57 protein-coding genes (1 of these 57 cut by a window edge) are annotated in these 54,844 nt (G+C 67.6%); 9 read left to right on the top strand and 48 right to left on the bottom strand.

Going from position 1 to position 54,844, the window contains the following annotated elements; all coding sequences use genetic code 11:
* From rpsD to rplN, 15 genes are all read right to left on the bottom strand, one after another.
* Window positions 1–476, bottom strand: the 5' portion of a protein-coding gene (gene rpsD, locus PMI12_RS05885; protein ID WP_009124826.1) for a 30S ribosomal protein S4. 148 nt of this gene lie to the left of the window's left edge; 476 of the gene's 624 nt are visible here — the first part of the coding sequence; its start codon is at window positions 474–476; its stop codon lies off the left edge, out of view.
* 130 nt (window positions 477–606) lie between these two features.
* Entirely contained in the window at window positions 607–1,011 is a 405-nt protein-coding gene (gene rpsK / locus PMI12_RS05880) for a 30S ribosomal protein S11 (RefSeq protein WP_009124825.1), read from the bottom strand.
* A gap of 12 nt (window positions 1,012–1,023) precedes the next feature.
* Window positions 1,024–1,389: a 30S ribosomal protein S13 gene (gene rpsM, locus PMI12_RS05875; protein WP_013544105.1), complete on the bottom strand. Its 366-nt coding sequence runs from the start codon at window positions 1,387–1,389 to the stop codon at window positions 1,024–1,026.
* Between the two features lie 23 nt (window positions 1,390–1,412).
* Entirely contained in the window at window positions 1,413–1,526 is a 114-nt protein-coding gene (gene rpmJ, locus PMI12_RS28015; RefSeq protein ID WP_013544106.1) for a 50S ribosomal protein L36, read from the bottom strand.
* A 64-nt stretch (window positions 1,527–1,590) separates the two neighbouring features.
* Entirely contained in the window at window positions 1,591–2,904 is a 1,314-nt protein-coding gene (gene secY / locus PMI12_RS05870) for a preprotein translocase subunit SecY (RefSeq protein ID WP_009124822.1), read from the bottom strand.
* A gap of 27 nt (window positions 2,905–2,931) precedes the next feature.
* A complete protein-coding gene (gene rplO / locus PMI12_RS05865) occupies window positions 2,932–3,363 on the bottom strand; it encodes a 50S ribosomal protein L15 (RefSeq protein WP_009124820.1) in 432 nt (143 codons plus the stop codon).
* Between the two features lie 11 nt (window positions 3,364–3,374).
* Window positions 3,375–3,560: a 50S ribosomal protein L30 gene (gene rpmD, locus PMI12_RS05860; protein ID WP_009124818.1), complete on the bottom strand. Its 186-nt coding sequence runs from the start codon at window positions 3,558–3,560 to the stop codon at window positions 3,375–3,377.
* A gap of 35 nt (window positions 3,561–3,595) precedes the next feature.
* On the bottom strand, window positions 3,596–4,114 hold the full coding sequence (rpsE, locus tag PMI12_RS05855; protein WP_009124813.1) for a 30S ribosomal protein S5: 519 nt from the start codon (window positions 4,112–4,114) through the stop codon (window positions 3,596–3,598).
* Between the two features lie 18 nt (window positions 4,115–4,132).
* Window positions 4,133–4,498 (bottom strand): 50S ribosomal protein L18, encoded by a 366-nt coding sequence (gene rplR / locus PMI12_RS05850; protein WP_042672913.1) that lies wholly within the window; start codon window positions 4,496–4,498, stop codon window positions 4,133–4,135.
* A 14-nt stretch (window positions 4,499–4,512) separates the two neighbouring features.
* Window positions 4,513–5,046: a 50S ribosomal protein L6 gene (gene rplF, locus PMI12_RS05845; protein ID WP_009124809.1), complete on the bottom strand. Its 534-nt coding sequence runs from the start codon at window positions 5,044–5,046 to the stop codon at window positions 4,513–4,515.
* A gap of 24 nt (window positions 5,047–5,070) precedes the next feature.
* Window positions 5,071–5,466 (bottom strand): 30S ribosomal protein S8, encoded by a 396-nt coding sequence (gene rpsH / locus PMI12_RS05840; RefSeq protein ID WP_009124808.1) that lies wholly within the window; start codon window positions 5,464–5,466, stop codon window positions 5,071–5,073.
* A gap of 20 nt (window positions 5,467–5,486) precedes the next feature.
* Window positions 5,487–5,792: a 30S ribosomal protein S14 gene (gene rpsN, locus PMI12_RS05835; RefSeq protein ID WP_009124806.1), complete on the bottom strand. Its 306-nt coding sequence runs from the start codon at window positions 5,790–5,792 to the stop codon at window positions 5,487–5,489.
* An 8-nt stretch (window positions 5,793–5,800) separates the two neighbouring features.
* Complete coding sequence (gene rplE, locus PMI12_RS05830; RefSeq protein WP_009124804.1) at window positions 5,801–6,340, bottom strand: 50S ribosomal protein L5; 540 nt, start codon at window positions 6,338–6,340, stop codon at window positions 5,801–5,803.
* A gap of 11 nt (window positions 6,341–6,351) precedes the next feature.
* Complete coding sequence (rplX, locus tag PMI12_RS05825) at window positions 6,352–6,684, bottom strand: 50S ribosomal protein L24 (protein ID WP_009124803.1); 333 nt, start codon at window positions 6,682–6,684, stop codon at window positions 6,352–6,354.
* Between the two features lie 13 nt (window positions 6,685–6,697).
* On the bottom strand, window positions 6,698–7,066 hold the full coding sequence (gene rplN / locus PMI12_RS05820; protein WP_009124801.1) for a 50S ribosomal protein L14: 369 nt from the start codon (window positions 7,064–7,066) through the stop codon (window positions 6,698–6,700).
* 227 nt (window positions 7,067–7,293) lie between these two features.
* Here rplN and PMI12_RS05815 point away from each other — a divergent pair, with 227 nt between their 5' ends.
* A complete protein-coding gene (locus PMI12_RS05815; RefSeq protein ID WP_009124799.1) occupies window positions 7,294–8,445 on the top strand; it encodes an esterase-like activity of phytase family protein in 1,152 nt (383 codons plus the stop codon).
* The gene (gene proC / locus PMI12_RS05810; RefSeq protein ID WP_009124798.1) at window positions 8,442–9,299 is read left to right on the top strand and encodes a pyrroline-5-carboxylate reductase; all 858 of its coding nucleotides are present in this window, start codon (window positions 8,442–8,444) and stop codon (window positions 9,297–9,299) included. The genes PMI12_RS05815 and proC overlap by 4 nt, the downstream gene beginning before the upstream one ends.
* A gap of 2 nt (window positions 9,300–9,301) precedes the next feature.
* Here the strand turns inward: proC and PMI12_RS05805 are convergent, their stop codons facing one another.
* From PMI12_RS05805 to PMI12_RS05715, 20 genes are all read right to left on the bottom strand, one after another.
* Window positions 9,302–9,772, bottom strand: coding sequence for a MaoC/PaaZ C-terminal domain-containing protein (locus PMI12_RS05805; protein WP_009124797.1), 471 nt, complete (start codon window positions 9,770–9,772; stop codon window positions 9,302–9,304).
* A 10-nt stretch (window positions 9,773–9,782) separates the two neighbouring features.
* On the bottom strand, window positions 9,783–10,682 hold the full coding sequence (gene ubiA / locus PMI12_RS05800) for a 4-hydroxybenzoate octaprenyltransferase (RefSeq protein ID WP_193386534.1): 900 nt from the start codon (window positions 10,680–10,682) through the stop codon (window positions 9,783–9,785).
* Window positions 10,672–11,247, bottom strand: a complete 576-nt coding sequence (locus PMI12_RS05795) for a Dps family protein (protein WP_009124795.1) — start codon at window positions 11,245–11,247, stop codon at window positions 10,672–10,674. Before PMI12_RS05795 ends, ubiA begins: the two co-directional genes overlap by 11 nt.
* Before the next feature lie 140 nt (window positions 11,248–11,387).
* A complete protein-coding gene (locus PMI12_RS05790) occupies window positions 11,388–12,353 on the bottom strand; it encodes a LysR substrate-binding domain-containing protein (RefSeq protein ID WP_009124794.1) in 966 nt (321 codons plus the stop codon).
* Between the two features lie 197 nt (window positions 12,354–12,550).
* Window positions 12,551–13,855: a hypothetical protein gene (locus tag PMI12_RS05785; RefSeq protein ID WP_272943555.1), complete on the bottom strand. Its 1,305-nt coding sequence runs from the start codon at window positions 13,853–13,855 to the stop codon at window positions 12,551–12,553.
* A 140-nt stretch (window positions 13,856–13,995) separates the two neighbouring features.
* A complete protein-coding gene (locus PMI12_RS05780) occupies window positions 13,996–16,239 on the bottom strand; it encodes a LamG-like jellyroll fold domain-containing protein (RefSeq protein WP_009124792.1) in 2,244 nt (747 codons plus the stop codon).
* Between the two features lie 694 nt (window positions 16,240–16,933).
* Window positions 16,934–17,725 (bottom strand): transporter substrate-binding domain-containing protein, encoded by a 792-nt coding sequence (locus PMI12_RS05775; protein ID WP_009124790.1) that lies wholly within the window; start codon window positions 17,723–17,725, stop codon window positions 16,934–16,936.
* A gap of 442 nt (window positions 17,726–18,167) precedes the next feature.
* The gene (locus tag PMI12_RS05770) at window positions 18,168–18,389 is read right to left on the bottom strand and encodes an MbtH family protein (protein WP_009124789.1); all 222 of its coding nucleotides are present in this window, start codon (window positions 18,387–18,389) and stop codon (window positions 18,168–18,170) included.
* Window positions 18,390–18,410: 21 nt separating this feature from the next.
* The gene (locus PMI12_RS05765) at window positions 18,411–19,730 is read right to left on the bottom strand and encodes a glycosyltransferase (RefSeq protein WP_009124787.1); all 1,320 of its coding nucleotides are present in this window, start codon (window positions 19,728–19,730) and stop codon (window positions 18,411–18,413) included.
* 10 nt (window positions 19,731–19,740) lie between these two features.
* Window positions 19,741–21,546: a thioester reductase domain-containing protein gene (locus tag PMI12_RS29355; RefSeq protein WP_009124786.1), complete on the bottom strand. Its 1,806-nt coding sequence runs from the start codon at window positions 21,544–21,546 to the stop codon at window positions 19,741–19,743.
* Window positions 21,509–24,067, bottom strand: a complete 2,559-nt coding sequence (locus PMI12_RS29350; RefSeq protein WP_009124784.1) for an amino acid adenylation domain-containing protein — start codon at window positions 24,065–24,067, stop codon at window positions 21,509–21,511. Before PMI12_RS29350 ends, PMI12_RS29355 begins: the two co-directional genes overlap by 38 nt.
* Before the next feature lie 279 nt (window positions 24,068–24,346).
* Window positions 24,347–26,077 (bottom strand): acetyl/propionyl/methylcrotonyl-CoA carboxylase subunit alpha, encoded by a 1,731-nt coding sequence (locus PMI12_RS05755; RefSeq protein WP_009124782.1) that lies wholly within the window; start codon window positions 26,075–26,077, stop codon window positions 24,347–24,349.
* A 10-nt stretch (window positions 26,078–26,087) separates the two neighbouring features.
* On the bottom strand, window positions 26,088–27,680 hold the full coding sequence (locus tag PMI12_RS05750) for an urea amidolyase family protein (RefSeq protein ID WP_042672911.1): 1,593 nt from the start codon (window positions 27,678–27,680) through the stop codon (window positions 26,088–26,090).
* Between the two features lie 2 nt (window positions 27,681–27,682).
* The gene (locus PMI12_RS05745) at window positions 27,683–28,450 is read right to left on the bottom strand and encodes a LamB/YcsF family protein (protein ID WP_009124777.1); all 768 of its coding nucleotides are present in this window, start codon (window positions 28,448–28,450) and stop codon (window positions 27,683–27,685) included.
* A 99-nt stretch (window positions 28,451–28,549) separates the two neighbouring features.
* Window positions 28,550–29,842, bottom strand: coding sequence for an MFS transporter (locus PMI12_RS05740; protein ID WP_009124776.1), 1,293 nt, complete (start codon window positions 29,840–29,842; stop codon window positions 28,550–28,552).
* A 40-nt stretch (window positions 29,843–29,882) separates the two neighbouring features.
* Complete coding sequence (locus PMI12_RS05735) at window positions 29,883–30,698, bottom strand: putative hydro-lyase (RefSeq protein ID WP_009124773.1); 816 nt, start codon at window positions 30,696–30,698, stop codon at window positions 29,883–29,885.
* 89 nt (window positions 30,699–30,787) lie between these two features.
* Entirely contained in the window at window positions 30,788–31,693 is a 906-nt protein-coding gene (locus PMI12_RS05730; RefSeq protein ID WP_009124771.1) for a LysR family transcriptional regulator, read from the bottom strand.
* Between the two features lie 19 nt (window positions 31,694–31,712).
* Entirely contained in the window at window positions 31,713–33,893 is a 2,181-nt protein-coding gene (recG, locus tag PMI12_RS05725; protein WP_081502617.1) for an ATP-dependent DNA helicase RecG, read from the bottom strand.
* Complete coding sequence (locus PMI12_RS05720) at window positions 33,853–35,346, bottom strand: TIGR01777 family oxidoreductase (RefSeq protein ID WP_009124766.1); 1,494 nt, start codon at window positions 35,344–35,346, stop codon at window positions 33,853–33,855. The genes recG and PMI12_RS05720 overlap by 41 nt, the downstream gene beginning before the upstream one ends.
* Entirely contained in the window at window positions 35,343–36,017 is a 675-nt protein-coding gene (locus PMI12_RS05715) for a DUF4166 domain-containing protein (RefSeq protein WP_009124764.1), read from the bottom strand. Before PMI12_RS05715 ends, PMI12_RS05720 begins: the two co-directional genes overlap by 4 nt.
* 126 nt (window positions 36,018–36,143) lie before the next feature.
* Between PMI12_RS05715 and queA the strand changes: the two genes are divergently transcribed.
* Together queA and tgt are read left to right on the top strand one after the other, a co-directional pair.
* A complete protein-coding gene (queA, locus tag PMI12_RS05710; RefSeq protein ID WP_009124763.1) occupies window positions 36,144–37,187 on the top strand; it encodes a tRNA preQ1(34) S-adenosylmethionine ribosyltransferase-isomerase QueA in 1,044 nt (347 codons plus the stop codon).
* A 5-nt stretch (window positions 37,188–37,192) separates the two neighbouring features.
* Entirely contained in the window at window positions 37,193–38,365 is a 1,173-nt protein-coding gene (gene tgt / locus PMI12_RS05705) for a tRNA guanosine(34) transglycosylase Tgt (RefSeq protein ID WP_009124762.1), read from the top strand.
* 9 nt (window positions 38,366–38,374) lie between these two features.
* Here the strand turns inward: tgt and PMI12_RS05700 are convergent, their stop codons facing one another.
* On the bottom strand, window positions 38,375–38,740 hold the full coding sequence (locus tag PMI12_RS05700; protein WP_009124761.1) for a hypothetical protein: 366 nt from the start codon (window positions 38,738–38,740) through the stop codon (window positions 38,375–38,377).
* A 137-nt stretch (window positions 38,741–38,877) separates the two neighbouring features.
* On the opposite strand from PMI12_RS05700, the gene PMI12_RS05695 reads away from it, so the two are divergent.
* Window positions 38,878–39,654, top strand: coding sequence for an SDR family NAD(P)-dependent oxidoreductase (locus PMI12_RS05695; protein ID WP_009124760.1), 777 nt, complete (start codon window positions 38,878–38,880; stop codon window positions 39,652–39,654).
* A 132-nt stretch (window positions 39,655–39,786) separates the two neighbouring features.
* On the opposite strand, the gene PMI12_RS05690 is transcribed toward PMI12_RS05695, so the two are convergent.
* The 7 genes from PMI12_RS05690 to PMI12_RS05660 form a co-directional block, all read right to left on the bottom strand.
* The gene (locus PMI12_RS05690) at window positions 39,787–40,164 is read right to left on the bottom strand and encodes a DUF3597 domain-containing protein (RefSeq protein ID WP_009124759.1); all 378 of its coding nucleotides are present in this window, start codon (window positions 40,162–40,164) and stop codon (window positions 39,787–39,789) included.
* Window positions 40,165–40,256: 92 nt separating this feature from the next.
* Entirely contained in the window at window positions 40,257–41,372 is a 1,116-nt protein-coding gene (locus PMI12_RS05685; RefSeq protein WP_009124758.1) for a K+ transporter, read from the bottom strand.
* 18 nt (window positions 41,373–41,390) lie between these two features.
* Window positions 41,391–42,182 carry a DUF2145 domain-containing protein gene (locus PMI12_RS05680; RefSeq protein WP_009124755.1) on the bottom strand — a complete coding sequence of 264 codons (792 nt, stop codon included), beginning with the start codon at window positions 42,180–42,182 and terminating at the stop codon, window positions 41,391–41,393.
* Entirely contained in the window at window positions 42,179–42,637 is a 459-nt protein-coding gene (locus PMI12_RS05675; RefSeq protein WP_009124753.1) for a hypothetical protein, read from the bottom strand. The genes PMI12_RS05680 and PMI12_RS05675 overlap by 4 nt, the downstream gene beginning before the upstream one ends.
* 27 nt (window positions 42,638–42,664) lie before the next feature.
* Window positions 42,665–43,171, bottom strand: coding sequence for a YiaA/YiaB family inner membrane protein (locus PMI12_RS05670; RefSeq protein WP_009124752.1), 507 nt, complete (start codon window positions 43,169–43,171; stop codon window positions 42,665–42,667).
* Between the two features lie 150 nt (window positions 43,172–43,321).
* Window positions 43,322–45,277 (bottom strand): MFS transporter, encoded by a 1,956-nt coding sequence (locus tag PMI12_RS05665; RefSeq protein WP_009124745.1) that lies wholly within the window; start codon window positions 45,275–45,277, stop codon window positions 43,322–43,324.
* Window positions 45,278–45,291: 14 nt separating this feature from the next.
* Window positions 45,292–46,155 (bottom strand): hypothetical protein, encoded by an 864-nt coding sequence (locus PMI12_RS05660; RefSeq protein ID WP_009124744.1) that lies wholly within the window; start codon window positions 46,153–46,155, stop codon window positions 45,292–45,294.
* A 146-nt stretch (window positions 46,156–46,301) separates the two neighbouring features.
* Between PMI12_RS05660 and PMI12_RS05655 the strand changes: the two genes are divergently transcribed.
* Window positions 46,302–47,036, top strand: coding sequence for a helix-turn-helix domain-containing protein (locus PMI12_RS05655; protein WP_009124743.1), 735 nt, complete (start codon window positions 46,302–46,304; stop codon window positions 47,034–47,036).
* A 105-nt stretch (window positions 47,037–47,141) separates the two neighbouring features.
* Here the strand turns inward: PMI12_RS05655 and pyrF are convergent, their stop codons facing one another.
* The 5 genes from pyrF to PMI12_RS05630 form a co-directional block, all read right to left on the bottom strand.
* Complete coding sequence (gene pyrF, locus PMI12_RS05650) at window positions 47,142–47,963, bottom strand: orotidine-5'-phosphate decarboxylase (RefSeq protein ID WP_009124742.1); 822 nt, start codon at window positions 47,961–47,963, stop codon at window positions 47,142–47,144.
* A 115-nt stretch (window positions 47,964–48,078) separates the two neighbouring features.
* Window positions 48,079–48,864, bottom strand: a complete 786-nt coding sequence (locus tag PMI12_RS05645) for a uracil-DNA glycosylase family protein (protein WP_009124741.1) — start codon at window positions 48,862–48,864, stop codon at window positions 48,079–48,081.
* Window positions 48,861–49,403, bottom strand: coding sequence for a ribosomal protein S18-alanine N-acetyltransferase (gene rimI / locus PMI12_RS05640; RefSeq protein ID WP_009124740.1), 543 nt, complete (start codon window positions 49,401–49,403; stop codon window positions 48,861–48,863). Before rimI ends, PMI12_RS05645 begins: the two co-directional genes overlap by 4 nt.
* 4 nt (window positions 49,404–49,407) lie before the next feature.
* The gene (tsaB, locus tag PMI12_RS05635; RefSeq protein ID WP_009124728.1) at window positions 49,408–50,118 is read right to left on the bottom strand and encodes a tRNA (adenosine(37)-N6)-threonylcarbamoyltransferase complex dimerization subunit type 1 TsaB; all 711 of its coding nucleotides are present in this window, start codon (window positions 50,116–50,118) and stop codon (window positions 49,408–49,410) included.
* Between the two features lie 34 nt (window positions 50,119–50,152).
* Window positions 50,153–50,920, bottom strand: a complete 768-nt coding sequence (locus PMI12_RS05630; RefSeq protein WP_009124721.1) for a DeoR/GlpR family DNA-binding transcription regulator — start codon at window positions 50,918–50,920, stop codon at window positions 50,153–50,155.
* Window positions 50,921–50,999: 79 nt separating this feature from the next.
* Here PMI12_RS05630 and PMI12_RS05625 point away from each other — a divergent pair, with 79 nt between their 5' ends.
* The 3 genes from PMI12_RS05625 to PMI12_RS05615 all read left to right on the top strand — a co-directional run bounded on the left by PMI12_RS05625 (window position 51,000) and on the right by PMI12_RS05615 (window position 54,749).
* Window positions 51,000–51,587, top strand: coding sequence for a TrgB like protein (locus PMI12_RS05625; RefSeq protein ID WP_009124720.1), 588 nt, complete (start codon window positions 51,000–51,002; stop codon window positions 51,585–51,587).
* 7 nt (window positions 51,588–51,594) lie between these two features.
* Entirely contained in the window at window positions 51,595–53,016 is a 1,422-nt protein-coding gene (gene dacB / locus PMI12_RS05620) for a D-alanyl-D-alanine carboxypeptidase/D-alanyl-D-alanine endopeptidase (protein ID WP_009124718.1), read from the top strand.
* A 170-nt stretch (window positions 53,017–53,186) separates the two neighbouring features.
* Window positions 53,187–54,749, top strand: a complete 1,563-nt coding sequence (locus tag PMI12_RS05615) for an alpha/beta hydrolase family protein (protein ID WP_042672909.1) — start codon at window positions 53,187–53,189, stop codon at window positions 54,747–54,749.
* Window positions 54,750–54,844: the final 95 nt, after the last annotated feature.

Below are 54,844 nucleotides of genomic sequence, written 5' to 3'. Positions count from 1 at the left end.
GCTTCGACAATGCGGTTCTGCTTCTTGGACTTGTCGCGCACGGCGATCACGTCACCGGTCTTGACCAGGTACGACGGGATGTTGACCGACTGGCCGTTCACCGTGATCGCCTTGTGCGACACGAGCTGGCGTGCTTCAGCGCGGGTCGAGCCGAAGCCCATGCGGTAGACGACGTTGTCCAGGCGCGATTCGAGGATGAACAGCAGGTTGGCGCCGGTGTTGCCACGGCGGCGATCGGCTTCTTCGAAGTAGCGGCGGAATTGCTTTTCGAGCACGCCGTACATGCGCTTGACCTTCTGCTTTTCACGCAGTTGCAGGCCGTAGTCGGAAGTGCGCTGACCCGAGGTGCGACCGTGCTGGCCGGGCTTGGAGTCGAACTTGGCCTTGTCCTGGATCGAACGGCGGGCGCTCTTCAGGAACAGGTCGGTGCCTTCACGGCGGGAAAGTTTGGCCTTGGGGCCGAGGTAACGTGCCACGATTCTTCCTTTGTGTATCTGCCGCAGTTGCCTGCGGGAGCCACTTGCGAAACGCGAGTGGCGGTGGGCTTAGATAAAAAACAAATGCGCAGCCGCTATTCAAAGCCGGCTGCGCCTTGCGGACTGACGATCAGATGCGGCGACGCTTCTGGGGACGGCAGCCGTTGTGCGGAACGGGCGTCACGTCGGCAATGGAATTGATCCGGATGCCGAGCGCAGCCAGTGCGCGCACCGACGATTCGCGACCGGGGCCCGGGCCCTTGATCTCGACGTCGAGGTTCTTGATACCTTGTTCGACAGCAGCACGGCCGGCCACTTCGGAAGCGACCTGCGCAGCGAACGGGGTCGACTTGCGCGAGCCCTTGAAGCCCTGGCCACCCGACGAAGCCCACGACAGGGCATTGCCCTGGCGATCGGTGATCGTGATGATGGTGTTGTTGAACGAGGCATGCACGTGGGCGATGCCGTCCGCAACGTTCTTGCGAACCTTCTTGCGAACGCGCTGTGCGGCGTTGTTTGCAGGTGCTTTAGCCATGCTTGTCTATCCTTATTTCTTCAGGGACTGCGCTGCCTTGCGCGGACCCTTGCGGGTGCGGGCATTGGTGCGCGTGCGCTGGCCGCGCATCGGCAGGCCGCGACGGTGACGGAAGCCGCGATAGCAGCCGATGTCCATCAAACGCTTGATGTTCATCGTCGTCTCGCGACGCAGATCGCCTTCGATGGTGAACAGAGCGATCTGGTCGCGGATCTTCTCGAGATCGGCGTCGGTCAGATCCTTGATCTTCTTCGAATATTCGATGCCGCTCGCTTCGCAGATCTGACGGGCGCGGGTGCGACCGATGCCGAAGATGGCGGTCAGGCCGATTTCAGCGTGCTTGTGCGGCGGAATGTTGATGCCAGCAATACGTGCCATGTGCGTCCTCTAATACTCTTCAATCAACCCTGGCGCTGCTTGTGGCGCGGGTCGGTGCAAATCACACGCACCACACCTTTACGGCGGATGACCTTGCAATTACGGCAGATGGTTTTGACCGAAGCCGAAACTCTCATTTCATTCTCCTAAAACTGTTTAACGTGGCGGTCTACCGCCCGGACTCAATACTGCAACACAGCCCTACGATGTCTTGAAGTTCGCCTTCTTCAGCAGCGATTCGTACTGCTGGGACATCATGTAGTTTTGCACCTGGGCCATGAAGTCCATCGTGACGACCACGATGATCAGCAGGGAGGTACCACCGAAGTAGAACGGCACGTTGTACTTCAGGATCAGGAACTCGGGCAGCAGGCAGACGAAGGTGATGTACACCGCGCCGGCCAACGTCAGGCGAACCAGAATCTTGTCGATATAGCGAGCGGTCTGGTCACCCGGGCGAATGCCAGGAATGAATGCACCACTCTTCTTCAGGTTGTCGGCCGTTTCCTTGCTGTTGAACACGAGTGCCGTGTAGAAGAAGCAGAAGAAAACGATCGCGGCAGCATACAACAGCACGTAGATCGGCTCGCCAGGACGCAGTGCGCCGGCAACGTCCTTGATCCAGCGGAAACCGCCTTCACCGGTGCTGAACCAGCCAACCACCGTTGCGGGCAGCAGGATGATCGACGAAGCGAAGATCGGCGGAATCACACCGGCCATGTTCAGCTTCAAGGGCAGGTGCGACGATTGGCCGCCATAGACCTTGTTGCCGACCTGGCGCCGCGCATAGTTCACGAGGATCTTGCGCTGGCCGCGTTCCACGAACACCACGAAGTAGGTGACCAGCACCACGACAGCGATGATGAAGAGCGCAATGATCGGATTCATCGCACCGGTCGTCACCAGCGAAGCCAGGCCGCCGATGGCGTTGGGCAAACCGGCCGCGATACCTGCAAAGATCAGGATCGAGATGCCGTTGCCCAGGCCGCGCTCGGTGATCTGTTCGCCGAGCCACATCAGGAACATCGAACCTGCCGTCAGGCTCACCATGGCGGTCAGGCGGAAGCCGAAACCGGGGGCGATGACCAGACCGGCCGACGACTCGAGGGCCACTGCGATGCTGAACGACTGGAACAGTGCCAGACCCAGCGCGCCGTAGCGCGTGTACTGCGTGATCTTGCGGCGGCCGGCCTCGCCTTCCTTCTTCAATTGCTCGAAGGTCGGAAGCACGTAGGTCATCAGCTGCATGATGATCGACGCCGAGATGTACGGCATGATCCCCAACGCGAACACGGTGAAGCGCGACAGCGCACCGCCCGAGAACATGTTGAACAGGCTCAGAATGCCGCCCTGCTGGCCCTGGAACAACGCCGCCAGCTGGTCCGGGTTGATACCCGGCACAGGAATGTGCGCGCCAATCCGGTAGACCACGAGCGCGAGCAGCAAAAAGACGAGCCGACGACGGAGGTCGCCGAACTTGCCTGTTTTTGCGATCGTTGCCGCGTTAGTTGCCACGAAGAACTTCTTTCAGTCCGATGGTGATCAGGCGATGCTGCCGCCGGCCGCTTCGATAGCAGCCTTGGCGCCAGCCGTTGCGCCCACGCCCGTCAGCTTGACGGCCTTGGTGAGTTCACCGGTCTTGACGACCTTGACGACCTTGGCGAGCTGGCCCACGAGGCCGGCTTGCTTCAGCGCCAGGACATCCACTTCAGCCAGACCGAGCTGCTCGAGGGCAGTCAGCGTGACTTCGGCGTTGAACTTCAGCAGGTGCGACTTGAAGCCACGCTTCGGCAGGCGACGCTGCAGCGGCATTTGACCGCCTTCGAAGCCGACCTTGTGGAAACCGCCTGCGCGCGACTTCTGACCCTTGTGACCGCGGCCTGCGGTCTTGCCGATGCCGGAGCCGATACCGCGGCCGACGCGACGCTTCGCGTGCTTGGCGCCGGCTGCCGGCTTGATGCCATTGAGTTCCATATCAGTCTCTCTTACAGAACCTTGACCAGATAACTGATCTTGTTGATCATGCCGCGCACCGCCGGGGTGTCCTGCAGCTCGCTCACGCTGTTGAGCTTGCGCAGGCCGAGGCCACGCACGGTCGCGCGATGCGATTCCTTGGTGCCAATCGGGCTCTTGACCAGTTGCACCTTGAGGGTTTGTTGTTGCGTCGTCATTTGAATGCTTCCTTCAGCCTTGCGAGAGCTTGCGCTCAGGCGAAGATTTCTTCGACGGTCAGGCCGCGCTTGGCAGCCACATCGGACGCGGTCGTCGAGTTCTTCAACCCGTCGAGCGTGGCGCGAACCATGTTGTAGGGGTTCGACGAACCATGGCTCTTGGCCACGATGTCGGTGATGCCCATGACTTCGAACACGGCGCGCATCGGGCCGCCGGCGATGATGCCAGTACCCTTCGGGGCGGGGATCATGACGACCGAAGCGGCGCCATGGTGACCCGTCACGCGGTGATGCAGCGTGCCGTTCTTGATCGGAGCCTTGAACAGGTTGCGACGGGCTTCTTCCATTGCCTTCTGCACTGCAGCAGGCACTTCCTTCGACTTGCCCTTGCCCATGCCGACGCGGCCGTCGCCGTCGCCCACGACGGTGAGTGCTGCGAAACCGAGGATACGACCACCCTTCACCACCTTGGTGACGCGGTTGATCGCGATCATCTTCTCGCGCAAACCGTCTTCAGGGCCTTCGTTCTGCGTTCTTGCTTGAATCTTTGCCATTTTGAATCTCGTGTCCGGTTAGAACTGCAGACCGGCTTCGCGAGCCGCCTCGGCCAGCGCCTTGACGCGGCCGTGGTACGCAAAACCTGCGCGGTCGAAGGCGACCTTCTCGACGCCGGCAGCCTTCGCCTTTTCAGCGATGCGCTTGCCGACGGCGGTCGCAGCAGCGGCATTGCCGCCCTTGCCCGAACCGCCGAGCGAGGTACGCACTTCGGCTTCGGCCGTCGATGCGGTTGCAATCACCTTGGTGCCGTCGTCGGAGATGACGGTGGCGTAGATGTGCAGGTTGGTGCGGTTCACCGTCAGACGGGCCACGCCCTGCGTCGCGATGCGGATGCGGGTCTGGCGCGAGCGGCGAAGACGCTGTGCTTTTTTGGTCAACATCATTTTGCTGCCCCTTACTTCTTCTTGGTCTCTTTGATCACGATCTTCTCGTCCGAATAACGGATGCCCTTGCCCTTGTAAGGCTCAGGCGGACGAACAGCGCGGATCTCAGCGGCGATTTGACCAACGCGCTGACGGTCAGCACCCTTGATCACGATTTCGGTCGGGGTCGCGGTGGCCACCGTGATGCCTTGAGGCATGTCGATGTTGACCGGGTGCGAGTAACCGACTTGCAGGTTCAACTTGTTGTTGGAGGCTGCAGCCTTGTAGCCGACGCCGACCAGGTTGAGCTTCTTCTCGAAGCCCTTGGTCACGCCAACCACCATGTTGTTCACCAGCTGGCGGATCGTGCCGCTCATCGCATTCGCTTCACGCGATTCGTTGGCGGGTTCGAAATTCAGCTTGCCGTCATTGCTGACGATCTTGACCAGTGCATTGCGCGCGAGGTTGAGCGTGCCGCCCGTGCCCTTGACGCTGATCTGGTCTTCCTTGATCGACACATCCACGCCAGCGGGGATGGTGATCGGCATTTTTCCTACTCGGGACATTTCAGTGACTCCTCGATGTCTCGGTTAGGCGACGTAGCACAGAACTTCGCCGCCGACACCGGTGGCGCGCGCCTTGCGGTCGGTCATCACGCCCTGGGGGGTCGTGACGATCGCAACGCCGAGGCCGTTCTGGACTTGCGGAATGGACGAGCTTGCCTTGTAGACGCGCAGGCCGGGGCGGCTCACGCGCTCGATGCGCTCGATGACCGGACGGCCAGCGTAGTACTTCAGAACAATTTCAAGTTCGCTCTTGCCGGCTTCGGTCTTGACCTGGAAGCCGTCGATGTAGCCTTCGTCCTTCAGGACTTGTGCGATCGCGACCTTCACCTTGGAAGACGGGACCGACACGGTGGGCTTCGCCACCATCTGCGCGTTACGGATACGCGTCAGCAGGTCGGCAATGGGATCACTCATGCTCATGTTGTTTGCTCCTGCCTGGCTTACCAGCTGGCCTTGGTGACACCGGGGATGTCGCCAGCGAAGGCCAGTTCACGGATCTTGGCGCGAGCCAGACCGAATTGACGGAAGGTGCCACGGGGGCGACCAGTGATTTCGCAACGGTTGCGCTGACGCGTGGGGTTCGCGTTGCGCGGGAGCTTCTGCAGGCCCAGGCGGGCAGCAGCGCGCTCTTCGTCGGTCTTCTTCACGTCGTTGGAGATCGCCTTCAGTTCCGCGTGCTTCGCAGCGAACTTGGCAACCAGCTTGTCGCGCTTGAGTTCGCGCTGGATCAGGGATTGTTTTGCCATGATTCGCCTCAGTTCTTGAACGGGAAACGGAAACCAGCGAGAAGAGCCTTGGCTTCTTCGTCGGTCTTGGCCGTCGTCGTGATGCTGATATTGAGACCGCGCAGGGCGTCGACCTTGTCGTACTCGATCTCAGGGAAAATGATCTGTTCCTTGACGCCGATGTTGTAGTTGCCACGACCGTCGAAGGCACGACCCGAAATACCGCGGAAGTCACGAACGCGCGGCAGCGCGATGGTCACGAAACGGTCCAGGAATTCATACATCTGAACGCCGCGCAGCGTGACCATGCAGCCGATCGGTTGCATTTCGCGAATCTTGAAGCCGGCAATGGCCTTCTTCGACTTGGTCACCACGGGCTTCTGGCCAGCGATCTTGGTCAGGTCGGCGACAGCGTTGTCGAGAACCTTCTTGTCGGCGACTGCCTCACCCACGCCCATGTTGAGCGTGATCTTGGTGAGGCGCGGAACCTGCATCGGCGACTTGTAGCCGAACTTTTCCGTCAGGTCTTTCGCGATCTTTTCGCGATAGTGTTGTTGGAGACGTGCCATGTGAGTACCTCTTAGGCGAACTTGATTTCGTCGCCGCTCGACTTGAAGACGCGAACAGCCACGCGCTTGCCGTCGGCACCCTGGGTGATCTTGATGCCCACGCGATCGGCCTTGCCGGTCGCGGCATTGAAGATCGCCACGTTGGATTGGTGAATGGGCATGGACTTCTCGACGATGCCACCGGTCGTGCCCTTGAGCGGGTTCGGCTTGGTGTGCTTCTTGACGAGGTTCAGGCCTTCGATGACGACGTGCGAGTCATCCTTGCGCAGCGAGATGACGCCCCGCTTGCCCTTGTCACGACCGGCCAACACGATGACCTGGTCGCCTTTGCGAATCTTGTTCATGGCGTTGTTGTCCTTACAGAACTTCGGGTGCCAGCGACACGATCTTCATGAACTTCTCGGTGCGCAGTTCGCGCGTGACCGGTCCGAAGATGCGGGTGCCGATGGGCTCCAGCTTGGCGTTGAGCAGCACGGCGGCATTGCCGTCGAACTTGACGAGCGAACCGTCGGCGCGACGGATGCCCTTGGCGGTACGGACCACCACTGCACTGTAGATCTCGCCCTTCTTGACGCGACCACGTGGAGCGGCTTCCTTGATGCTGACCTTGATGACGTCGCCCACGCTGGCATAACGCCGCTTGGAGCCACCGAGCACCTTGATACACAGGACGGATTTCGCGCCCGTGTTGTCGGCCACTTCGAGCCGGGATTCAGTTTGGATCATTTCTTGATATTCCCAACTTGTACCGATGTGCATCCAGGAGGGAGGCACCGCGGTCAGTCTTGGGCCCGTCGTCCATGCCTCGAACCACTCGAGGCACTTCCGCTTTGGGCTGAAAGCTTCGCCTTTTGAAAGCGAAGCCAGCGATTGTGGCACGCACTACTGCCGATGTCAACAACCCCATTACATCACCGCGCGCTGGTACTAGACTCCAGGCGGTGCGCGACGCCTTGAATTCCTACCTTCCCCAGCCGAAGCGTCGGCGCGTGCTGGCGGGCGCGGCCGGCCTGCTGGCGCTGGGCCTGGCCGGCTGCCAGAGTGCCGCGCCGAACCCGGACCCCGGCCGGCTGCGGCGCATCGCGGAGGCCCGCTGGGCGCACCGCTTCGATATAGAGGGCACCGTGGCCGGAGGCCTCTCGGGCATCGACTACGACCCAATCCGAGGTGAGTACCTGCTTATCAGCGATGATCGATCGGACCTCGCGCCTGTGCGCTACTACATCGCCCGATGGCCCCAGCCGCAGGCCGCGCGCCCCGAGCCCCTCGGCGTGGTGCAGCTGCAACGCCCCGGCGGCGGCCCCTGGCCCAACAGGCGCCGGGCGGTCGAGGGACTTCCGGTTCCCGACCCCGAGGCATTGCGGCTGCGGCCTGCAACCAACACCTTGCTGTGGACCAGCGAGGGCGACATCGCCCGCGGCTTCGGCCCGGCGCTGTACGAGTCGGCTCGCGACGGCCGCTTTCTGCGTGAATTCTCCCTTCCGGCCATGTTCAGGCCCGACCCCGCCCAGCGCCGCGGCCCGCGCGACAACCTGACGCTCGAAGGACTGGCCCTCACGCCCGATGGCCGCTTCGCCTGGCTCGGCATGGAAAACGCCCTGATCCAGGACGGCCCCGAGCCCACCACCGGCGCCCCAGGCGGGCCTTGCCGCTTCACCCGGATCGATCTGGAAACCGGCCAGGCCGACCGCCAGATCGCCTACGTTCCCGACGCCATCCCCCTGCGCCCGCTGATTCCCGGCAGCTACGCCGACAACGGCGTGAGCGAGATCCTGATGCTCGATGCGGACCGCATGCTGGTGCTGGAGCGCGCCTACGCCACCGGCGCCGGCAATTCGCTGCGCCTGTATGAAATCGACACCCGTGCCGCCAGCGATGTGCTCGCCATCGACGCACTGGCGCCGGGCAACCACCGGCCGGCGGCCAAGACCCTGGTGGCCGACTTCGCCGCGCTCGGCCTGTCACGCCTCGACAACACCGAGGGCATGTGCTGGGGACCACCCCTGCCCGATGGCAAGCGCATGCTGGTCGTCGTGAGCGACGACAATTTCAATCCGCTTCAAATCACCCAGTTCGCCGCCTTCGAATACGCCGACCGACCATGACCATCGCCGTGACCTTCCTGCCCCGCACCGGCCCCGCGCCGCTGCCCCCCGTCGCCTTCATCGGAGGCGGCAACATGGCCAGCGCCATCATTGGCGGCCTGATCCAGCAAGGCACCCCGGCGGATGCGTTCGAGGTGGTCGAGCCCTTCGAGGAGGCCCGCACCAAGCTGGCCCAGTCCTTCGGCATCGCCGCGAAGGCCGACGCGGGCGAGGCGCTGTCGCGCTGCGGGGTGGTGGTGTGGGCAGTCAAGCCCCAGGCCTTTGCCGAAGCAGCCCGTCCGGTGCGCGGCTTCACTGAAGACGCGCTGCACCTGAGCGTGGCCGCGGGCATCCCGTCCGACAGCATCGCCCGCTGGCTCGGAACGGAGCGCGTGGTGCGCGCCATGCCCAACACGCCGGCACTCGTGGGCAAAGGGATGACGGGCCTGTACGCCCGACCCGGCGTCGAAGGGGCCGACCGCTCGCTGGTCGGGCAGCTGCTGGCGCCGACCGGCGAGCTGATCTGGGTCGACGCCGAATCGGCACTCGACGCCGTGACCGCCATGTCAGGCTCGGGCCCGGCGTACGTCTTCTATTTCATCGAGGCGATGACCGAAGCCGGCGTCGAGATGGGCCTGACGCCCGAGCAGGCCCAGCGGCTGGCCATCGGCACCTTCACCGGCGCCTCGGCGCTGGCGCACAGCGCAACCGAACCGCCGTCGGTGCTGCGCGAGCGCGTGACCTCCAAGGGTGGCACCACGTACGCGGCCATCACCTCGCTGCAGCAGGCCGACGTGAAGGCGCAGTTCAAGACCGCGATCCGCGCCGCGCAGAAGCGCGCCGCCGAACTGGGCGAGGAATTCGGCCGCGGCTGATTTCAGGCCGGCGGCAGCGCGCCGGGCCCGAGGAAGAACAGCCACTCGGCGGCCAGCGTGACGGTGCCGTCTTCCAGTTCGAGCAGCACCTCCTCCTTCACCATGAAGCTGTCGCCGGGCTTGGGCGTCACATCCACGATGTGCACGCGCGCCCGGAAGCGCGCGCCCACCGGCATCGGCCGCACGAAGCGCAGGCGGTCGAAACCGTAGTTCAGCGCGTAATTCGAATCGAAGGGCAGCAGCGTGCGCATGGCCTCACCGGTCAGCCGGACCAGGTGCGAGACCTGGAAGAAGCCCTGCACGATGGTGCCGCCGTAGTCCGCCTCGCGCGCCGCGCGCTCGGGATCGAGATGGATCCACTCGCCTTCGCCGTCGCCCGACAGCTCCGAATAGCGCTGGACCATCTCCTGCGTGATGAAGTGCCATCCGGAGAAGCCCTCCTGGCCGATCTTTCGCTTCAACTGTTCCAGCATGCGGGCACTCTCAGCGGACGGCGTAGCCGACCACTATGCCGGCGAACACCGTGAAGCCCAGCCAATGGTTCAGACGGAAGGCCTTGAAGCAGCCCTCGCGCGTGCGCTCGCGGATCAGCCGCCAGTGCCACAGCGCCTGCACCGCGGCCGCGGCGATGCCGGCGTAGAACAGCGTGCCCAGCGAGTTGCTCGCGCCGGCCCAGGTCCAGACTGCGAGGAAGATCGCGTAGCTCGCCATCACCGCCGCCACATCGAAGCGGCCGAAGGTGATGGCCGAGGTCTTCATGCCGATCTTGAGGTCGTCGTCGCGGTCGACCATCGCGTACTCGGTGTCGTAGGCCAGCACCCAGAACAGGTTGCCCGCCAGCAGCCACGCAGCGAAGACCGGCACGGTGGACTGCACCGCCGCGAAGGCCATCGGAATGCCGAAGCTGAAGGCAATGCCCAGCACCGCCTGAGGGACCGAGACGAAGCGCTTGGCGAACGGGTAGATCAGCGTGATGGCCAATGCCGCGAACGACCACAGCACCGTCGCGCGGTTGGTCGTGAGCACCAGCCCGAAGGCCGCCAACGCCAGCACCACGCCCAGCCCCAGCGCCTCCTTGACCGACATCGCGCCGCTGGTGACGGGCCGCTGCGCCGTGCGCTTCACATGGCGGTCGAAGTCGCGGTCGGCCACGTCGTTGACGCAGCAGCCCGCGCTGCGCATGAGGAAGGTGCCGAGCGTGAATACCACCAGCAGGTGCCAGCCGGGCCAGCCGCCCGCCGCGAACCAGAGCGCGCCCAGCGTGGGCCACAGCAGCAGCAGCCAACCCGCTGGACGGTTCCAGCGGATCAGGTCGAGGTACAACGCAAAACGCCCGCGAGGAGGCACGGGCGCGGTGGTGGGGGGAGCGGACTCAGTCTTCAAGGAGCGAACGCAGCATCCAGGCCGTCTGATCGTGCACCGTGCAGCGCGCGGTCAGCATGTCGGCCGTCGGGTCGTCGCCTGCTTCTTCGGCGACCGGAATGAATTCGCGCGCGATGCGCGACACGGTTTCGTGGCCCTTCACCAGGATGCGCACCATCTCCATCGCCTTGGGCGGGGTCTGCGGCACGTCGGGCACGGTGGCGATCTTGCTGAACTCGGCGTACGAGCCCGGCGCATAGTGGCCCAGCGCGCGGATGCGCTCGGCCAGCACGTCGGTCGCGCCCCACAGCTCGGTGTACTGGCCCATGAACATCGCATGCAGCGAGTTGAAGTGCGGGCCGGTCACGTTCCAGTGGAAATTGTGCGTGGTGAGGTAGAGCGTGTAGGTGTCGGCCAGCACGCGGCTCAGGCCTTCGGCGATGGCGGCGCGGTCCTGGCGCTCGATGCCGATGTTGATGATCGGCGCATTGCGGCTGCCCGACTCCTGCGCGACCACCGTGCCGCCCTTCTTGGGCACCTTGCCGGCGGAGGAGGCGGACGACGATTTCTTCGAGGCTTTGGCCATGGCGGGAAGTCTTTCTTCAAATTGGGAGGAGTGGACACCCCGATTCTGAAAGCCGGCATGCGGCTTCGCAACAGCGCCACTCTATCTCAGCGATCAACGATTCAGAACGGCCGGCGCGCAGGCCGACCCCGCAAATGCTGCTACGAAAGGCGCTTCACGCCCGGCAGCTCGCAGGCATAGATCGCGTTGCGCAGCGCCGCGATCGCCTCGTAGCGCGTGAAGGTGCGCCGCCATGCGAGCACCACGCGGCGCGTGGGCGGGTCGCGGTCCTGCGCGTCGCGCACCGGCAGGTAGCGCACCATCTGCTCGAGTTCCTTGCGGCCCTTGAGCTTGGGCTTGAGTGCATCGGCAGGCACCGACAGGCGCGGCACCAGCGTCACACCCATGCCCGAGGCCACCATGTGCTTGATGGTCTCCAGCGACGAGCCTTCGAAGCTCTTGCGGATGCCCTCAGCGTTGCTGGAGAAGCGCGCGAACTCCGGGCACACCTCCAGCACGTGGTCGCGAAAGCAGTGGCCGGTGCCCAGCAGCAGCATGGTCTCGCTCTGCAGCTCTTCCGAGGTGATCGATTCGCGGTCGGCCAACTTGTGCTTGTTGGGCAGAGCCGCCATGAAGGGCTCGTCGTACAGCGGCGCCATCGCGAGGCCGGTGTCGGGAAAGGGCTCGGCCATGATGGCGCAGTCGATCTCGCCGGCGCGCAGCATCTCGAGCAGCTTGACGGTGAAGTTCTCCTGCAGCACCAGCGGCATCTGCGGCGTGCGCGCGATCACCTGCCGCACGAGGTCGGGCAGCAGGTACGGCCCGATGGTGTAGATCACGCCCAGGTTCAGCGGACCGGCCAGCGGGTCTTTGCCGCGCTTGGCGATCTCCTTGATGCTGGCCGCCTGGTCGAGCACGCTCTGGGCCTGCTGCACGATCTGCTCGCCGAGCGGCGTGACGGTCACTTCGCCGGCGCTGCGCTCGAAGAGCTTGACTTCGAGCTCGTCCTCGAGCTTCTTGATGGCGACCGACAGGGTCGGCTGGGAAACGTAGCAGGCCTCGGCCGCCTTGCCGAAGTGCCGTTCGCGGGCCACCGCGACGATGTATTTGAGTTCGGTGAGAGTCATAGCTTGCGTCAATTATGCGCAAGGGTTTGTGACCCGACCGTATAGGGTTTTAGGAGCGCTCATCACGAGTCCCCTTCAAGCGGATATGGTCGACGAGAGCAAGGGATTGGCCTTGCTGCTTGCCTCCCCCCCCGCTTCTGTCATTCCTGTCGATGGAGCACCACCGCGCGGTAGAGGCCCCTTTCGACAGGAAACCGCTACTTCAAGGCAGCACCGCTTCCCGCGAGGTACTGCGCTGAAAGACGCGCGAACTGACCGCCATCCGTGCTGATCGAGGTCTGGTGGCTGCCTCCTGCGCTGAAGACGATCCCGAAGGTGTGCATATCGCCGTATTCCTGGGTGTTGCGCAGCATGTAGTCGACGTGGTTGTCGCGGTAGTGCTGGTCGGTGCCGCCGGGCGTGTCGGAAGGCACGCCCATCGGTGTCTGCCACCACAGGATCGGCAGGCCGTTGCCCAGCGCCGCGCGGTAGTCCGAATACTGCTTCTGCGAATCGTGGAAGTTCGGGCTGGTCTTGTTGCTCGCGTCCCAATAGAACGGAGCGCTTCCGTTCTGGCATTCCGCGGGCGGCGATGCGGCTTCCCTGCAGCCCGCGTCACGGTCGCTGGTCTGGGCGACGATGAAGTCCGCCTGGTTCGCCCCGGCCGTGCGCATCTGGGCGGCAATCTCCGCAGGCGTACCGCTCCAGAAGGCGGGCGGGAATCCGAGCAGCGCCTTGGGCGCGACCTTCCGGCCCATCTGCACGAAGCACTGGCCGAGACCCGCGACGGTGTTCGGCAGCGTGCTGCATTCCGGCTGGCCGCTCACGGCGGCGGCCATCTTCGTCAGATCGCGACCAGGCGCCTGCGACGCGGCGAAGCCCCAGAAGTCCGGCTCCACATTCACCAGGGCAGGCTTGCCCCATTCCGCGATGCGCTGGTACATCAGCCGGACCTGCCCCCAGTACTTGTCCATGAAGGTCGCATCGCTGATGCCGCTCAGATTGCCCTCGCCGTTCGCCGTCATCTGGTAGAGCGTGAACATGGGAACCGCACCATAAGCCTCGGCGGCTTGCGCGGAGAAGGTGACGTAGGCCCCATCGGGACTGTTCCACGTGGGCCACGACCCCGCGCCGACGCCCACCAGATAGCGCTCCACGATGTCGGGGTGAATGTCCTGGCTCTTCATGTCGTCGATGGAAGTGGCGCCCAGGCCAACCAGCACGCGAGAGGGCTTGCCAAGCTTCGCGACCAGGGCGGCCGACGCCGCAACGGGTGCAGCGTCGCCGCCCGGGTTGCCCGTAGTGCCACCACCGGCCTGGGTACCACCGCCAGTCGTGCTGCCACTGCCGCCTTGGCTGCCGCTCTGGCCGGCATTGGATGGACCGCCGCTGCCGGACTGACCTGTCGGGCTGCCGACCAGCGCAACGCCGGCTCCACTACCGCCCCCGCCTCCGCCGCCACATCCGAAAAGCAGCAGCGAAGTCATCAGTGCGCAAGCGCATCGTTGAGAAAGAATGTTCATGAGAGAAGTCTGGTGAATCGAAGGAAACACCGGCGCGACCGAGGAGGTGCACGCCGGTTCTGGTTCAGGGTTGCCGGGTTCCCCGCGGCTTGTGATGGCCGCCGAGCTGGATTGAAGGCTGTGCAGCTGCCCTACGGCTGTCAGCGAGCCAGGTCCGCGATGAAGGCCGCATCCTGCGCCCCGCTGTAGATGCGAAGGTCCTGCATCCGGCCTTTGAAGAACGGATCGCCGCCGTACTGCGAGCGGCCCAGCCAGGTTTGCGTGGTATGGCCGAACTGGAAGGGCGGCATCCGGATCTCGCTCTCGCTGGCGACCGGCGAGCCGTCGACATAGAGAGTGCCCACGGTGCCGGAGAGCGTGATCGCCACATGCACCCAACGGCCGATGGGCAGCGCGCTCGCGGACGACACGGACTCTTCGTTCCAGAACTGCACGCGCGTGGACATGAAGCGGAGCTGGTCTTTGCCATCGCGCGGGATGACCGCCATGTAGGCCACGTCGTTGGAGCCGAAATCGAAGATGCGCGTATTGACCGCAGAGGCATCCCAGTAGACCCACAGCGCGATCGTGAAATCGCCCAGGGCCGACACGGCCCCATCGGGCAGCGCGACGTGACCGCTGCGGCCGTCGAGCTGCACCGCGCCTCCGCCCGTGCGTCCTTCACCCCAGCTTGTGCCGCCCTTCAACTGGGCATGCAGGCCGTGGCCGCTGGCATCGTTGGCATCCCGGTTGAGCGGCAGGTGCAGCCACAGCTCGCCGGGGACGGCCACGCGCAGGGTCTGCGCGCCGGCGAGCTCGCCTTCGCCGGTCACGGCATCGATCCGGTAGTACCAGGTGCCTTGGGCCGGGCCGTCGGTGTAGGTGCGGGGATCAGTGACTTGCGAGAGGGTCGTGAACGGGCCCTCGGGCGAAGCGGCGCGCTGAACGAGGTAATGCGTGGCGCCGGCACTGCCCCACCACGACAGCAGCACCTTGCCGCCGCTGAGGAACGCGCTCAGGCCGCTGGGTTTGGCGGCAGGGACCGGATCGCGCGCATAGAGCAGCGTGCCCAGGCCGGTGCTGTCGCCGCCATCGGCGCGCTCCGGCCGTACCTTGTCGACGATTGCCTTGGTCCACGGTGCCGCGAGGCCCTTGCGGTTCACGTAGTGGTTGTAGATGAGTTCCCAGCAGGGCCGCGGGCTTCCCGTCCCCGCCACCGCGGTGCCTGTGCCGAAGACGCCGGTGTACGGGGTGAACGGCATCGTGTATGGGTTGCCGTTGGCGTCGCTCAGGTTCGTCTGGGCGACGTACTCGGCGCCGGACAGCAGCCGGTTGTTCCAGTACCCGTAGAGGTCTTCGCCCTGGTTCCAGGCCATCTCGCACAGCGCGCCGGCCAGAGCGATGCCCAAGGTCGAGTGGCCCTGGTCGCGGTGGCTTTCCTGCCATTGGCCCAGATGGCCCGGGTGCACGAAATAGACGTTCTGGGCACTCGCGCCGTTGCCCCGGCCGGTCTTGTAGTACTTGACCGCTTCATCGGTCAGATCGAGCCGGTCGCAGAACACGCCTATCGCGTAGATCGAGCAGATGTTGCACAGGTCCCAGTTGGCCCAATAGTGGGTGACCTTTCGTGTCTCGGTGCCGTTGTGATTGACCAGGAAGTCGTGGCACAACGGATAGAACACCTTCAGCAGCATGGTCTGGAAACGGGTGACGTCCTCCGGCGCCCAGCCGGCATAGCTGCGCATCAGCTCGGCGGCATCGGCCCATTGGTAGCCATAGAGGCCCGAGGCGAGGAAGACGTTCGAGTTGCCACCCAGCTTGGTCAGGGTCGACGACCAGGCGTTGAGAAACTCCACCGCCTTCCTGGCGTAGTCTTCGTCGCCCGTGATCTTCCAGCGCAGCGCGAGGTGAAGGGCGCGCTGCATGTCGACGATCATCTGGCCGAAGTTCTGCCCGTCGACGCCGCGGATCACGGTCTCCAGGGGGACCGGCTTCGCATCGAGGTTGGCGCGGCGGCCGTTGAGCAGCATGTTCCAGCCAGCGACCCAGGGCTGCGCGCTGGCGGCCAGCTTGTCCCGGATGCGTTTCAGGTCGGCCTCCGTGTGCAGCAGGCCGGGGTGGTTGAGCTTCCTCACATGCGTCGGAGGAGCCGTCGGGTCGGGCGCGACGGGATCGGTGGCGGTGACAGGATCGGTGGCAGCGACAGCGCCAGTGGCATCGGGAGTTGCACCCGATATCTGTTGTTGCGACTGCTGCCGCGCGGGAATTCCCCCTACCGTCGAAAACCCTCCACCTCCCCCGCCGCAACCTGCGGCGCCCAGGGCCAAGGCGCCCGCGGTGCCGAGAAAGAAAACACGGCGATCCAGCAGGAAGTCATTCCCGTCGTCGTTCAGTGGATGTGTCATCTATCGCAAATATGTAAAAAATAGATTCCGCAAAGTGCATGCCACGCGCTTGCATGGCTCCACGAAGCGATCTCGGTAGCACGGATGGATGCATTGCACGCGCTGCCACGGCTGCCGCACACGCATGAGTGACGTGCGTTGTCACATCGAATGGCCAGGCAAGTCAGAAATGTCAGCGGGGTGCCCGAACTGCAGGCTCAACATGAATCCTGGCGGGCATCGGCATGCACGAACTGGACGACGGATTGGATGAGCCTTGTCGCGCTGACTGGCTCGAACGTCTAGACAGGCATGACCGCCATCAGTGTGACGCACCGAAGGGACGGTAACGAGCATTCGAATGGCCCTAAAAATGAGTGGCTGAATCTCATTTTTTGAACATATCGAGAAAGCCGAAGGGAAAGTTTGACTCCACAGTGGATGCACGTCTGGAGCAATTGCAATCGTGGGTCGGACGCAGCGAGCGGTTCGAGCACGACCTGCGAGGGTGCCGCACCGGCAATCGCGGAAGCGGTCGAAGGTCGCTCGCACAAAGGATGCAATCGGATCTGGCGCGCTGGCGTCGGGCCGTGAGCCAGGCCGGCATTGCGCCGAAGGAGCAGCGTCAGTTCGCCTTGGACTGGCGCGTCGCCGATACGGGCACGCACCCGAGCCCGACGACGAGCGTCCTCAACCGTGTCGTGGCGATTCGGATCTACTGCGGCAGCTCGCCCGCCGGGCGCTCCAGCCATTTCATCGACAACTTGTCCAGTTCGCCGTTCTTCTTCGCCTCGTCGATGATGCCGTTCACCCTCAGCCGCAATGAATCCTCGCCCTTGGCCACTCCGATGTAGTTCGGGCTCTCTTTCAACAGCAGCTTGTAGGTGATGCCGAGCGAGGGATTGCTGCTCATGACGGTGTTCGCGACGGATGCCCCCGTGGCGATCAATTGGGCCTGTCCGGACACGAAGGCCGCGACGGTTCTGGTGTTGTCGTCGAAGCGCCTGATATCGGCACCTGCTGGTGCAACCTTGTTGAGTTCCTGGTCTTCGACCGAGCCGCGTGTGACTGCGATCGACCTCCCCGACAGGTCGGCGAAGTTCTTGATGCTCAAGGTCTTCGCACCGAAGATGGCTTGATAGAAAGGCGAATACGCGGCGGCAAAGTCGATCTGCTTCTCGCGATCCGGATTCTTTCCCAAGGTGGCGATGACCAATGCAGCTTTTCTTTTCTGCAGATATGGAATGCGATTGGCACTGGTCACGGGTATCAGGTCGACCTCCACGCCGAGCTTGGCCCCGATGTAGTTGGCCATGTCGATGTCCAAGCCATGCATCTTGAAGTCCCGGTCCATGGATCCATAAGGCGGGAAATCAGGAGGCACCCCGATTGCGATCTTCTTGTTCTTCAGGATGGTGTCCAACGCGCTTTGCGCATGGACTGCGCCGGTTGCCATGAGACCGCTGAGCGCGAGTCCCAGAACGATTTGCAATCTGCTGAATTTCATGATTCCTGAACAAAGAAGAGTAGTTGTGGGTTTGATCTCGAGCGCACGCCTGGTCGCCAAAAGGCCGTGCCATCCCCGAGCCGCATGAATCATGCCAGTGGTATACAAGGCTCATGCACCCATGTCGAAAACAAATGTGGTGCGCAAGATGCAAGCCGCCCCGATTCGGGGACCGTCGCCCCATATTGGGGCCATCCCGAAGGGCCGCTTCGCGACGCTGGCACGCGATAGCGTCCTGGTGCTTATTTCCCGGAAGCGGGTCGAGCATTCCAGCTTGTAGCCGGCGCAAGGCTCGAGACCATCCGCCCCTCATCTCGCGCCGCTGGCTCGGCGTGTTCCTTGTTCTGCGCAAAGCCCTCGGCCGCTTCACCACCTGCAGCCGGCACGCGGAACCGCGACGCATACGCCCACGCAGCGCCACGCCGATGCAGGGCGAACGCCCTCATGCCTTGATGGCGTCGCAATCCCCGGCCACGAGGGACCGCGGCCGCATGTCGGTCCAGTTCGCCTCGATGAAGGCGCTGCAGGCCGCCCTGTCGGTCGCGGCCAGCGCAATCTCCCAGCCGGTGGGCACTGCAATGAAGCTCGGCCACAGCGAGTGCTGTCCTTCTTCATTGACCAGCACGAGGAAGGTGGCGTTCTTGTCGTCAAACGGATTGCTCATCGTCGATTTCCTTGCAGAGATTCAAGCCGTTTCCACGGACTCGGGGGCAGCCTTGTGCAGCGCCGCGAGGGCCGCGGTGATTTCGCCCAGCGCGTGATGGCGCGCGAAGTCTTCGCGCAGCGTGCCCGCACGCTGGCGGTAGGTCGGTTCGCTCAACAGCCTTCGCACCGCGTCGCCGATCTGGCGCGCGGCCGGTTGCCCGTTGCCGAGGTTGATGCCTGCGCCCGACCAGGCCACGCGCGCCGCGATCTCGGGCTTTTCCTCGGTGGCTCCGGCCACCGCCAGCGGCACGCCGAGGCTCAGCGCATGGTTGACCGAGCCGTAGCCGCCGTTGGTCACCATCGCATGCACCTTGGGCAGCAGGCGGTCGTAAGGCAGGAAAGGCAGCACGCGGGCATTGGCCGGAATGGCCATGCCCAGCGCAGCCGGCAGCGGGCCGCCGGTGGTGGCGATGACCTGGATGTCCTTCGCGCCGGCCAGCGCCTGCAGCGTGGGGCCGATCAACTGCGCCGGATTCTGGTTGGCCAGCGTGCCCTGCGTGACCAGCACGACCGAGCGGCCATCGTCCAGCTCATGCCACCAGTCGGGCGGCGTGAAGTCGCGGCTGGCGGGCGCGAGCAGCGGGCCGACGAAACGCACCGAGGCGGGCAGGTCGCTGCGCGGGTATTCGAAGGATGCGGCCGTCAGCTGCAGGTAGAGATCCGGCAGCCTGACCATGGCGTCGATGAAGAAATCCGGCAGCGCAGGCAGGCCCGCGCATGTCAGCAGCGCATCGAAGTAGCGCTGCACCTCGCCGAACATCGCCTGCTTGAGGTTGGCGTTCATCGCCCGGTTGCGCACGCGCCCTTGCGGCGTGGACGACGGCGGCAGCGCGGTGCCGAAGAAGGCGGTGTCGCAGCTCGACAGCGGCAGCGCCGAGATGCCGATGGCCACGACCGCCGGGCGCTGCTCGCGCGGCCCGAGCAGCAGCGGGAAGGTGCCGCAGAACATCGTGTCGACCACGATGGCATCGGCCTCGAAGTCATCCAAAATCGCGCGCAGGCCGGCGCGCTGCGCGGCCATGGCGTCGGCGAAGAAGTGCTTGAGGCCGAAGCACATTTGCGCATGAGCCGACGGCAGGCGCTGGCGCTGCGGGAAACGCTGGTCGAGCTCGCGATGATCGAAATCGATCGCGGCTTCGAAGGCCGTGAACGTCGCGCCAGCGGCCTCGGCCTGCGCCCTGAACCGGCTCGCGGTGTGCACCCGCACCTCGTGCCCGAGGCCCACCAGGTGCTGGGCGATGGCCAGCATCGGCAGCACGTGTCCCGGCAAGGCGGTTGCGGCGATGAGATAGCGTGCCATGTCGCTCCTCCTAGGACGTGCTGGTTTCCAGGGCCCGGCGCGCCTTGGTGTCGATGCCGAGGTCGACGAAGTAGCGCTGCAGCAGCTCGCGGTCGACCGGCCGGATCGCTGCGCCGATAGCTTCGAGCTGCGCATGCGTGGCCGCGCCGCTGACCTGCGGTGGCGTAGCCGAGGTGTCGTAGCGGTCAAGGATGGCCAGCACCGCCGCAAGGTCGCGGTCTTGCCCGACGGCGAGCCGTTCATGCGCGCGTTCAAGCCAGGGCTCGAGCCCCACCGGTTCGAGCCGCATGCCGAGCCGCTCGAACACCGGCGGTATGTCGCGCACCCGCAGCGCCTCCTGGCTCATCAGGTGGAACACCTGGCCCCATGACGCCTGCCGGCCCGCAAGGCCGAGGATGGCGCGCGCCACGTCGTCCACCGGCGTCAGGTTGAGCGGCAGGTCCATGTCGGGAATCGCTTCCAGGTCGGCATAGAGATGCGCCACGCGCCAGATCAGGTCCTCGGCGTTGCAGATCGCGTGTGTGTGGTCGCCGGTGACCGCGCCCAGCCGGTAGATCGCCACCGGCATGCCGCGCGCCTGCGCCTCGCGGGCCAGCGCGTCGCCGACCCACTTGCTCTGGCTGTAGCCGTCGACCAGCCCGCTCCAGGAGGCCAGTGCCGACTGCTCGGTGACGGCACCCTCCTTGCCGTTGTTCTGGTCGATCACCGCCAGCGTCGAGACGTAGTGCATGCTCTTGGGCCGGCCCTGCGCGGTCCACTCGAGCAGCGTGACCACGCTGTCGACGTTGGCGGGCTTCAGGCTCGCATAGGGATGCAGGAAGTCGACCTGCGCGGCGCAGTGGTAAATGGCGTCGCAGCCGTCGCGCACCAACTGCACGGCGTTGTCGTCGAGGCCGAGCCGCGGTTGGCCGAGGTCGCCGGTCACGACCATGATGCGCGCGTCGTCCCAGATCGCGCCGAGCTGGCGCTGGGCCAGCGTGAACTGCAGGCGGCGCCTGCCCGCCTCCTCGTCGGCGGCGCGCACGTGGCAGACCACGCAGGCCGATGTGTCGCGCAGCAGCGCAGCCAGCAGGTGACTGCCGACGAAGCCGCTGGCGCCGGTCAGGAACACCCGCTTCGCATCCAGCGGCGGCGCAGCATCCTGCCTGCGGATGTGCGCGGGCAGGTCGAGCTCGCGCGACAGGTCGAGCGCCTCGGCCGCGCCGGCGGTGTTGTCGAGCCATGCGGCAAGCTCGGCGATCGACGGGCGGTTGTAGACCTCGGCATGCGGAAAGTCCGCGCGCAGCTGCTGGCGGATGCGCATGCCGAGCTGGATGGCCATCAGCGAATGCCCGCCGAGCTCGAAGAAGTTGTCGTGGATGCCCACGCGCTCCAGGTGCAGCGTCTCGGCCCAGAGCGCGGCCAGCTGCCGTTCGGTGGGCGTGCGGGGTTCGGCATGGTGCGCCGCGGCCCGCTGCTCGGGCGCCGGCAGCGCCTTGCGGTCGAGCTTGCCGCTCTGGGTCAGCGGCAGCAGCGGCAGGTGGACGAAGGCCGAGGGCACCATGTAGTCGGGCAGCGCCCGCGCCATGTGGGCGCGCAGCTCGGCCGGCTGCGGGTCGGCGGCGGCGACCACGTAGGCCACGAGGCGCTTCTCGCCCGGCACGTCCTCGCGGGCGATCACGGCCGCCTGCGTCACCTGCGGGTGCCGCAGCAGCACCGACTCGATCTCGCCCGGCTCGATGCGAAAGCCGCGGATCTTCACCTGCTGGTCGGCGCGGCCCAGGAAATCGAGGCTGCCGTCATTGCGCCAGCGCACCAGATCGCCGCTGCGGTACATGCGGCTGGGGTTCGCCGAAGGGGTTGGCGACGAAGCGCTCGGCGCTGAGCAGCGGGCGATTCAGGTAGCCGCGCGCGAGGCCGATGCCCGCGATGTACAGCTCGCCGGTGGTGCCGGGCGGCACCGGCTGCAGGCCGCTGTCGAGCACGTGCATCTGCGTGTTCCAGATCGGCCGGCCGATGGGCACGCTCTTCAACGACGGTTCCTCTTCGGGCGTGCGCGGGCACCCCCATGAAGTGACATCGACGGCCGCCTCGGTCGGTCCGTAGAGGTTGTGCAGTTCGCACGACAGGCGCTGCTGGAACTGCGACTGGAGCGCGGGCGACAAAGCCTCGCCGCTGCAGATCACACGCCGCAGCGTGGTGCACGCAGAGGCCGTAGGCTCGAGCAGGAAAACCTCCAGCATCGACGGCACGAAGTGGAGGGTGGTGATGGCCTCGTCCGCGATCAGCGCCGCGAGGTACGCCGCATCCTTGTGGCCGCCCGGCTTCGCCAGCACCAGCGTGGCGCCGTCGATCAGCGGCCAGAAGAATTCCCACACCGACACGTCGAAGCTCGACGGCGTCTTCTGCAGCACACGGTCGTCGGCCTGCAGGCCGTAGCGGTCCTGCATCCAGCGCAGGCGATTGACGATGGCGCGGTGCGGCACGACCGCGCCCTTGGGCCTTCCGGTCGAGCCGGAGGTGTAGATCACATAGGCGGGGTGCGAGGGATCGATGGCGATGCCGGGATCGGTGTCGGCACAAGTCCCCAGTTCCGCAAACGTTTGCGCTACATCGAGCAGCAATTTCGGGGCATCGGCCGGCAGCGCCTCCGCGAGTGCCGCCGTCGTCACCAGGCACACCGGCCGTGCGTCGCCGAGCATGAAGGCGATGCGGTCCTGCGGAAAGTCCGGGTCCACCGGCAGGTAGGCCGCGCCGGTCTTCAGCGTGGCCAACAAGGCCACCATCAGCTCCATCGAACGCGGAATGGCCAGCGCCACGGTGCGCTCCGGTCCCGCGCCGCGCGCGCGCAGCAGGTGGGCGAGGCGGTTGGCGCGCCGGTTCAGCTCGTCGTTGCGCATCGCCTCGCCGTCGAAGCGCAGCGCGATGCCTTGCGGATGAGCGGCGAGCTGCGCCTCGATCAGCGCGGCGAGATTCGTGTCGGGCACCGGGCGGGCCGTGTCGTTCCACGTCACCAGCAGCTGCTCGCGCTCGCCGGCTTGCAGCAGGTCGACCTGGCCGATGGCCTGGCCAGGCTGTTGGATCACCGCCGCCATGAAGGCCAGCAGCCGGCGCTGGTGATCGGCCAGCGCCTGCGCGGTGTGCACCGCCGGGTTGGCGTCGAAGTCGATCTGCAGGTCCTGCCCGTTGCCGCGCTCGTAGAGGAAGATGCCCAGGTCCTCGGCCGTGCCGTTGGACAGGTTGCGCGGCTTGGCAGCATGCCCGGCGAAGCGGAAGTCATAGTCGAAGGGCTCGACGTTGACCACCGTGGTGAACAGCTGCCGGTTGTTCACCAGCATGTTCAGGTCGCTGCGCAGGTGCTCGTAGCGGTACGACTGGTGCCGCAGGATCTGCCGCATCTGCCGCCCGACCTCGTGGATCAGTTCCGGCACCGGCAGGTCCGGGCGCATCGCGAGCCGCAGCGGCAATGCGTTGGCCACCATCGCCGGCACGCGCCGCATGCGGTCGTTGTGGCGCGCCGTGACCGGAATGCCGATCACCATGTCCTCGACGCCGGTGGCGCGGTACAGGTAGGCCGCGGTGGTGGCGATCAGGATCTGCGGCAGCGTGGTGCCCAGTTGCTGCGCGATGCCCTGCAAGGCCCGCACGCTCGCGGCCGGCAGGTACGCGGTCTGGCGCAGCAGGCCGCCGACGTTGACCGAGCGGTGCGAGGCGAGGCTCAGCGGATCGGGCGCATCGCCGAAGCGTTCCGTCCAGTACTGGCGGTCGCGCGGAAAGCGGCCGGACTCGCGATAGGCCTTTTCTTCCTCGGCCAGCTGCGAGATGGGCGCGAGGCGCGAAGCCTCGGGCACGTCGGTGCCGGCGATGCGTGCGCTGTAGATGTCCGCGAAACGGCGCGCGATCAGCCCGCCGCCGAAACCGTCCAGCACGATGTGATGGCTGCGGTGGTACCAGATATGGCGCTCGGGTGCGATGCGAATCAGCGCGGACAGCCACAGCGGCCCTTCCGCCAGGTCGATGTTGCGGCTGAAGTCGGCGTGCATCCAGGCCTGTGCCGCGGCGGCCGGATCTTCATCGCCGCTGAAGTCCAGGTAGGGAATCTCGCGCGTGAAAACCGGCGCGACGACTTGGCGCGCTCCCTGTGCGGTATCGACGAAGTGCAGGCGCGTGGCCTCGGCTTCCTGCGTCACCTGCTGCATGGCCGCCATGAAGACGGCGGGGTCGATCCAGCCTTCTATGTCGATGGCTTCGGCGAGATTGAAGTTGGTGTCGGGCGAGGCGAACTTCGCGCCGAGCCACATGGCCATCTGGCCGGAAGTGAGGGGAGATGCATCGCCCAGGGGATCGACCGTGCTCATGAACTTCTCCACGTCTTGAATGAATCGGCAGCGTTAACTCCGAATCAATGTACAAGCCGTTTCAACAATTTCTGAGACGGTTTTCCGGGTAAAAACATGTCGCACGAGGCATTGAGCGCGAAAGATTTCATCGGGAAGTAATCACCCGATTCGCGCTTTCTGGAATCCGAGCCCTTTCGTCGTATGGCAAGAAAAAAGCGCCACGAAAGCATGTTGCGATGCAACAACTGCGTCAGCGGCGAGTAGGGTTTTCATCACTGCCCAAGCCGGCTCGCGATGTCAGCCGATGGTTGCAATGGCGGCGCCAGCGGCCACGTATCCACCCGCGGCGACCGAGAAAGCGATGCGCCCCGCCCGGTGCGCGAGCACCTGCATTTCCATCTTCATCGCCTCCATCACGGCGATGACGCTGCCCGCCGCGACCTCGTCGCCATCAGCCACCTTCCAGCCTTGCACCGTGCCCGATACCGGCGCGGCCACGGCGGCGGCGTCTGCCACTGCCGGTTCTGCCGTTGCGATGCCCGCACCACCAGCAGCCGCAGACGACAAACCACTCAACAGCACGGCCGGCAAGCCCAGCGACATCCGCCGCCCATCCACTTCGATCGCCGTGCGCAACAGCGCCGTGCCGGGCATCGGGTCAGGTCGCATCGCAGCGGCCTCGCCATTCGCGAAGTCGGTCTCGATCCAGCGCGTGTGCACCTTGAATGCATCGCCCGACACGAAGTCGGGGTGCGCCATCACGGCGCGGTGGAATGGCAGCACCGTGGGCAGGCCCTCGATGCGGAACTCCTTGAGCGCACGGCGCGCCCGCGCGACGGCCTGCTCGCGCGTGGCGCCGGTGACGATGAGCTTGGCCATCAGCGAATCGAAGGTGCCCGGCACCTGCGAGCCGGCATCCACACCGGCATCGACACGCACGCCGGGGCCCGAAGGCGCATCGAACACCTTGACCGGCCCGGGCGAAGGCATGAAGCCGCGCCCCACGTCCTCGGCGTTGATGCGGAACTCGAAGGCATGGCCGCGCGGCACCGGCGTCTGCCTGATCGACAAGGGCAGCCCCTCGGCAATGCGCAGCTGCTCGATCACGAGGTCGATGCCCGTGGTTTCCTCCGTCACCGGATGCTCCACCTGCAGCCGCGTGTTCACTTCGAGAAAAGAGATCGCACCGCTCGCGCTCAGCATGAACTCGACCGTGCCGGCGCCCGTGTAGCCGGCTTCCGCGCAGATGTCGCGCGCCGACTGGTGAATGCGTTCGCGCTGCTCGTCACTCAGGAAGGGCGCGGGCGCCTCTTCGACCAGCTTCTGGTTGCGCCGCTGCAGCGAGCAGTCGCGCGTGCCGAGCACCACAACGTTGCCGTGCGTGTCGGCCAGCACCTGCGCCTCGACGTGGCGCGGGCGGTCGAGGAACTGCTCGACATAGCACTCGCCGCGGCCGAACGCCGTCACCGCCTCGCGCACCGCCGATTCGTAGAGACCTTCCACCTCGTCGAGCCGCCACGCCACCTTGATGCCGCGGCCGCCGCCGCCGAACGCGGCCTTGATCGCGACCGGCAGGCCGTGCTTCTCGGCGAAGGCGAGCACCTCGCCAGCGTTCTTCACCGGATCGGCCGTGCCCGCGACCAGCGGCGCGCCGACCTTCATCGCGAGCTTGCGGGCCTGCACCTTGTCGCCCAGCATCGCGATGGCCGCGGGCGAGGGGCCGACCCACGTGAGGCCGGCGTCGATGACGGCCTGCGCGAACGCCGCGCTCTCGGAGAGAAAGCCGTAGCCCGGGTGCACCGCGTCGGCGCCACAGCGCTTGGCCACTGCCAGCAACTTGGCAATGTTCAGGTAGGTGTCTGCGGGCTTGTTGCCGTCGAGCCCGTAGGCCTCGTCGGCCATGCGCACGTGCAGCGCATTCAGGTCGGCATCGGCGTACACCGCGACCGATTGCACGCCGTGGTCGGCACAGGCGCGTGCGATGCGCACGGCAATTTCGCCGCGGTTGGCGATCAGGAGTTTTTTCATCGGGAGGCTCTCACGGTGCAAGGGTTTCAACAAAGCCGGCGTCGGCCATCGGCTTGAAGCGGACGCGCGCATTCACGGGGATCTGCCCCGCGCGGTCCAGGTGATGGGTGGCGACGGAGGCGATCACGGGATAGCCGCCGGTCAGCGGATGGTCGGCCAGGAACAGCACGGGCTGGCCGCTGGGCGGCACCTGGATCGAGCCGCGCGCCGTGCCCTCGCTGGGCAGCTCTGCGTGATTGGCGCGTGCCAGCGGCACCTCGCCCGCGAGCCGGATGCCGACGCGGTTCGATTGCGGCGTGACCGCCCACCGCTGGCTGCACAGAAGCTCGACCGCATCGGGCGTGAACCAGTCGGTGCGCGGGCCGAACACGATGTCGAGCACGACTTCTTCCTGCACGGTGGGCAGGTCCGCCGGCGGCGTTTCGGGCGCACCGACCACGGCGCCGGTGGCCACCGTGCGCACGGGCAGCACGTCGCCCGTGGCAATGGCTGGCGGGCCGACGCGGGCCAGCGTGTCGGTCGAGAGACTGCCGAGCACGGGCGCGATGTCGAAGCCGCCGCGCACGGCGATGTAGCTGCGGATGCCGGCCTGCGGCTCGCCCAGCGCCAGCACGTCGCCATCGGCCAGCGCGATGGGCTGGTAGCGCGGCAGCGGCCACTTCGCGCCATCGGCGCGGGTCAGCGTGACGGGGCCGTCCGCGCCGGTGATGGCGACCACCGCGTCGCCACGGCATGCAAGCTGGAAGCCGCCATAGGCGATCTCCACGCAGGCCATGTCCGATGCGTTGCCGACCAGCCGGTTGGCCGCCTGCAGCGAGCGCTGATCCATCGCACCGGAGGCCGACACGCCCTGACCGGCCTGGCCGTGCCGGCCGCCGTCCTGCAGCAGCGCCTGCAGCCCCGCAGCGCGAATCTCGAAGGCGCAGCCGCCTTCCATAGCAGCGGGTGGCGAAGGCGCGGACGCCGCGGCCACAGGCACAGCCTGCGGCAATCCGGTGACATCCACGAAGCGCACCGTGTCGCCGGGCTGCAGCAGCGCCGGCGTCTCGCGCGCCAGGTCCCACATCGGCGCATCGGTGATGCCGATGATCTGCCAGCCGCCGGGGCTGGCCTGCGGGTAGACGCCGCTGAAGCTGCCCGCAAGGCCGACCGCGCCCGCCGGAATGCGCGTGCGCGGCACCGTGCGGCGCGGCACGTTCAGGCTCGGATGCCCGCCCGAGAGATAAGCGAAGCCCGGCGCGAAGCCGGTGAAGGCGACGGTGTAGTCGCTGCCGGTGTGGCGGCACACCACTTCTTCGGGCGTGATGCCGAGCAGGTCCGCCACCTCGGCCAGGTCTTCGCCGTCGTAGCGCACGGGAATCTCGATGCGCTTGTCGATGCGCGTCTCGCGCGCGTCGAGGCTGCGCCCGCCGACCTGCCGCACGAGTTCATCGGCCGCAATCGCAGCCGGGCGGAAAGTGATCAGCAGCGTGCGCGCGGCAGGAACCAATTCTTCGATGCCCGCGATGGGTTCGGCGCGCAACGAGGCCAGCAGCGCGAGGGTCTGCGGCAGGTCGTCGAGCTCGACCAGCACCGCATTCAGGTTGACCGGCAGGAAGCGCATCGTCATGCGGCTGAATCCACGAAGGAGCGGATCGTCACGCCTGCCTGTTCGAGCCGCGCGCGCACCTGGCGCGCCATCTCGACCGCGCCCGGGCTGTCGCCGTGCACGCAGACCGACTCGGCCTCGATGCGCACCGTGCTGCCGTCGATGGCCGTGACCACGCCGTCGGTGGCCAGCCGCAGCATGCGCGCGGCCACTTCGTCGGCGTCGTGCAGCACCGCGCCGGGTTCGCGGCGCGACACCAGCGTGCCCTGCGACGTGTAGGCGCGGTCGGCAAAGGCTTCGGCCACGGCACGCAGGCCTTCGCCGCGCGCCCAGCCCAGCAGCGGCGAGCCCGCCAGCGCCACCAGGCACAGGCCGGGATCGACCTCGCGGATGGCAGCGATCACGTCGCGCGCCTGGCGCTCGTCGTGGGCGATGGTGTTGTAGAGCGCGCCATGCGGCTTCACGTAGCGCACTGTGGTGCCGGCAGCGGCGGCAAGGCCTTTGAGCGCGCCGATCTGGTAGATGACGTCGGCGCGCAGGTCGGCGCTGTCGACGTCCATGTTGCGGCGCCCGAAGCCTACGAGGTCGCGGTAGGCCACGTGGGCGCCGACGGCAACGCCGCGCTCCTTCGCCTGGCGCAGGGTGCGCAAAATGCCGGCCGGGTCGCCCGCATGGAAGCCGCAGGCCACGTTGGCGCTGCTCACGAGAGAAAGCATGGCGGCGTCGTCGCCCATGCGCCATACGCCCAGGCTCTCGCCGAGGTCGCTGTTCAAGTCGATGTTCATGTTCGTCCCGGCGCGCGGTGATGCGCGCTCTCGGTTCAATGCAGGCGGCCTGCCTGCCGGGGGCAGGCGGTCACGCGAACGAAGAGGGAATGCGCCGGATCAGTTTTGGCGCAGATCGCGCCCGCGCGTCTCGGGCAGGCACAGGGCCACCAGGACCACCATGGCGTAGGCGATGGCCGCGCACACGCCGATGGCGGTACCCAGCGGCAGGTGCATGCGGTCGCTCAGCACGCCGACCAACGCGGGGAAGGTGGCGCCGATGCCGCGTCCGAAGTTGTAGCAAAAGCCCTGCCCCGAACCGCGCAGCTCGTTGGGAAACAGCTCGGCCAGGAAGGCACCCGCGCCGCTGAAGATGCCCGACATGAAGAAGCCCAGCGGAAAACCCAGCAGCAGCATCAGGCCGTCCGTAATGGGCAGCAGCGTGTAGGCATAGACCAGCGAACCGGCGCCGACGGCGAACAGGATGAAGGCGCGGCGCCGGCCAAGGCGGTCCGACAGGTAGGCACCGCACAGGTAGCCGATGAAGGCGCCCACGATGAACATGAACTGGTAGCCGCCCGAGCCCAGCACGGTGAGATGGCGCTCGTTCTTCAGGAAGGTCGGCAGCCAGACGCCGATGGCGTAGTAGCCGCCCTGCATGCCGGTGAACAGCAGGCTCGCGAGCACCGTGGTGCCGAGCATGCCGGGCTTGAAGATCGCGAGGAAATTGCCGCTGCGTTCGCCGCGCGCCACGGCAGCTCGGCTTTGCACGTAGATTTCCGGGTCGCGGATCGAGCGGCGGATGAAGACGATCAGCAGCGCCGGCAGCAGGCCCAGCAGGAACATCGCACGCCACGAGATCTCCGCAGGCAGGAACGAGAACAGCGCCATCGACACCAGCACCGCCGCTCCCCAGCCGATGGCCCAGCTGCTCTGCACCAGCCCCACGGCCTTGCCGCGGTAGGCCGGCCGGATCATCTCGGCGATGAGCACCGAGCCCACCGCCCATTCGCCGCCGAAGCCCAGGCCCTGCAGCGTGCGGGCGATCAGCAGTTCCTCGGGCGTGCGCGACAGGCCGCAGGCGAAGGTGAAGATCGCGAACACCAGGATCGTCAGCTGCAGGATGCGCACGCGGCCATACATGTCGGCCAGGATGCCCGCCACCCAGCCGCCGATGGCCGAGGCGACCAGCGTGGCGGTGCCGATCAGGCCGACCTCGGTCTTGCTCATGCCCCACAGCGACAGCAGGATCGGCGTGACCAGCGGCAGCGTGTAGTAGTCGAACGCGTCGACCGCGTAGCCGCTGAAAGACGCGGCGAGCGTGCGCTTCTCGTTGGGATTGAGCGTGCGCAGCCAGTTCTCGCCGGCAGGCGCATCGCCGGCCGCGGGGGCTGCATCGAGGGTGCTCTTCATGGTCGTGGTCTCCTGGGTCTCGGGTGAAAAAAAGGGCAGCCTAGAAGGCCGCCAGGCGGTGGTGCAGCAGGTCGGTAACGAGCATCGCGCCCGGTGCATGGGTGATCGCGAACGGCAGCCGCGCGGCCGCCAGCACGGCCTGGGGCGTCACGCCGCAGGCCCAGAACACGGGGAGCTCGTCGGGCATCACCTCCACGGCATCGCCGTAGTCCGGCACGCCGATGGCGCGGATGCCGATCAGCGCCGGATCGCCGATGTGCACCGGCGCGCCGTGCACGGCCGGAAAGCGCGAGGTGATCTGCACCGCGCGGATAGCGTCGGCCGCGCGCAGCGGTCGCATCGACACCACCATCGGCCCGCGGAACGGATCCGCCGGCACGGTCTCGATCGAGGTGCGGTACATCGCCACGTTGCGGCCCTGCGCGACGTGGCGCAGCGCGATGCCCTCGGCCATCAGCGCATGCTCGAAGGTGAAGGAGCAGCCGATCACGAAGCTCACCAGGTCGTCGCGCCAGAGCGCCCGAACGTCGGTAGGCTCGTCGACCAGTTCGCCTTCGCGCCAGACGCGGTAGCGCGGCAGGTCGGTGCGGATGTCGATGTCCTCGCCGAGCACCGGCAGCGCCGGGTCACCGGCCTCGGACACGCCCAACAGCGGACAGGGCTTGGGGTTGGCCTGGCAGAAGCGCAGGAAGTCGCCGGCATGCGACTTCGGCAGGATCACCAGGTTGCCCTGCGCGTGGGCGCTGGCGAGGCCGCTGGTGTGCGTGTTCAGCGCGCCGCTGCGGGCGGCAAGGCGCACGGCCAGCGCGCTGCTCGAGGGACCGGGTTGTTGTTCGAAGGAATGGCGGCTCGACATGGCGTTCCCGATGCGCAATGCATCGCTGTGTTGTGATGCGCCGGATTGTGGGAATGCGCGCTCACGAACGCCAACGCAAAGTTTCTCGCTCAGCTCATCGATTTTTTCGATGACCCCTGGCGGTGCGAGGCATGCACCACGGCGGAGCCGAGCGCGGCCTCCGGCAGCGGCGACGACGGGTCGTCGCGGTAGCTCGCGTAAATGGGCAGCGGCTCCAGCGTGTCTTCGCACGGCAGCACGCGCAGCGGCAGGCGCCGCGCCAGCGGCTCGACCACCGCGCGCGGCAGCGTGGCGACGCCGAAGCCCGCCTCGACCAGCTGGGCCATGGCCGAGATCGAAGAGATCGCGTGCACGCGCGGCGGCGGGCTGCCGGCCTCGCGGAACAGCTCGAGCAGCGCCACGTGCGGCTGAGAGCCGCGCTGGAAGGTCAGCAGGTCGAGCGACAGCAGGTCGGCCAGGCGGTAGCGCCGTTTCAGGTGCAGCTCGCGGTGGCCGACGAAGCACATGGGCATCGGCGGCACGGCGCGCGTGCGCACGCCGTCGCCGGCGGCGGGCAGCGCGGCGAACACCAGGTCCTGCTTGCCGCGCTGCAGCTGGTCGACCAGCACCGGCGTGGTTTCGACCGTGAGTTCGAGCTCAAAGTCCGGGTGGGTGGCCTGCATGTGCTTGAGCCAGCCGGTGAGCCAGCTGTGCACCACCGACTCGATGGCGCCGACGCGCAGCACCGTCTCGCGCGCCGCGCCCGAGCCCATCTCGGCCTTGATGTGCATCTGCATCTCGAGCAGCTTCTGCGCGAAGGCATGGAAGCGCTGCCCCGCCACGGTCAGGCGGAACTGCTTGTCGCGCCGGTCGAGCAGCAGCACGCCGAGTTCGCGCTCAAGCGCGGCGATGCGGCTGGACAGGGCCGACTGGGTCAGGTGCAGCTTCTCGGAGGCGCGCGTGATGCTCTTGAGCGCCACCGCCCAGTGGAAGGCTTCCACGAATCGAAGGTTCATTTGCGTTGCGGTCCCGGAATCAGGCTTTCAGGTACTCGGCCTTGGTGCCGAGCCAGCGGTCGATGTGGCGCTGGGCCAGGTCAGGGTGCTTCCGCAGCATGACCGGCGCGAGTTCACGGGCCCAGTCGAGCAGCAGCGTATCGGTCGTCAGGTCGGCAAAACGCAGCAGCGGTGCGCCCGACTGCCGCGCGCCCAGGAACTCGCCGGGACCGCGAATCTCCAGGTCGCGCCGCGCGATCTCGAAGCCGTCGCCGGTCTCGGCCATTGCCTTGAGCCGCGCGCGCGCCGCTTCGCCAACACGGCCGCTGTCGCCCGGCGCATAGAGCAGCACGCAGGCCGAGGCCGCCGCACCGCGTCCCACGCGGCCGCGCAGCTGGTGCAGCTGCGAGAGGCCGAAACGCTCGGCATGCTCGATCACCATCAGCGAGGCGTTGGGCACGTCGACGCCCACTTCGATCACGGTCGTGCTCACCAGCACCTGGATCTCGTTGGCGGTGAATGCGGCCATCACCGCCTGCTTCTCGGCCGTGGGCATGCGCGAATGCAGCAGGCCGACCTGGATGGGCTCGCCGAGCGTGTCGGCCAGCTCGTCGCGCGTTTCGGTCGCGTTGCGCAGGTCGACCGCCTCGCTCTCCTCGATCAGCGGGCACACCCAGTACACCTGCCGGCCCTGCGCGATCTGCGCGTGGATGCGGTCGATGACCTCGTCGCGCCGATGGTCGGCCACCAGCTTGGTGACGATGGGCGTGCGGCCCGGCGGCAGCTCGTCGAGCGTGGAGACGTCGAGGTCGGCGTAGTAGCTCATCGCGAGCGTGCGCGGGATCGGCGTGGCGCTCATCATCAGCAGATGCGGCTCCAGGTGCCCGACGGCCTTGCCGCGCAACGCAAGACGCTGAGCCACGCCGAAGCGGTGCTGCTCGTCGATGATGGCCAGTGCGAGATTCTTGAAGCGAACCTTCTCGGAAATGACCGCGTGCGTGCCGATGACCAACGCGGCCTGGCCGCTCTCCACCGCCGCCGACATCTCGTCGCGCTCCTTCTTCTTCTGGCTGCCCGTGAGCCACGCCACGCGCAGGCCGCGCGCAGCGAGCAGCGGATCGAGCCAGCCGACCAGCTTGCCGAAGTGTTGGGCCGCGAGGATCTCGGTGGGCGCCATCAGCGCGCACTGGAAACCCGCGTCGATGCAGCGCGCCGCCGCCAGCGCCGCCACCACGGTCTTGCCCGAGCCCACGTCGCCCTGCAGCAGGCGGTGCATCGGGATCTGGCGGTGCAGGTCGGCCGTGATCTCCTCGCCCACGCGCTGCTGCGCACCGGTCAGGCCGAAGGGCAGCACTGCGAGCAGCTGCGCATGCAGCGAAGTGGCGACCGGCTCGGCCGGCGCAGGCAGCACCGGCGCACGCTGGGCCGCGCGCTCCAGCCGGGCCTGCAGTTGCGACAGCTGCTGCGCCAGCAGTTCCTCAGCCTTGATGCGCTGCCATGCCGGGTGGCTGTGGTCTTCGAGCGCGGCAATCGACACGTCGGGCGTCGGGTAGTGCAGGAAGCTCAGTGCGCTGCGCAAATCCCACGCGCCGCGCAGACCGATCTGCACCGGAATGGTCTCGTCGAGCACCGCGCGCGCCAGGCCCGAACGCACCTCGCGCCGCAGCACCGGCTGCGCGAGCCCGGCCACGGTGGAGTAGACCGGCGTGAGCGCATTCGGCAATGCGGTGCCGGCCGCCTTCACGCTCGGATGCATCATCTGCCGCCCCACGAAGCCGCCGCGCACCTCGCCGCGCACCCGCACCCGCGCGCCGACCGCCAGCTGCTTCTGCTGCGAGGGATAGAAGTTGAAGAAGCGCAGCTGGCAGGTGTCGCTGCCGTCGTCGATGGTCGCCAGCAGCTGGCGGCGCGGGCGGTACACCACCTCGCATTCGGTGATCACGCCTTCGACCTGCGCCATGTCGCCGTCGCGCGTGTCGGCCAGGCGCACGATGCGCGTCTCGTCCTCGTAGCGCATCGGCAGGTAGAGCGCGAAGTCGATGTCGCGCACGAGGCCCAGCTTGCGCAAGGCGCGCTGCACCTGGCTCAGGCCGCTGCCGGGCGGGCCTGCGGGCACCGGCGCGGCGGCACTCGCGGAAGCTGCAGGGGACGGGGCTTTCTTGGGAGGCACGGACGGGCTTCTAGCGCGGGCGGCAAAGTTCCGCCAAGGCGCTGCGGGCATCGGGGAACATGAACTGGAAGCCGGTGCGCAGCAACTGCGCGGGCACCACGCGCTGGCCTTCGAGCAGCAGGTCGGCCTGCTCGCCGAGCAGCAGCCTGACGGGCGCCGCGGGAGTCGGCATCCAGCAGGGGCGGTGCAGCACGCTGGCGGCGACGCGGGTGAATTCTTCCTGGCTCAGCGCACCGGGCGCGGTGAAGTTGAAAGCCTGCGCAGTCGCGGGGGCCGCGGCCCGTTCGGCCACGCTCCACACATGCGCCATCGCGCGGACCAGGTCATGCACATGCACCCACGACAGCCATTGCCGCCCGCTGCCCAGCCGCCCGCCCATGCCGAGCCGGACCGGCATCAGCAACTGCGGCAGCGAGCCCTGGTGGCCGAGCACGAAGCCGAAACGCATGCAGGCCACGTGCACACCGTGCGTGACAGCGGCGCGTGCCGCCTGCTCCCAGCGCTGGCACAGCTGCGACATGAAGATCTCTTGCGGCGGCGCATCTTCGGCGAGTTCGGCGGCGTGGCCCTGCGGCTGGACGCCGTAGTAGCCGATGGCGGAGCCCGAGAGCAGCAGCCACGGCTTGCGTGGCCGCGTGGCGATCCATGCCACCAGCTGCTGCGTCAGCCCTTCGCGGCTCCTGAGCAGCTGCTGGCGTCGCCGTTCGCTCCAGCGCATGCCCAGGATTCGCGCGCCCGCGAGGTTGACGACCACGTCGACATCGTCGGCCGCCGGGACCTGGTGGAGCGATTGCACGCAGCGCACCGCGCCGCCGAAGTCCCAGGCGGCCGAGCGCGCATCGCGCGTCCAGACCGTCACCGCATGGCCGTCGGCCAACAGGTGGCGCACGAGGATCTGGCCGATGAAGCCGGTACCGCCCGTGACCAGCACATGCTGCGGCTTGGTGCCGAAGCGCACCGGCGCCAGGGCATCGCGCGCCTGCGCCTGCTTGTGCTGCCCGAACAGCGCGCGCGCCGCGAAGCCATCGCGCAGGCCCGAGAGACCCACGCCCACGCCGCACAACGCCAGGAACGCGCTGAGCCAGCCGTGCGGCTGCCACACCATCGCGGTCGGCTGCGCGGCCCAGCCGACCGCGCTCATCGCCAGCAGCGCGATGAACGCGCCGGCGTTGATGGCCAGCACCGTGTGCGTGACCCGTTCGGTGGGCGGCAGCAGGCGGCTGCCGTCCTCGACCACGAAGTCCCACAGCGTGAGCACGATCTCGACGCCGAACACCGCGAGCAGCACCCACGCCCACGCGCCGTGCCAGGCCCACGCCGACAGTCCGAGGAACAGCGCGCAGTAGATGGACGAGCGCGTCGCGTGGATCGCCAGCTCGCGCGCCGCCGTGCCGCGCCGCGGCAGCGCCTCTGTGCCCTCGTGGTGGTAGAGCGTGTCGAAAGCGCCCAGCACGCCCTGGGCCGCCATGAGCTGCAGGGCCAGCAGGTGCGTGTCGAGCGTCATGCGGCCACCGCCTGCGGCTCGGCCACTTCCTCGAACACGCCGACCTGCGTGAAGGTGGTGCCCATCAGCCAGTGGCGGATCTCGATGCGGATGTTGAAGCGCTCGGGCGTCTCGTTGTGGTGCCAGAGAAAAGTCTTGCCCGGCGTGAAGAGGCCCGGCAGCGGAATGCGCCAGCCGAACACGTCCCAGAAATAGCCGTCGCTCTGGAAATGCAGGCTGCCGTTCTCCACGCTCAGCACCAGCTTCATGCCCAGGCCCATGCCGACGTACTCCAGCACCTCGCCGCGCTCGCTCTCGCGCATGAAGCTGGTGAACTGGATCGGCTTGCGCCCGTGCAGGCGGTAGATGCGCTGCTTGTAGATGGCGGGGTCGCCGGGCTTGGCGTAGACCTGGATCTCCACGGGGAAGTGGCTGTCGCTGTAGGGGATCAGCGCGCCCTGGATCATCGGCTGCGTGAGGTGCCCCAGCAGCTTGCCGAAGCGCGAGCAGCGCAACTCGCTGAGCGCGCCCAGGTAATGCAGCGCCTTGCCGGGCGAGGGGTTCTTGTCGAAGCGCCGGCGGATGTCGGGGTGCAGTCCCATCCAGGCGCCGCCCAGGATCTTCTTGAAGAGCTCGCCTTCGGAAGGAGGAGCAGGGGCTGGCGGGACGCGCGCGACGTAGGAATCGACCATGCGTCGATTCTGCCTCGGCAACCCCCTGCCGAGCCCGTGATTCCAGCCCATGGGACAATCGCCCGCTTCCTGCATCCTTCTCTTCCCATGCCTCCTTGGCACGGGCCCGTCCGGCCCTCAAGCACCATGCGCGCCTTCACGCTTTCCGATTTCGATTTCGCCTTGCCGCCCGAGCTGGTGGCGCAACACCCGGCCACCGAACGCACCGCCTCCCGCCTGCTCGACGGCACGGGGCCCGCGCCAGTCGACCGCATCTTCAAACACCTGCCTTCGCTGCTGCGCGCGGGCGACCTGCTCGTCTTCAACGACACGCGCGTGGTCAAGGCGCGCCTGTTCGGCGAGAAGCCGACCGGCGGCAAGCTCGAGCTGCTGGTCGAGCGCGTGCTGCAGGGCCACGAGGTGGTCGCCCATATGAAGGTCAGCAAGAAGCCGCCCGTGGGCACCACGCTCGAGATGGTCGGCGGCTTTCGCGCCACGCTGCTGGGCCGCTGGCCGGACGAAGACGGCGCGCTGTTCCGCTTCGGCTTCGAGAGCGACGCGGGCGAAGACCCGTACGCGCTGATGGCCCGCTGCGGCCACGTGCCGCTGCCGCCCTACATCACGCACACCGATTCGGCCGACGACGAGAGCCGCTACCAAACCGTGTTCGCACGCGTGCCCGGCGCGGTGGCCGCGCCCACCGCCGCACTGCATTTCGACGAGGCACTGCTGGCCGAGCTCGATGCGCACGGCGTGCAGCGCGCCAGCGTCACGCTGCACGTGGGCGCCGGCACCTTCCAGCCGGTGAAGACCGAGAACATCGCCGAACACACGATGCACGCCGAGCGTTATGAGGTGCCCGAGGCCACGCAGCGCGCGATTGCCGAATGCAAGGCACGCGGCGGCCGTGTCGTTGCGGTCGGCACGACCACGGTGCGCACGCTCGAATCGTGGGCCAAGAGCGGCGAAGCCACGGGCGACACGCGCATCTTCATCACGCCGGGCTTCGTGTTCGAACACGTCGACTTGCTGGTGACGAACTTCCACTTGCCGAAGAGCACGCTGATGATGCTGGTCTCGGCCTTCGCGGGCTACGAGCACGTGATGGCGCTGTATGCCCATGCCATCGCCAACGGCTACCGCTTCTTCAGCTATGGCGACGCCATGCTGCTCGCGCGACAAACGGACTGAACGACATGCTGAACTTCGAACTCCTCAAGACCGACCCCGACAGCCACGCGCGCCGCGCCACGCTCACGCTCAACCACGGCAAGGTGCAGACGCCGATCTTCATGCCCGTGGGCACCTACGGCACCGTCAAGGGCGTGATGCCGCGCAGCCTCGAGGAGATGGGCGCGCAGATCATCCTGGGCAACACCTTCCACCTGTGGATGCGCCCCGGCCTGGACGTGATGGCGAACTTCGGCGGGCTGCACCAGTTCGAGAAGTGGGACAAGCCCATCCTCACCGACTCGGGCGGCTTCCAGGTGTGGTCGCTGGGCGCGATGCGCAAGATCAGCGAGGAAGGCGTGAAGTTCGCCTCGCCCGTCAACGGCGACAAGCTGTTCCTCACGCCCGAGGTCTCGATGCAGATCCAGACCATCCTGAACAGCGACATCGTGATGCAGTTCGACGAGTGCACGCCCTATGACACCAAGGGCCATATCACGACGGAGGCCGAGGCGCGCATCTCGATGGAGCTGAGCCTGCGCTGGGCCAGGCGCTGCCAGAGCGAATTCGCACGGCTGGAGAACCCGAACGCGCTGTTCGGCATCGTGCAGGGCGGCATGTTCGAGAACCTGCGCGAGGAGTCGCTCGCCGCGCTGGTCGACATGGACTTCCCGGGCTACGCCATCGGCGGCGTGAGCGTGGGCGAGCCCAAGGAAGAGATGCTGCACATCATGGGCCACACGCCGCACCGGCTGCCCGCGAACAAGCCGCGCTACCTGATGGGCGTGGGCACGCCCGAGGACCTGGTGCAGGGCGTGGCCGATGGCGTGGACATGTTCGACTGCGTGATGCCCACGCGCAATGCGCGCAACGGCACGCTGTTCACGCGCTTCGGCGACCTGAAGATGCGCAACGCACGCCACAAGAGCGATCCGCAGCCCATCGACCCCAGCTGCACCTGCCATGCGTGCGCCGGCACCTCGGGCGTTTCGTGGAACGACGGCGGACGCGAGGGCTTCAGCCGCGCCTACCTGCATCACCTCGACCGCTGCGGCGAAATGCTCGGGCCGATGCTCACGACCATCCACAACCTGCACTACTACCTGAACCTGATGCGCGAGATCCGCGCGTCGCTCGACGCGGGCTCGTTCACCGAGTTCCGCGCGCGCTTCAAGTCGGAGCGGGCACGAGGCGTCTGAGGCCTCTTCTTACTTCGGGGCCTGGATGGGCAGCGGGGTGGCGTAGGGCTCGATACGCAGCGCCTCGTTCTTGAAGACCACGATCTGCCTGAGCGGCGCCTGCACCAGCGCGCCGCCCGAGTCCTTGTGCGAGGCGTGCTGCCACAGCGTGAGCTGGCCCTTGGCGGCCAGCTGCGCGGCCAGCCGCTCCACGGCGGGGCCGGAGCCCGCGCCGAGCAGCGCCGCGTCGGCGCCCACGATCACCTCGTCGCGCGGCGAGACCACCTTGAAGAGCTGCACGGGCGCCGGCGCCTGTGCGCGCACGGAACGCACCGCCAGGGCGGCGGGAAGAAGCGCGAGCGCCAGGACGGCGCGGCGGGGCAAGGTGTTCGTCATGGGGCAGGAGCGTAGCCACGCCCGTCGGCGCTGCCCATTCGCCGGAAGCCATACGCCGACCGGCAACCCCGGGCTCGCCGGGGGCCCGCTCATCCGCTACGCTTGCCTTCCGTTTCCACTGCTGTTGCCGCATTCCCATGACCAACGCATCTTCTCCCTACACCGCCCGCTATCCGTCGCTGGCCGGGCGCACCGTGTTCATTTCCGGCGGCGCCAGCGGCATCGGCGAATCGCTGGTGCGGGCCTTTCACGCACAGGGCGCGAAGGTCGGCTTCTGCGACCTCGACACCGCCGCCGGCAACGCGCTCGCGGCGCAGCTGCAAGGCGAGCACCCTGCGCTGTTCCAGGCCTGCGACGTGACCGACACGGCCGCGCTCGGCGCCACCATCGACGCGGTGCGCCAACGCTTCGGCCCGATCGCCGTGCTGCTGAACAACGCAGCCAACGACCGCCGCCACGAGATGGCCGACGTGACCAGCGAGGACTTCGACCGCCTCGTGGCCGTCAACTTCAAGCACCAGTTCTTTGCCGCGCAGGCAGTGGCGGACGACATGCGTGCGCTGGGCGGCGGATCGATCATCAACTTCGGCTCGATCAGCTGGATGATCAAGGGCCGGGGCTATCCGGTGTACCAGGCCTGCAAGGCGGCGGCGCGCGGCCTCACGCGTTCGCTGGCGCGCGACCTGGGCAAGCAGAACATCCGCGTGAATTCGATCGTGCCGGGCTGGGTGATGACCGAACGGCAGATCAAGTTGTGGGTGAAGCCCGAATCGGGCGCGGAGATCGATGCGGCCCAGTGCCTGCCGGGCCGCGTGATGGCGGAAGACATCGCGGCAATGGCGCTGTTCCTCGCGGCCGACGATTCGCGCATGTGCACCGCACAGGACTACGTGGTGGATGCGGGCTGGACCTGAAACAGGCTCGCCCCCAGGCTTCGCGCACTTCGTGTCGCTTCGCCAACCCCCTACCGGGGGCAACACCTGCGGCCCGGCGAAGCCGGTTCCGCGGTGTTTCTGGAAAAAGAAAATTCCCGGGTACCGATCTTCTTAGTCGCGCAGTTCGGCTGGCAGCGTGCCGCCATTGGCGGCGATGCGGCTCATCACCTGCTTGTGCAGGCCGATGTTCCATTCGGCCGAACCCGGCTCGCCATCGCTGTAGAGAATTTCGCTGGCCAGTTCCTTGCGCGCGGCGAGGCTGCTGTCCAGGCCCAGCAACTTGAGCAGGTCGACGATCGAGGTGCGCCAGTTCAGGCCGGCGGCACCAGGCATCGCGTCCAGGACGGCGGGCACGTCGCCCAGCGGGATCGCAGGCGGCGGTGCGGCAGCGGCCGGCGCGCCCGGTGCAGCCGCCGGCGGTGCGGCGACGACTTCAGCGGCGTTGGCCGACGGAAAAATCTTGGAAAAAATCTTGCCGAAAATGCTCATGGGTGTACTCCGTCAATGTGAATGGGAAAACCCGCGGCACGGCGTTGCGTGCCGCAGCCCTGGGGTTGTAGCACGCCCGTGCGGCGGTTCCGCTACGTGGCCGGCAGAACCGGGGCACCCGGCGTGACCGATTGCGCAGTGCCGGTCACAGGTGTGTGCGGCGACTGCGTCTGCGCGCCCGCCGAGGTTCCGCAGGCATGGCAGAACTTGGAGAACGCGCTCTTGCGCGTCTCGCACTGGCCGCAGTGGTCGAACAGGCCGATGCCGCAGTGCGGGCAGAAGTCGATCTCGTTGTTCTTCAGGTCGACCGGCCGTTCGCAGCCGGGGCATACGCTCTTGCCCAGGCGCGCCAGGGCGACGTCGTAGCTCAGCTCCTCGCGGCGCACCTGGTCGGGCTGCTGCTCGGCGAGTTTCTGGCGCGCCAGGTAGCGGTTGAGCGCGATGATCGCGTAGCGACCCACCAGCACGGTGAGCAGGATGCCCACCACGTAGCGCACATAGCCGCCGTAGCTCGGCAGGTAGGGCACCAGCTCGACGAAGAAGGCGAACAGCGCGAAGAAGATGAAGCCCCACACGAACGGCCACCAGGTGCTCTTGCGCTTCTTCACGAAGAGCCAGCCGGCCACGACGAGCAGCGGCAGCGTGAGCGCCAGCCGGTAGGCGAATACGCGCAGTTCGATGCGGCGGTACTCGGCGTCGAGCTTGAGCTGCGCGTCGCGCTCCAGCACCGACAGCGCTTCGGAGGCGCGCTGCTCGGCCTGGCGCGCGTCGAGCGCGATCTTCTGCTGGGCGTTGACCTTGCGCTGCAGCTCCTCCTCCTTCTGCTTGAAGGCGTCGAGCGCCTTGGTGCGCGCGATGAGCTCGGTGTCCTGATCGGGCTGCGCGGTGGCGCGCCGCGTGGAGATCCAGTTGCCGAAGGTCTCGCGCGCATTGGCGCTGGCCTGCTGCGCGGCGTTGAGCTGCAGGCGGATCTGGTCGAGGTCGCGCGCGGCCTGCAGCTCGGCGGCTTCCGAGGCCTTGACGGTGGCGCGCAGCGGCTCGGCCGCCGGCTTGTCGATGAAGTCGTCGATGCCGCGCACGCGCTCGACCTGGGGCAGGTCGCTCACGACGGTGCTGCCGAGCCCGATGAGGAAGCTCGCGAACACCAGCGCCACCAGCCAGAGGCCGCGGCGGAACCATTTTTCGGAAAGGCGCAAGGATTTGCTCATGTTGTTTTCTCCACGTTCTTATTGAAGCTTCAAGGTCACCGGCGCCGCGCCGAGCCCGGCACGCGGCAACCATGCGAACACAGAATCGACCGTCACGGTCTCGATGCGATCCGAGAAGCGCTTGTCGTTCGGATGGTCGTCGAAGGCCACGTTGGCCGAGCCTACGCGCCCGCCCAGCCGGGTGAGCGGGCCGAGCTTCAGCACGGTCGGCTCGTAGCCTTTGAACTGCAACCAGGCCTGCGCCTGCGCGCGGCTGCCGATGGTGGCGGGCTCCATGGCGGCGGCCAGCGTCTCGACGGCCCACTGGTTCGACTGCTGGTACTTCTGGCCCCAGGCGTAACTCACGATGCTGTAGGGCGCGGTGTGCAGCCGCACGATGCGCGCGGGCGGTTCGTTCAGCGCGGCCAGCAGCTGCGCCTGCACCTGCGGCGTGGGCACGGCCCAGGCGGCCTCGTAGCGCCACGGGTCGTCGAGAAAGAACTCGCCGAGCCCCTGGCGGTAGACGGCGGCCACTGCGGTCCCGCACTGGTTGAGCTTGTGCACCACGCGCCACGGGCCGGCATCCGTCTTGTAGGCGATGCCCAGGTGCGAGTAGCGCAGGCCGTACTTGCTCAGGTCCTGCCCCGCGCGCGCCAGGATCACGACGCGCGCGCCGCTGGCGTCGAGCGCCTGCGAGGTGCGCTCGGCCAGTTGCATGCCCTTGACGATCACTTCAGGCGTTGGCTTGACCTGCCCGCACGAGCGGCCGGCCTGCGCCTGCATCGGCAGCAAGACCGCAAGCCCGAGCAGCAGCGGCAGTGCCCGGTTCACGACAACCTCTCGTTGTGGAGCAGCGCGCGGCCGATGGCGTTGGGCACGAAGGCCAGCACCTCGCCGGAGGCCGACAGCACCACGCCGGTGCCGATCACGCTGACGAGGACGCTGGTGCCCACGGCTTTCGACACGCCGTCAGCCGCGCGGCCCGCGACCTTGATGCTGGCGCGCGCGCCGTCCGAAGCGCGTTCGAGCAGGTACACCGTGCCGTCGGCAGAGGCTTCGACCGCGATCACGGTGAGCGTCGAGCCGCCCACAGACAGCGCGGCAGGCACGGCGACCGCCGCGGTGGCCGAGGCCCCAACCGCAGAGGCGGCGACCACCACCGATGCCACAGGCATCAGCGAGAGGGCGACCGAGGCGTCGCTCTGCGCCTGGGCACGCAGGGGAGCCGAGATGCCCGCGAAGGCGGTGCAGGCGGCGACGAGAACGGCGGCAATCGACTTTTTCATGATGGGCTTTCGTTGATCGGACGCGGGTTATTCGGCAGCAGAAGCAGCAGCTTCGGCACGGGCCATGCGGCGGCCCTGCAGGCGGGCTTCGGCCATGTCGGCTTCATGGCGGTCGCGCAGCGTCTTGGCCAGCGTGAAGGCCGAGCTGATCAGGAACAGCCAGCTCACGCCCAGGAAGGCCTTGTAGGCCTCGTTGATCTCCATGCGCACGAGGCCCCAGCCGGTCAGGCCCATCGCGGTGAAGAAGCTGCCCCAGACGACCAGCTTCCACATGGGCACGTCGCGCGTCGCTTCGGCGCTGCGCTCGGCGGCCTGCTGGCTGTCGCGCACGAACTTGGCCAGCATGAAGGCGGTGCTCAGGCAGAACACGTAGCCCATCACCATGAACGCCCGGTCCAGCGCCTCCCCCGGCAGCCAGCTCAGGCCGGTGGCGCACAGGAAGACGGCGATCGCGAACGAAGCCCAGGCCTGGAACTGCCAGGCCCGCGTGTCGCGCTGGATGAAGACGGTCGTGGTCGATGAGAGGGGTTGCATGTGTGCCTCGCGGCGTAGTGAAGGTGGGCGAATGATGGTTCGCTCCCGCACCGCGGGGCTTGAATTCTTGCACCAGTTGCGGTTTTCAGCGCCGCCGGTATCTGCAACCGATACTTTCCGGCGCCTTGCGCGCCGGAAAGGAGCTGCGCCTCAGGCGGCCAGCAGGGCGCTCACACGCTGGCGCAGCGACTCGGGCTGCACTTCCACCGGCGGCACAGGACCGCCGACGTTAAGCCCCACGCGGCTGAAGAAGCCGCGGCGAAACGGCTTGGCCATGGCCACGCGCTCGCCGCCGCGCAGTTCGATGCGGCTGAAGTACGAGCCCCAGAGATTGGTCAGCGCCATCGGGATCACCGGCGGCTCGATGCCCTGGGCGCGCGCGCCTTCAAGGATCTTCATCACGCCGCCCTTGAACGGCTGCAGCTCGCCGTCGCGCGTGATCGCGCCCTCGGGGAAGATCGCGAGCAGATCGCCCTCGCGCAGCACGCCGATCGCCTTGGCAAAAGCCGCTTCGTAGGCCGCGAGGTCTTCCTTCTGCGGCGCGATCGGAATGGCCTTGGCCAGCTTGAACAGCCAGCCCAGCACCGGCACCTTGAAGATGCGGTGGTCCATGATGAAGCGGATCGGCCGCGGGCTTGCCGCCATCAGCAGCACCGCGTCTATGAAGCTCACGTGGTTGCACACCAGCACGGCCGCGCCCTCGGTGGGAATGTGCGACTCGCCCTTGATGTCGAAGCGGTAGACGAAGCGCGACAGCACCCAGGCCACGAAGCGCAGCAGGTACTCGGGCACCAGCATGAAGATGTAGAACGCCACCACCGCGTTGGCGATGCCGGTGAACAAAAAGATCTGCGGAATGGTGAAGCCCGCGCCCAGCAGCGCGCCCGCGATGACCGAGCTGCCGATCATGAACAGTGCATTGAGGATGTTGTTCGCCGCGATGATGCGCGCGCGGTGCGTGGGCTGGCTGCGCAACTGGATCAGCGCGTACATCGGCACGCTGTAGAGGCCCGCGAACAGCGACAGCAGCGCCAGGTCGGCCATCACGCGCCAGTGGGCGCCCTGGCGCACGAAGGCGCCGATGCCCATCTCGGGCACGGCCGGCAGGCCGCGCGACGCAAAGTAAAGGTCGACGGCGAACACGCTCATGCCGATGGCGCCCAGCGGCACCAGGCCGATTTCCACCTGCCGGCGGCTCAGCGTCTCGCACAGCAGCGAGCCGACGCCGATGCCCACCGAGAACACCACCAGCAGCAGCGAGGCCACCTGCTCGTCGCCGTGCAGCACTTCCTTCGCGAAGCTCGGGAACTGGCTCAGGAACACCGCCCCGAAGAACCACATCCACGAGATGCCCAGCAGCGAGCGGAACACCACCACGTTCTGGTTCGCGAGCTTGAGGTTGCGCCAGGTTTCGCTGATCGGGTTCCAATTGATGACCAGCCCCGGGTCGGTGGCCGGCGCCTTTGGTATGGCCTGCGCCACGCCCCGGCCGACCAGCGCCAGCAGCACGCAACCCACGGCCACGCTCATGTGGCCGATCTGCGGCACCGCCACCAGCAGCCCGCCCGCCACCTGCCCGAGCAGGATCGCGACGAAGGTGCCCATCTCGACCATGCCATTGCCGCCCGTGAGTTCGCGCGCGTCGAGCACCTGCGGCAGGTAGGCGAACTTGACCGGCCCGAACAGCGTGGAGTGCAGGCCCATGAGGAACACGCAGCCCAGCAACACCACCGCGTCGGCCCGCACGAAGCCCCAGGCCGCGAGCACCATGATCGCAATCTCGAGGTTCTTGACGAAGCGGATCATCTTCGTCTTGTCGAACTTGTCGGTGAGCTGGCCGGCCGTGGCAGAGAACAGCAGGAACGGCAGGATGAACAGCGCGCCGATCACCAGCCCCGCCATGGCCGGCGGCATCCAGCCCAGCTGCAGCTGGTAGGTCACCATGACGGTGAAGGCGAACTTGAACAGGTTGTCGTTCGCCGCACCCGCGAACTGGGTCCAGAAGAAAGGCGCGAAGCGCCGCTGCTTGAGGAGGGCGAACTGGTTGGCGTGGGCGTTCGCTTCGTGGGCCACGGGTGTGGCTGCGGCAGCGGCGGGATTTGTCATTCGAAGAGTGCTCCTCAGGCGGCCACGGCGGCGGCGCCCGGATTGTGCCGTAGTGCGGCTTCCCAGCGCATTTCGAGCTTGTGGAGCGCGAGCACCACGGGCAGCCCGGCGAGCGAGGCCGTCAGATGCTTCAGCGTATGGCCCGAAACCGTGTGCCGCGTGAATTCATAAATCTGGTGGTCGGCCAGTTCGAGAGCCTTGGCCAGCACGTAGAAGAAGATGACCCAGCCCAGCTTCAGCCCGACCGACTTGCGCATCGGCGTGGCCAGCGCCAGCGTCACCACCAGCGCCATGCCGCCGAACTGCACCAGCGCCCAGGGCATGACGTTGCCGGTCTCCTGGAACACCTCGGCCGAGAGCAGGCCGGCCGTCAGCGCGAACCAGGCGGCGGGCCAGCCGGCGCGCTGGCTCACCCGCTCGCAGACCGCCACGCCGATCAGCCCGGCGAAGGCCACCGCCATGCCGGCGCGGTCCGCGGCGAGCCGGGGGGCGTCGGGCACGAGGTGGAAGAAGGCCGAGCCCGCGGCGGTGGCGATCAGGCCGGCGAAGAAGAGCCAGGCGCAGTCGAGCGTGTTGTCCGGCGGATCGCTGGCGGGCGGGGCCAGCGGGAACTGCGACAGCGCCTCCTGGTGCGAGCGGTCGATGCGGTTGAGCCGGTACAGGCCCCACAGGCCGATCACGACGAAGGGGATGTTGCTCAGCACGTCCATGGCGTTGGGCAGTCCGTGCCAGGCGCGGTTGTCGGCGAACACCGAGGCGATGGCAACCTCGGCGGCGGGCAGCGCGGGGCCGAAGAAGGCGACCAGAGTGAGCAGCGCGAAAGTGAAAAGCAATCCGCGTTCGCGGCGGCTGAGTCGGCTGGCAAGAGACAGGAGCATGGCGGTCCTCGGTGGGTGGGTCGGTACGGGCCGCAAATTTAGGCGCGGGCCGCTCCACAGGCATCGAGAATCGATACGAGGCACTAATTCACTCCTACCGGTATCTCCAATTGATACTTGCAGGCGCCCGTGTACGCTTCCGGGCCATGAGCACCACCGTCGATCTCGTCCAAGCCCTCAAGAACGAACTCAAGAGCGCCCGCATGACCTACGCCGACCTGGCGCGGTCGCTCGACATGGCCGAATCCAGCGTCAAGCGGATGCTGGCCAAGAGCGACATGCCGTTGTCGCGCGTGGACGCCATCTGCCGCGCGCTGAAGATCGACTTCGCCGAACTGGCGCGCCGCGTGGCCGACGCCCAGCCGCTGCTGAAGGAGCTGACGCACGAGCAGGAAAAGGCCGTGGTCAGGGACAAGAAGCTGCTGCTGGTGGCCATCAGCGTGCTGAGCCAGTGGACGCTGGAGCAGATCGTGGCCGCCTACCGCGTGAGCGAGGCCGAATGCATCGGCTTCCTGGCCCAGCTGGACCGCATCGGCATCATCGAGCTGCGCCCGCTCAACCGGTATCGCCTGAAGCTCGCCAAGACCTTCCGCTGGCGGCCGCATGGCCCAGTGATGGAGTTCTTCCGCGAGAACGTGGTGCTCGACTACTACAAGGGCGGCTTCGACGGCCCGGCCGAGGGCCTGCTGCTGGTGCACGGCCAGATCAGCCGCTCGCTGGCGCCGGCCTTCCTGGAACGCCTGCAGCGCGTGGCGCAGGACTTCGCCCAGCAGCACCAGACCGACCAGAAGCTGGCCGCCAAGGACCGCGAGGGCTACACGCTGCTGCTGGGGATGCGGAACTGGGAGTTCGAAGCCTTTACCCGCCTCCGCCGAGCCTGAGGCTCAATCCAGGAACACCGAGGAACCGGCTTTGCCGGGCCTCAGGTGTTGCCCCCGGTAGGGGGTTGGCGAAGCGACACGAAGTGCGCGGCCTGGGGGCGAGCCTTACTTGGCGGCTTCGAGCGTGTCGCGCATCGTGCGCGCGGCGCTCTTCGCCGCATCGGCGAAGTCATCGCCCGACGACGCGTAGATGATCGCCCGCGACGAGTTCACGATGATCGGCGCATCGGCGCGCCAGCCGGCGCGCACGGTGGCGACCGCATCGCCGCCCTGGGCGCCGACGCCCGGAATCAGCAGCGGCACGGTTGGCGCGAGTTCGCGCACACGCTCGATTTCCGCCGGGTAGGTCGCGCCTACCACCAGTCCGAGTTGGCCGTTGAGGTTCCACGGGCCTTGCGCCAGGCGAGCAACGTGTTCGTACAGGAAGGGCTGCCCCTCGACATCCGCCAGCCGCTGGCCCTGCAGGTCGGAACCGCCGGGGTTGCTGGTGCGGCACAGCAGGAACGCGCCCTTGCCCTCGTGCTTGAGATACGGCGCCACCGAGTCGAAGCCCATGAAGGGCGACAGCGTCACCGCATCGGCGCCGTAGCGCTCGAAGGCCTCCAGGGCGTACTGCTCGGCGGTGGAGCCGATGTCGCCGCGCTTGGCGTCGAGGATCACGGGCACGTGGGGCGCATTGCGGCGCATGTGCTCCATCAGCTGCTCGAGCTGGGCTTCGGCGCGGTGCGCCGCGAAGTAGGCGATCTGCGGCTTGAAGGCGATGACCAGGTCGGCCGTCGCGTCGACGATGCGGGCGCAGAAGTCATAGATGCGGCTGGCGTCGCCCTTGAGATGCCCCGGGAACTTGGCCGGCTCCGGATCGAGCCCCACGCAGAGCAAGGAACCGTTTTTTTGCTGTGCGGCGGCCAGCTTGTCGAGGAAAGTCATGGGGTCCGATTTTAAGGATGCCAGGAAACACGCCCCCGGTTCGAGCGTGAAACACCGCGGAACCGGTTTTCCCGGGGCCGCTGGTGTTGCCCCTGCAAGGGGCTGGCGAAGCGGGTCAACCCTGTTCAGCGGCCAGGCAGAGGTCGGCCCAGGCGCGTGCCTTGTCGGCGGGATTGCGCAGCAGGTAGGCGGGGTGGTAGGTCGCCACCACCGATGCGCCGCCGGCGGAAGCCAGCGGCACGGCACGGCCGCGCAGCTTGCCCAGCGGGTCGCCGCTGCGCATCAGGCTTTGCGCGGCCAGCGGGCCCATTGCCAGCACGATGCGCGGTGCGAGCGCCGCGGCATGCTCGTCGAAGGCCTCGTCCATGGCGCGCGGGCTGCCGGGCTGGCCGGCGGCCACGCCGCGGTGGGTGCGCATGAGGTGCACGGGGGTCTTGCCGTCGTGCAGCTTCAGCGCACGCAGCATGTTGTCGAGCAGGCGGCCGGCGTCGCCCGCAAAGGGTTCGCCGTGGCGGCCGTCGGCCTCGGGCGGCATGTCGGCCACGACCAGCCAGCCGCCCTGCGTCGATTCGGCGCCGGCGTCGGCATAGAGACGGCAGGGCGCCTCTACCAGCACGGCGGCGCCTCCGGACAGTGGCGCAGCGGCCGGGCGAACGACCGGTGCGGGGGGCGGCACGGGTGCCGCGACGGACCGGGCCGCGGGCGGCGGCGGTGCGGCCACCGGCATTTCAGCCTGCACGCGCTCGCGGACGACCGCCGCCACCTCTTCGGTGGCTGCTGCGGAAGCCGTTCCAGGCGCCGCCTCGGCGGCCTCGGGCACCGGCCACCAGACCTTCACGCCCATCTCGTCGAGCATCGCGCGCTGGCGGGCGTCGAGCTTCAATGTCTGCACCGCGCTCATCGCAAGGCTCCCCAGGCGCTGCCTGTTTCATTCAAGCGCAGGCTCATGACGACCGCGTCCTCGCGCTTGCCGTCGTGCGCCGGGTAGTAGCCCTTGCGTACGCCGACGCTGCGAAAACCGTTGCGCAGGTAGATGTCGAGAGCGCGCTGGTTGCTGCGGCGCACTTCGAGCCAGAGCCACTGCGCGCCCTCGGCCCGCGACCAGCCGCCCAATGCCTCGAGCATGAGCGGCGCCCAGCCCTGGCGCTGGAAGGCCGGCGCCACGGTGATGTTCAGCAGGTGCACTTCATCGACGCCCTTCATGGCGACGAAGTAGCCGATCAGCGTCTCGCCCAGTTGGGTGAGCGGCGAGCTCACGCCGGGTGCCATGCCGGGCGCCAGCAGGCACTGGCAGTGGTAGCCCACGGCCATGGAGTCGGTGAAGTTGGCGCGCGTCCACGGATGGCTGTAGGCCGTCTGCTCGACCGCGCAGACGGCATCGATCCGCTCGACGGTGAGCGGTTCGAGGCGGGCTTCGACGGGCTGGAGGACGGCACTCATGCGATCAATGGGCTGCGGCTGCGGCCGCCTTGATGGCGGCGCGCTCTTCGGTGGTTTGCGCCACTTTATCGCGAACATAGAGCGGCCAGGCCTGTGCCGCCGGCACGGTGCGCCCGGCCGCGAGCAGCGCGGGGGCGAGCCGCAGCATCGCGGTGGCGCTCGGCAGCGCGTCGTGGCGGGCGGCGGCCGGGGCCAGGCGCGGGCCGTAGGCGGCGAAGGCGTTGCCGGCGAGCGCCCAGCCGGCGGGCACTTCAAGTGCCTCGGGCGACAGCAGCAGGGGCTCGTCGTTTCCGCCAAGCGGGCCGTCGGCCTCGAAGTCGTAGCGCGCGGCGTAAAGCTGGTCCATGCGCGCATCGAGCACGGCGACCACCTGCTTCGCGCCGAAGGCGTGGCGCGCTTCTTCGGCCACGGCGAGCAGCGTGTCGACCGGCAGCAGCGGCACGTTGGCGCCGAAGGCCAGCCCCTGCGCCACGGAGCAGGCGGTGCGCAGGCCGGTGAAAGAGCCGGGGCCCCGGCCGAAGACGATGGCATCGAGTTCGCCCAGCGCGAGCCCGGCTTCGCCCAGCAGTTGCTGGATCAGCGGCAGCAGGGTGGTCGATGCTTGCGCGCCGCCCACGCCGTTGTGGGCGTGCAGCGTGTCGCCGTGCAGCACGGCCACCGACAGGTGCTCGGTGCTGGTGTCGAAGGCGAGCAGCTTGGGCAAGGCGAGGGGCATCCGCCGATTATCGAGGGGCGGCCAATTCCCGGGCTCACGCGCCGGTATCGCTGCGCAGAATCGCCAGCCCCGCCTTGCGCAGCGGCGCCAGCGCCCGGGCCGGCACGTCCGGCGACACCAGCAGGCTGGTGGCCGAGGCCACCGGGTTGACCACCCACGCCGAAGCCGCCCCGATCTTTTCGGACGAGGCCAGCACCACCGTCTCGGCCGCCGACGCCATCAGCGCGCGCTTGATCTCGGCCTCTTCCAGGTCGCCCGTGGTCAGCCCCGCCTCGGCGTGCACGCCGGTGACACCCATGAAGTACGTGTCGGCATGGATGCGCGCAATGGCCGCCATTGCCGCCGAGCCGACCGCCACCACCGAATGCTTGAAGAGGCGCCCGCCGATCAGCACCACCTCGATGCCGGCATGCGCCACCAGCTCGACGGCCACCGACGGGCTGTGCGTGACCACGGTGGCCTGCAGGCTCGCCGGCAGGTGGCGCGCGAGCTGCACGGCGGTGGTGCCGCCGTCGATGAACACCACCTGCCCCGGCTTCACGAGGCGCGCGGCCGCGCGGCCGATGGCCACCTTTTCGTCGGGCGCGAGCTGCTGGCGCCGCGCGAAGTCGGCTTCGGCCGCCGCGACCGGCAACGCACCGCCGTGCACGCGCTGCAGCAAACCTTCGGCCGCCAGCTCGCGCAGGTCGCGGCGGATGGTGTCTTCCGACAGGCCGAGTTCGTCGCTGAGCGCCTTCGCGACGACGTTGCCGTCGCGCTTCAGGACCCAAAGGATGTGTTGCTTGCGCTGGCTGGTGAGCATTGCCCGATGGTACCGGCGTGGCCGATGGACTGCACGTTTTTCATTGTTTTTGCACGAATACGCACGTATGCTCGCAGCCATGACCATCCAAGACCGCGTCCGGGTGCACGAAGTCACCCTCCTTTCCGACAACTGGTACACGCTGCGCACCACCGCCTTCGACTGGCGGCGCAACGACGGCCAGTGGCAGCGCATGCACCGCGAGACCTACGACCGCGGCAACGGCGCCACGCTGCTGCCCTACAACCTCGCGCAGCGCAGCGTGCTGCTGACGCGGCAGTTCCGCTACCCGGCCTTCGTCAACGGCCACGACGGCCTGCTGATCGAAGCCGCGGCCGGCCTGCTGGACAACGCCGCGCCCGAGGAGCGCATCCGCGCGGAGGTCGAGGAAGAGCTCGGCTACCGCCTCGGCGCGGTGCAGAAGATCTTCGAGAGCTTCATGAGCCCGGGCTCGGTCACCGAGAAGCTGCACTTCTTCGTCGCGCCGTACGAGTCCTCGATGCGCATCGGCGCAGGCGGCGGGCTGGCGGAAGAGGGCGAGGACATCGAGGTGCTGGAGCTCGGCATCGACGAGGCGCTGGCCATGGTGGCCGACGGCCGCATCGCCGACGCCAAGACGGTCATGCTGCTGTACCACGCGAAGCTGCACCTGTTCCCGCCGGGATAATCGGCGGATGCCTTTTGCCTTCCGCCGCGCCGCCCTCGCACTGACCCTCGCAACGCTGGCCTCGGCCGGCGCATCCGCCCAGCAGGCCCTCCCGACCCAGGTCGACGCCGCCCTCGCCCGCGCCAAGGTGCCGCGCGAATCCGTGACCATGCTGGTGGCCGAGGCCGACGGCACACGCCCGCCGCGGCTGGCCTGGCGCACGCAGGCGCCGGTGAATCCGGCGTCGATCATGAAGCTGGTGACCACCTACGCCGCGCTGGACCTGCTCGGCGCGGCCTACAGCTGGACCACGCCGGTCTATGTCGACGGCACGGTGAACAACGGCGTGCTCAACGGCAACCTGTACATCAAGGGCCAGGGCGACCCCAAGCTGGTGCTGGAGCGCGTGTGGCTGCTGCTGCGCCACGTGCAGGGGCTGGGCATCACCACGGTGAGCGGCGACATCGTGATCGACCGCGGCGCGTTCGAGACTACGGTCGAGGGCGACCCGTCGGCCTTCGACGGCGAGCCGCTGCGGCCCTACAACGCCTCGCCCGATGCGCTGCTCGTGAACTTCAAGTCGGTCAACATGAACTTCGCGCCCGACCGCACGGGCCAGATCGCGCGCGTGAGCTACGAGCCCCCGCTCGCGAGCGTGGCGATGCCGCCGACCGTGGCGCTCGTGCCCGGCGAATGCGGCGACTGGCGCGCCGCGCTGCGGCCCGACTTCAGCGACGTGAACCGCATCCGCTTCAACGGCGGCTTTCCGGCCGCCTGCGGCGAGAAGAACTGGGCCGTGGCCTACGGCGACCCGCGCACCTACGCCATGCGGGCCATCGGCGGCATGTGGGCCGAGATGGGCGGGCGCGTAGGCGGGCAGATGCGCGAAGGGCGCGCGCCGGCGGGGCTGAAGCCGGCCTTCGAGTTCGAGTCGCCGCCGCTGGCCGAAGTGATCCGCGACATCAACAAGTACAGCAACAACGTGATGGCGCAGCAGCTGTTCCTCACGATCGGGCTCACGCAGAAGAACCGCGGCACCTTCGAGGCTTCGCGCGCGGCGCTGGGCCAGTGGTGGCGCGAGCGCATCGGCACGGGCGAGGCGCAGCCCGTGTTCGAGAACGGCTCGGGCCTGTCGCGCGACGAGCGCATCAGCGCGGCTGCGCTCGGCAAGATGCTGCAGGTGGCATGGCGTTCGCCGGTGATGCCGGAGCTGATGTCCTCGCTGCCCGCCATGGGCGTGGACGGCACGCTGAAGAAGCGCACGCTGCGCTCGGGCGGCTCGGCCCACCTGAAGACGGGCACGCTGCGCGATGCCTCCGGCGTGGCCGGCTACGTGGACGGTGCGAGCGGCCGGCGCTACGTGCTGGTGGCCATCGCCAACGGCGAGAACGCGGGGGCGGCGCGCGCCGCGTTCGACGCACTGGTCGACTGGGCCTCGCAGGACAACTGACGGCAGGTGGCGGGCCTGCGCGACCCTGCCAGGTACTGAAATCTTCTGATGGCAAATGCCGCTTGCGCGCGGCCATGGCACTGCACAGAATCGGACGGCCGTTCTATTCAGTACAAATCCAACGCAGGAGACATGCCTTGACCAAGCCACGCCCCCACTCGTTCGTCCTGATGCGCAAGACAGCCGCCTGGACGGCGCTCGCAAGCGCAACCTTGCTGCTGCTGTCCGCCTGCGGCGGCGGGGATGGTGGCGGAGTAGGCATCGGCGTTGGCTTTCCGCCGCCCGTAGCCGACACCGGCCGGGGCTCGGTGGTCACCAACCCGCCCGAGCAGACGGCCAAGCTGACCGCCGACCAGTTCAAGGCCAACCTCCAGGCCAGCGACCAGGGCAGGTCGGTGCTGCAGGTGGCCGGCGCGCCCAAGTGCGGCATCGACGTGCGCTACCTCGAATACCGCACCATCGGCGCGAAGAACGAGGCGACCAACGCCACCGCCGCGATCATGGTGCCCACGGGCACCGACGTGGGCTGCGGCGGCCAGCGGCCCGTGGTGCTCTATGCCCACGGCACCACCGCCGCCAAGGCCTACAACCTCGCCAAGTGGACCGACAGCACGCAGCCGGCCGCAGGCGAGGGCCTGATGATTGCCGCCATGTTCGCGGCGCAGGGCTACATCGTGGTGGCGCCCAACTACGCGGGCTACGACAAGTCGACGCTGCCCTACCACCCGTACCTCGACGGCGACCAGCAGGGCAAGGACATGGTCGACGCGCTCACGGCCGCGCGCAAGACCTTCTCGGGCATCGACGCGAACGACGCCGGCTCGCTGTTCATCACCGGCTACTCGCAGGGCGGCTATGTCGCGATGGCGGCGCACCGGGAGATGCAGGCGACGGGCAAGACGGTGACGGCCTCGGCACCGCTGTCGGCGCCCTCGGCCATCAGCCTGTTGTCCGACTACACCTACCTGGGCTGGCCGGCGCTGGGCTCCACGCTGTTCGTGCCGCTGCTGTCGACCAGCTGGCAGCAGCAGTTCGGCAACGTCTACAACGCCACCAGCGACATCTACGAAGCGCAGTACGCCACCGGCATCGACACCCTGCTGCCGAGCCTGACGCCCGGCACGCTGTTCTCCAGCGGCAAGCTGCCGCAGCTGGCGCTGTTCCCGGCGAATGCCACGCCGGGGCCGGTGAGCCCCTCGCTGTCGATCTTCTACGGCGCCAACAACCTGATCAAGCAGAGCTTCCTGACGCAAGCGGCCGGCGACATCCTGGCCGCGCCCTGCCCCGGCAACGCACTGCCGGCCACGGCGGCGTCGCTGAGCACGACCTCGCCGCTGGACTGCAAGCCGGCGACGGGTTTCCGCAAGGCGGCCGTCGCCAACGACCTGCGCAACTGGGTGCCGACCCGGCCGATGCTGATGTGCGGCGGCGCCAACGACCCGACGGTGAATTTCCTCAGCACCCGCGCCACCTCGGGCTACTTCCGCGCCAAGGGCGTGCCGGCCGCCGCGCTGGCAGTGGTGGACCTGGAGGATTCGGCCGCGATCGACGCCTACTCGACCGCGCGCGCCGGCTTCGCGCAGGCCAAGGACCTGCTGGCGCAGAACACGCCGGGCAGCGCGTCCGACAAGGCGCAGGCGGTCATGCTCGCGTACCACGGCACGCTGGCGCCGCCGTTCTGCCTGGCATCGGCGCGGGGCTTCTTCCAGGGCGTGCTGGCCGCCGGCGGCTGAGCAAAGGAAGAGCCGGCCCCTTCCAGGAATACCGCGGAACCGGCTTTGCCGGGCCGCAGGTATTGCTCCCTGCAGGGGGTTGGCGCAGCGACACG

Source organism: Variovorax sp. CF313, from assembly GCF_000282635.1.
In the GTDB taxonomy this organism is placed as follows: domain Bacteria; phylum Pseudomonadota; class Gammaproteobacteria; order Burkholderiales; family Burkholderiaceae_C; genus Variovorax.
The sequence above is the reverse complement of the archived record's forward strand: the minus strand, read 5'-3'. Positions and strand labels throughout refer to the sequence as shown.

Bases quoted from the DNA above. Each gene is read 5' to 3' on its own strand.
- rpsK (WP_009124825.1), bottom strand. From the start codon at position 1,011: ATGGCTAAAGCACCTGCAAACAACGCCGCACAGCGCGTTCGCAAGAAG.
- rpsM (WP_013544105.1), bottom strand. From the start codon at position 1,389: ATGGCACGTATTGCTGGCATCAACATTCCGCCGCACAAGCACGCTGAA.
- rpmJ (WP_013544106.1), bottom strand. From the start codon at position 1,526: ATGAGAGTTTCGGCTTCGGTCAAAACCATCTGCCGTAATTGCAAGGTC.
- rplO (WP_009124820.1), bottom strand. From the start codon at position 3,363: ATGGAACTCAATGGCATCAAGCCGGCAGCCGGCGCCAAGCACGCGAAG.
- rpmD (WP_009124818.1), bottom strand. From the start codon at position 3,560: ATGACGACGCAACAACAAACCCTCAAGGTGCAACTGGTCAAGAGCCCG.
- rpsE (WP_009124813.1), bottom strand. From the start codon at position 4,114: ATGGCAAAGATTCAAGCAAGAACGCAGAACGAAGGCCCTGAAGACGGT.
- rplR (WP_042672913.1), bottom strand. From the start codon at position 4,498: ATGTTGACCAAAAAAGCACAGCGTCTTCGCCGCTCGCGCCAGACCCGC.
- rplF (WP_009124809.1), bottom strand. From the start codon at position 5,046: ATGTCCCGAGTAGGAAAAATGCCGATCACCATCCCCGCTGGCGTGGAT.
- rpsH (WP_009124808.1), bottom strand. From the start codon at position 5,466: ATGAGCATGAGTGATCCCATTGCCGACCTGCTGACGCGTATCCGTAAC.
- rpsN (WP_009124806.1), bottom strand. From the start codon at position 5,792: ATGGCAAAACAATCCCTGATCCAGCGCGAACTCAAGCGCGACAAGCTG.
- rplE (WP_009124804.1), bottom strand. From the start codon at position 6,340: ATGGCACGTCTCCAACAACACTATCGCGAAAAGATCGCGAAAGACCTG.
- rplX (WP_009124803.1), bottom strand. From the start codon at position 6,684: ATGAACAAGATTCGCAAAGGCGACCAGGTCATCGTGTTGGCCGGTCGT.
- rplN (WP_009124801.1), bottom strand. From the start codon at position 7,066: ATGATCCAAACTGAATCCCGGCTCGAAGTGGCCGACAACACGGGCGCG.
- proC (WP_009124798.1), top strand. From the start codon at position 8,442: ATGACCATCGCCGTGACCTTCCTGCCCCGCACCGGCCCCGCGCCGCTG.
- PMI12_RS05805 (WP_009124797.1), bottom strand. From the start codon at position 9,772: ATGCTGGAACAGTTGAAGCGAAAGATCGGCCAGGAGGGCTTCTCCGGA.
- PMI12_RS05795 (WP_009124795.1), bottom strand. From the start codon at position 11,247: ATGGCCAAAGCCTCGAAGAAATCGTCGTCCGCCTCCTCCGCCGGCAAG.
- PMI12_RS05790 (WP_009124794.1), bottom strand. From the start codon at position 12,353: ATGACTCTCACCGAACTCAAATACATCGTCGCGGTGGCCCGCGAACGG.
- PMI12_RS05785 (WP_272943555.1), bottom strand. From the start codon at position 13,855: ATGAACATTCTTTCTCAACGATGCGCTTGCGCACTGATGACTTCGCTG.
- PMI12_RS05780 (WP_009124792.1), bottom strand. From the start codon at position 16,239: ATGACACATCCACTGAACGACGACGGGAATGACTTCCTGCTGGATCGC.
- PMI12_RS05775 (WP_009124790.1), bottom strand. From the start codon at position 17,725: ATGAAATTCAGCAGATTGCAAATCGTTCTGGGACTCGCGCTCAGCGGT.
- PMI12_RS05770 (WP_009124789.1), bottom strand. From the start codon at position 18,389: ATGAGCAATCCGTTTGACGACAAGAACGCCACCTTCCTCGTGCTGGTC.
- PMI12_RS05765 (WP_009124787.1), bottom strand. From the start codon at position 19,730: ATGGCACGCTATCTCATCGCCGCAACCGCCTTGCCGGGACACGTGCTG.
- PMI12_RS29355 (WP_009124786.1), bottom strand. From the start codon at position 21,546: ATGTACCGCAGCGGCGATCTGGTGCGCTGGCGCAATGACGGCAGCCTC.
- PMI12_RS29350 (WP_009124784.1), bottom strand. From the start codon at position 24,067: ATGAGCACGGTCGATCCCCTGGGCGATGCATCTCCCCTCACTTCCGGC.
- PMI12_RS05755 (WP_009124782.1), bottom strand. From the start codon at position 26,077: ATGAAAAAACTCCTGATCGCCAACCGCGGCGAAATTGCCGTGCGCATC.
- PMI12_RS05750 (WP_042672911.1), bottom strand. From the start codon at position 27,680: ATGCGCTTCCTGCCGGTCAACCTGAATGCGGTGCTGGTCGAGCTCGAC.
- PMI12_RS05745 (WP_009124777.1), bottom strand. From the start codon at position 28,450: ATGAACATCGACTTGAACAGCGACCTCGGCGAGAGCCTGGGCGTATGG.
- PMI12_RS05740 (WP_009124776.1), bottom strand. From the start codon at position 29,842: ATGAAGAGCACCCTCGATGCAGCCCCCGCGGCCGGCGATGCGCCTGCC.
- PMI12_RS05735 (WP_009124773.1), bottom strand. From the start codon at position 30,698: ATGTCGAGCCGCCATTCCTTCGAACAACAACCCGGTCCCTCGAGCAGC.
- PMI12_RS05730 (WP_009124771.1), bottom strand. From the start codon at position 31,693: ATGAACCTTCGATTCGTGGAAGCCTTCCACTGGGCGGTGGCGCTCAAG.
- recG (WP_081502617.1), bottom strand. From the start codon at position 33,893: ATGCCCGCAGCGCCTTGGCGGAACTTTGCCGCCCGCGCTAGAAGCCCG.
- PMI12_RS05720 (WP_009124766.1), bottom strand. From the start codon at position 35,346: ATGACGCTCGACACGCACCTGCTGGCCCTGCAGCTCATGGCGGCCCAG.
- PMI12_RS05715 (WP_009124764.1), bottom strand. From the start codon at position 36,017: ATGGTCGATTCCTACGTCGCGCGCGTCCCGCCAGCCCCTGCTCCTCCT.
- queA (WP_009124763.1), top strand. From the start codon at position 36,144: ATGCGCGCCTTCACGCTTTCCGATTTCGATTTCGCCTTGCCGCCCGAG.
- tgt (WP_009124762.1), top strand. From the start codon at position 37,193: ATGCTGAACTTCGAACTCCTCAAGACCGACCCCGACAGCCACGCGCGC.
- PMI12_RS05700 (WP_009124761.1), bottom strand. From the start codon at position 38,740: ATGACGAACACCTTGCCCCGCCGCGCCGTCCTGGCGCTCGCGCTTCTT.
- PMI12_RS05695 (WP_009124760.1), top strand. From the start codon at position 38,878: ATGACCAACGCATCTTCTCCCTACACCGCCCGCTATCCGTCGCTGGCC.
- PMI12_RS05690 (WP_009124759.1), bottom strand. From the start codon at position 40,164: ATGAGCATTTTCGGCAAGATTTTTTCCAAGATTTTTCCGTCGGCCAAC.
- PMI12_RS05685 (WP_009124758.1), bottom strand. From the start codon at position 41,372: ATGAGCAAATCCTTGCGCCTTTCCGAAAAATGGTTCCGCCGCGGCCTC.
- PMI12_RS05675 (WP_009124753.1), bottom strand. From the start codon at position 42,637: ATGAAAAAGTCGATTGCCGCCGTTCTCGTCGCCGCCTGCACCGCCTTC.
- PMI12_RS05670 (WP_009124752.1), bottom strand. From the start codon at position 43,171: ATGCAACCCCTCTCATCGACCACGACCGTCTTCATCCAGCGCGACACG.
- PMI12_RS05665 (WP_009124745.1), bottom strand. From the start codon at position 45,277: ATGACAAATCCCGCCGCTGCCGCAGCCACACCCGTGGCCCACGAAGCG.
- PMI12_RS05660 (WP_009124744.1), bottom strand. From the start codon at position 46,155: ATGCTCCTGTCTCTTGCCAGCCGACTCAGCCGCCGCGAACGCGGATTG.
- PMI12_RS05655 (WP_009124743.1), top strand. From the start codon at position 46,302: ATGAGCACCACCGTCGATCTCGTCCAAGCCCTCAAGAACGAACTCAAG.
- pyrF (WP_009124742.1), bottom strand. From the start codon at position 47,963: ATGACTTTCCTCGACAAGCTGGCCGCCGCACAGCAAAAAAACGGTTCC.
- PMI12_RS05645 (WP_009124741.1), bottom strand. From the start codon at position 48,864: ATGAGCGCGGTGCAGACATTGAAGCTCGACGCCCGCCAGCGCGCGATG.
- rimI (WP_009124740.1), bottom strand. From the start codon at position 49,403: ATGAGTGCCGTCCTCCAGCCCGTCGAAGCCCGCCTCGAACCGCTCACC.
- tsaB (WP_009124728.1), bottom strand. From the start codon at position 50,118: ATGCCCCTCGCCTTGCCCAAGCTGCTCGCCTTCGACACCAGCACCGAG.
- PMI12_RS05630 (WP_009124721.1), bottom strand. From the start codon at position 50,920: ATGCTCACCAGCCAGCGCAAGCAACACATCCTTTGGGTCCTGAAGCGC.
- PMI12_RS05625 (WP_009124720.1), top strand. From the start codon at position 51,000: ATGACCATCCAAGACCGCGTCCGGGTGCACGAAGTCACCCTCCTTTCC.
- dacB (WP_009124718.1), top strand. From the start codon at position 51,595: ATGCCTTTTGCCTTCCGCCGCGCCGCCCTCGCACTGACCCTCGCAACG.
- PMI12_RS05615 (WP_042672909.1), top strand. From the start codon at position 53,187: ATGCGCAAGACAGCCGCCTGGACGGCGCTCGCAAGCGCAACCTTGCTG.